The organism is Pseudomonas sp. Irchel 3F3, assembly GCF_900187545.1.
Taxonomy (GTDB): Bacteria; Pseudomonadota; Gammaproteobacteria; order Pseudomonadales; family Pseudomonadaceae; genus Aquipseudomonas; species Aquipseudomonas fortuita.
The window spans coordinates 1-56331 of sequence record NZ_FYDS01000014.1; the positions used below are offsets into that span (position 1 = coordinate 1).

Genomic DNA, 56331 nt, shown 5'->3' on the forward strand with positions numbered 1-56331 from the left:
CGGCCTCGCTCCCGGGAGGACCGCGCTGCAGGCCCCATCCTGGGGCCCAGCGCTTGACGGGCATCCATGCCCGTCACCTCCCTCCGCAAGGCCTGCGTTCGGCCTCCTGAAGTCGCGAAGATCAAGATCAAGATCAAGATCAAGATCAAGATCAAGAGCAAGAGCAAGAGCAAGAGCAAGAGCAAGAGCAAGAGCAAGAGCAAGAGCAAGAGCAAGAGCAAGAGCAAGAGCAAGAGCAAGAGCAAGAGCAAGAGCAAGAGCAAGAGCAAGAGCCGGGGCTCGGCTTTGGGTTACTTCACTTTGCATGCACCGTAATCGCCACCAACCGCACAACCACCGGCCTGACCATCAGCACACAAACAAACGCCACAGGCATCGCCAGTTGATAGGCCTTCAGCACATTGCTCAGGTACTGCGCAGTAACCCCGGCATTCGCCGCAGTGATCACGAAGCACATCAGTAGCGCCATGATCGACGACATGAAAAAGGCAAAAACGTAAGGCGTAGCACCCGGGTGCAATTTGCGTCGGCTGCGCGACTGGGACAGGTTGCTCATGTGAACTCCTGAAAGGTGAGTGGAGCCGCAGGTTAGCAACCCGCCCGGCCGCAGCTGTAGACCAGCTTTACTGAGTTCTTTATAAAGAGATTCTTACGAATCCGAGAGCTCACGCATGGACCTGCTCAACGCCATCCGCAGCTTCATCAAAGTGGTGGAGGCCGGCAGCATCGCCGGCGGCGCCCGTAGCCTGGGCCTTAGCCCGGCAGCGGTCAGCCAGAACCTGGCACGCCTGGAGGGCCATCTGCAGGTGCGCCTGCTCAGTCGTACCACCCGCAGCATGGCACTAACGCCGGCGGGTACGCAGTATTACGAGCGTGTCAGGCATATCGAACGTGACCTGGCTCTGGCCGAGCAGGCCGTCACTACGCCAGACAGTGAACCCCAAGGGCGTCTTTGCATTGCCTCGACGTCCGCTTTTGGCCGCCACGTGCTGGCGCCACTCATCCCCGCATTCAGTCGCCGCTATCCGCTGCTTTCGATAGAGTTGGTAACGACTGATCGGCGGGTAAACCACGCCCGTGAAGACGTCGATGTGAGCCTGCGCATTGCCCCGCAACTGGAAGACCAGCTGTTGGCTCGGCACATAGCCCGTATCCCGTTCATTTGCTGCGCCTCGCCCGGTTATTTGCAAAGCGCTGGGGTGCCGGGTTCGCCCGAGGCATTGCGCGATCACCGCTGCCTTGTGTTCCGCTACCCGGTGGATGGGCGGTTTTTACGCTGGGGCTTTATGCGCGACGGGCTGCGTTTTGAAGCGGAGTTCGGCAGCGTGCTGATCAGCGACGACATCGACGCACTGACTCAGATGGCGCTGCACGATGGCGGCATCACCCGCCTGGCTGAGTTCATTGTGCGACCGCATCTGGCCAGCGGTGCACTGGTACCGTTGTTCGAGTACAGCGACAGTGGCCAAGCCTACGCCCAGACTGAACCGATGGATATCTACCTGTGCCTGGCCGACCGTTTTGCCATGACCGCGAAAGTGCGTGTGTTCACGGATTATCTGCGCGAGTGCCTGGGGGACAGTTGGCAGGTACAGGCATGAAAAAACCGCCACGAGGGCGGTTTTTCAGAGGGTACGTACGGATCAGAAGCGGTAGGTGAGGGAGGCACCGATACCGTGAGCGCTGTTCTCGTACTTGGCCTGGTAGCTGCCTTTGGTTGCGCTCACCTGATTGACCTTGGTGTCTTCCTCCCACAGGTAGGAATAGGCCACGTCGATGGTCATGTCGTCGTTTGGGCTCCAGCCGGCACCCAGGCTGAACACCTTGCGGTCGCCAGTCGGGATACGTGGCGAACGGTCGTGGTTGTTGGTCGGCGATTGGTCGACGGTGAAGCCAGTGCGCAGCACCCACTCCTTGTTGACCTTGTACGACGCACCAATGGCGTGGGCCCAGGTGTCATGCCAGTTCTGTTCTTCGGTGATGGTCTGGAACGCCGAACCTGCCAGTGGCGCCGGGACATCGTTCTGCACGGTGATGTCTTTCAGGCGGCTCCAGCGGGTCCAGGTGCTGCCTGCATACAGGGTCCACTGATCGTCCAGTTCATGGGTCACCGAGAGGTCGACCGATTCCGGCGTCTTGATCTTCAGCGTTGCGTCGAACTTGCTGCCGTTGAACGGCCCAATCAGCGGGGTGCTGACGCGGGTCTTGCCCTCCAGCTTGTAGTCGACCATCGAGTGGTAGGTGAGGCCGACGCGGGTACGGTCGGTGGCCTGCACCAGGATGCCGATGTTGTAGCCAACGGCGGTATCGTCACCCTTGATTTTCACTTCGCCGTCATTACGGCCCGGCGTGAACGGGTTGATCAGGCTCGAGCCCAGTTCCCCTTCGATGCGGTTGATGGTCGGGCCAAAACCGATCGAGACCTTGTCGTTGAAGGCATAGCTGACCGTCGGCTGGAACGTGACAACCTGTACGTGGCTCTTTTTGCCCCAGTAGCGCGCGGCATCATCGCTGCCATAGTCGGTTACCAGGCCGAACGGTACGTAGACACCGAAGCCGACGCTCCAGTGGTCGTCGATCGGCTTGACGTAGTAACCCATGGGTACGCCAACGAAAGGCACCATGTCACCATCGGTTTCCCCCCCGAGGTTGCTGCCACGGCCCGAGATATCGGACTTGGCGATAACGGCGGCGGCGCCCACGGTAGCCTGTTCGCGTTTGAGGCGGGACATGCCGGCCGGGTTGCCAAACACGGTGCTGGCATCATCGGCAGAAGAAGAACGTCCCGCGAAACCTGTCCCCATGCTGCTGATGCTCTGTTCGTTGAGCGCGAAGCCGCTGGCGAGCAGTTGGCTGGAAGCAATTGCAACCGCTACGCCGAGGGAGGTTTTGAGCATTACTTTTTTCATTATTAGAAAACTCCTTGGGATCTCCGGGGCGAAAAGCTACCAACAAATCACGCGCTGCGCTATAGCGGCAATCGCTGAAGATAGAGCGCTTTTGTAGGACAATCCGACCAAAATTCCCTTTTTTCCGGTAATGTTGTAGGACGCTTCTTAAGATGCTTGTGGCAATTTCTGATCTATGCAGGTGTGCCAGGCATGGGTGAAGTCGCGCAAGCGACCTTGGGGATGGAAAATCTGCCGCCAGATCCGCGCCAGCGCTAACAGGTCGTCAGCTGCGGGCAGTGGCGTGCCCTGCTCTTCGACCAGCATCCAGGCAATTGCAGTGGAATAGCGCAGGTTGACGGTGAGTTCCAGATGCGGACCGCCCAGGAAGGCGTGCTGGCTGGCCAGGCCGCGTACAAGGCTGGCCAGGTCGGGGTCGCGGGCCAGATATTCGTCCCAGAGTGCCCGGTGACGGTGTTCGCCAATGCGGTAAAGGCCGTGCCCGCGCCGGTCATGCAAAGCTGACCCGAGTGCCGACTGGCTGGCGGCTATGCCCAGCAACAAGGCTTCGGCGCTGGCGCAGTGACGGTTCAGGTAGACCAGGGTGGGTCGGATCACATACTGACACAATTCATTCGCCGCAATACCCATGATGCCCTCGAGCAATTAAGGGCCGGACGGGCGCTGGAGCTTGGCAGCTGGTGAAAGATCAGGCCCGCCGGAAGCGGTAAGCACCGCTCGAGTTGAAGTGTAGTGTGATAATCGTGGTGTAAAGAGCTGTTTTTAAATCGATTGCTGCCTGACGTCCCGGGCTATATGCCCTGAGGCAATTACGCCAAGAACGTTCAGGCAGGCTTACAACAGGCCGATTCAGCGCTTGAATACCACGGTATTCGCCGCTCACGCGGTGAGCGATTGACGAGTCCGGGCGATGACCGCCTGCAGCGGTTCGTTCCGGCTGTACTGTTCAGGGTACAGGCGCTCGGTGTGGCAGGCGACGCCGTGTTCGTCTACCAGGGTAAAGCTGAAGCTGCCCTTGCGTGGGGCAACGATAAGGCACTTCAACGGCGAGAAGGCCTGGGAGAGGGTGCCAATGGCAGCCTGAATCTGATGATGAGTTTGCATAATTGTTGGAGGTTCCTGCTTTAAACACGGGGGATATGATCCGTGCATGATAGAAACGTTCCAGTGACGCCATTATTAAGGGACGAACGAACCTGACTGGAACAGGGCAGCCAGAGGGAGCGCAATCAAATGTGGGCGCTTGGGCTGACTGGTAGGTACTTCGGAAGGCAGGCAGCACTCCGGGGCCAAGGTTCTAGGCCGTCGGGTGGAATCCTGATCAATCTGTCACGTGATTCGTGCTTGAGCAGCCTGAGGCTGGCGAAGTGAATCATCGAATGGGCCGTCCTGGTTTCAGCAGCGCACTCTTGGGGGGAGTGGGTCTGCAAGGACGATGTGGCCCGAATTGACTTTCAGCTTGGTACTAACGAGGGGCACCTTACTGGAAAGATTGGCGCTTGGCAAGCCCTACGTTTGTTCAGGTGAGCCGCGCAGTATGGCGCGTAATCGCATTGCTGTGAAGAGGGGCAAACGGCCCGTATCCAGGCTGATGTGCCCATTTCGTGCACGCCAATGACGATTAATGGTGCACTTGTTCACATTCGGGTCAGCGGTTGTAACAAGCCGGCAACACGCCTCAACAGCCTCGCCAATGCCTTGACTGGGCGGTTAAGTCAATGAAAAAAAACACTATTTTTAGCTGGTGAAAAAATCGTCAGTTTGAGACAAAGCCCCAATTTACGGGGCTTTGCGGGGTGTGCAAGGGGGTTGTCCACCGAGTTATCCACAGGAACTGTGGATTGTCCCGGGCGCTTGCTCTAGAACGGGCGTGCCAGCATTGCAATCAACTGTCCGACAATCGACATGCCCCGACAGACCAGTTGGTCATCGACTGGAAAACGTCAAGAAAAGATCATTGAAATTTTTTTTCAATCCTTCAGAAATCGACAGGTCATGGCGGAAAAAAAAGAGTAGAGTGGCGCGCCTTTCGAGTTACCAAGCCTGTTGCTCATGAAGTTTCGCGGTAAACACCTCACCAGCCCCGCTGCATCGACGCCTCTTCCCGAACGCTTTTCCTTGAAAGTTGCCTTGTGGCTGCTCGACAGCCCGCGCCTGGGCGACAAGCGGCAGGTCAAACACTTGGCCGGGCGGCTGCTGAAACAGCCGGCGCGTCAGGGCGTGGTGGTGGCACAGAGCCGTTTGGGGCAGATGCTGTGCCGCGATTGCGGCAATGCCCGCGACCGGCGTATTGGCCATGAACTGCTGCGCCAGGCTGCCCGCGCCGGTGATCGGCGAGCACAGCTGGAGTATGCGCGGCTGTGCCAGAACAACGCACCGGACCAGGCGAAGTAATGCTCCGACAAGCCCCGGGCTGATAAGCTGCACTCAATTTGCAACAGCGTGATCGGGGTAAGCATGACAGTGGATCTGGGCAGCATTCTGCTGGGCTTGGTGGCAGGTGCTTTACCTTGCCTGGTGTGGGTCATGCAGGTGCAGCGCCGCCAGGGTGCACGGCAAAGCGAGCAGGCCTTGCTCGAAGAGCGCTTCAACGCAGCACAATTGACCCTGGCTGGCCTGCAGGCCCAGCTGGAGGCCAGCCGCGACGAAGTCAGCGACCTCAGCGAAGCCAATACCGTCAAGCAGGCTCAGATGGCCGCCCAAGGCCGCGAACTGGAGTTGCTGCAGATTGACCGCGACAACGCCCGTGACGCGGCCCACGCCTGGAGCCTGGAGCGTGCCAACCGTGAAGCCGAGTTGCGGCGCCTGGAGGCGCAGGCAGCGCGTCTGGAGGCCGAACTGCGTGAGCAGCAGGAAAGCCATCAGCAGCGCCTGGAAGACCTGCAGGAAGCCCGCGACACCCTGCGCGCCCAGTTTGCCGACATGGCCACCAAAATCTTCGACGAGCGCGAGCAACGCTTCGCCCAGACCAGCCAGCAGCATCTGGGCCAGTTGCTCGACCCGCTCAAGGAGCGCATCCAGTCTTTTGAAAAACGCGTGGAAGAAAGCTATCAGCAGGAAGCCCGCGAACGTTTTTCCCTGGGCAAAGAGCTTGAGCGCCTGCAACAGCTCAACCTGCGCCTGTCCGACGAAGCCACCAACCTGACCCAGGCTCTGAAAGGCCAGAAAACCCAAGGCAACTGGGGCGAGCTGATCCTTGAGCGGGTGCTGGAGCATGCCGGCCTGGAAAAAGGCCGTGAATACCAGACCCAGGTCAGCCTCAAGAGCGCCGACGGCGAGCGTTTCCAGCCCGATGTGCTGATCATGTTACCCGGCGACAAACAGGTGGTGGTGGATGCCAAGGTCAGCCTCACGGCGTACCAGCAGTTTGTCGCCAGCAATGATGAGGCCGCGCTCAAGCAGCATGTCCAGTCGCTGCGCAGCCACGTCAAAGGTTTGTCGAGCAAGGACTACAACCGCCTCGAAGGCCTGCACAGCCTGGATTTCGTGCTGCTGTTCGTGCCCATCGAGGCGGCCTTCTCTGCGGCCTTGCAGGCCGAGCCGAACCTGTTCCAGGAAGCCTTCGACCGGCATATCGTGATTGTCAGCCCCACCACCCTGCTGGCTACCCTGCGGGTGATCGACAGCCTGTGGAAACAGGAGCGACAGGGCCAGAATGCCCGGGAAATTGCCGAGCGCGCCGGCTGGCTGTACGACAAGTTCGTGCTGTTCATCCAGGACCTGGATGAGCTGGGCAGCCGGCTGCAGCAGGTGGACAAGGCCTATGCGGCGGCCCGTAACAAACTGTGCGAGGGGCGCGGCAACCTGGTCAGCCGCAGCGAACAGCTGAAGCTGCTGGGCGCCCGCGCCAGCAAGAGCCTGCCGGCAGACTTGCTGGAGCGGGCGCTGTCCGATGAGGTGCCGGATGCAGCGGTTACTGAACCTGGCTCAGATGGCGGTTGAGCATGGCGCGCAGGGCCGCCGGCTTGACCGGTTTGGCCAGGTAATCCAGGCCTGAGGCATGCACCATGGCGATGGTTTCCTTGCTGCCGTCGGCGCTGATCACCACGCCTGGCACCGGCTCGCCCAGGCGCGCACGTAGCCAGCCCATCAGCCCGGTACCGGTCTCGCCGTCATCCAGGTGGTAGTCCACCAGCGCCAGATGGGGGCGCATGCCTTTGGCCAGCAGGGCTTCGCATTCGGCCTGGTTGCGCGCGGTCCATACCTGGCAGCCCCAGCGGCTGAGCAGGCTGTTCATGCCAATCAGGATGCTGTCTTCGTTGTCCACGCACAGCACTTGCAGCCCCGCCAGTGGCTGGCCGCCCTGTTGTTCTGCGGGGGCGCTTGGCGCCGGAGCGGCCTGGCGGGCAATCGGCACGCTGACGCGGAACACCGTGCCCTTGCCCGGCCACGAGCGCACTTGCAGCGGGTGCCCCAGCACCCGGCACAGGCCGTCGGCAATCGCCAGGCCCAGGCCCAGGCCTTTTTCGGCGCGTGTCTGGTGGCTGTCCAGGCGCTTGAACTCCTGGAAGATCACTTGCAGCTTGTCGTCGGCGATGCCCGGGCCACGGTCCCACACCTCCAGCCACAGCCGCTCGCCCTGGCGGCGCGCGCCCAGCAGGATCGGGCTCTTGCCGTAGCGCAGGGCATTGGTAAGGAAGTTCTGCAGTACCCGACGCAACAGCTTCATGTCGCTGTCTACCCGCAGCCGGCTGCCACGCAGGCGGAACTCCAGGCCTTTCTCGGCCGCCAGTACCTTGAACTCGGCACCCAGCGTGTCGAACAGTTCGTTGAGGGCGAAGGGCTTGGCGTCAGGGGTGATCTTGCCGTTTTCAAGGCGCGAGATGTCCAGCAGGTCGCTGATCAGCTCTTCGGCCGAGCGCAGCGAACTGTCCATGTGCTGTACCAATTGCTGGGCCTCTTCGTTCATGCCCTCGGCCTGCTGCGACAAGGCGGCGGAGAACAGCCGAGCGGCGTTCAGGGGTTGCATCAGGTCATGGCTGACCGCCGCCAGGAAACGGGTCTTGGACTTGCTTACCGCTTCGGCCTGGCTCTTGGCTTCGGACAACGCCTGGTTCAGTTGCGACAGTTCGTGGGTGCGCTCGGCCACCCGTTGTTCCAGGCCTTCGTTGGCATCGCGCAGGGCCTGCTCGGCCTCACGGAACGGGGTGATGTCGGTGAAACTCATGACGAAGCCGCCCCCCGGCATCGGGTTACCGATCAGCTCGATCACCCGGCCATTGGGGAACAGCCGTTCGGAAGAATGCGCGCGGCCTTGGCGCATCCAGTGTAGGCGCCGCGCCACATGCACCTGTGCTTCGCCTGGGCCGCACAGGCCACGCTCGGCGTTGTAGCGGATGATGTCGGCAATCGGCCGGCCCACGCTGATCAGCCCGTCGGGGTAGTTGAACAGCTCCAGGTAGCGACGGTTCCAGGCCACCAGGTGCAGGTTCTGGTCGACCACGCTGATGCCCTGGTTGATGTTTTCGATGGCGCCCTGCAGCAACGCGCGGTTGAACTGCAGTACCTCGCTGGCTTCGTCGGCGATGCGTACCACGTCTTCCAGCTGCATGTCGCGGCCTTCGATGGCCGCCTTGACCACGGCGCGGGTCGACGAGGTTCCGAGCACCCCGGCCAGTAGGCGCTCGGTGTGCTCGATCCAGTCGCCGTCGGCATTCTGGTTGGGGTTGAAGCCCTTGCCCTGGCGGTAGGCGAAGCGGATGAAGCTCTGCCGGGCGCGCTCCTCGCCAACAAAACGCGACGCCAGGGTCAGCAGGTCGTCGATCTGCACCGCCAGCAATGGCTTGCTGCTGGGGCGGGCGCTGGTCTGCTGGCCGATGAAGCGGCCGGCTTGCCAGTGTTCGGAAACCCGTGTACGCGACAGTACCGAGACCCAGGCGAACAGGGTGAAGTTGCCCGCCAGGGAAAGCACCACCCCTTGTGTCAGCGGGCTTATTGGCAGGCCCAGTGGGTTGCCATGCAGCCAGGCCAGCCCCGGGAACAGCTGCAGCGGCCAGCCCAGGCTATGCGCGGCAATCGGCAGCACCAAGGTGTAGAACCACAGGAAGATGCCTGCCGCGAGGCCGGCGAACACGCCGCGGCGGTTGGCCTGCTTCCAGTACAGCGCGCCGAGCATGGCCGGGGTGAGCTGGGTGACGGCGGCAAAGGCGATCTGGCCGATGGTCGCCAGGCTGGCGGTAGAGCCCAGCAGGCGATAGCTGACGTAGGCCAGCAGCAGGATCACCACAATGGTTACCCGGCGCACCGAGAGCATCCAGTGGCGGAAGGCCTCGAACGGCCGCTCGGCGTTGTTGCGGCGCAGCAGCCAGGGCAGCAACATGTCGTTGGAGACCATGGTCGACAGCGCCACCGCCTCGACGATGACCATGCCGGTGGCTGCCGAAGCGCCGCCAATGAACGCCAGCAGGGCCAGGCTCGGGTGCGCCTCGGCCAACGGCAGGCTGATGACGAACGAGTCGGAAATCACCGTGCCCGGCAGCAGCATCTGCCCGGCCAGGGCAATCGGCACCACGAACAGCGCGGCCAGCGCCAGGTACATCGGAAACACCCAGCGCGCCAGGCGCATGTCCTGGGGTTCGATGTTCTCTACCACGGTGACGTGGAACTGCCTGGGCAGGCAGATGATCGCCATCATCGCCACCGCGGTTTGCACCACCATCGACGGCCAGTTGACGGTTTCTTGCCAATAGGCCTGCAAGTGGATCGACTGGCGTGCCTGGCTGAACAGGTCGTCGAAGCCGTCATACAGGTTGAACACCACGAAAATGCCCACGGCCAGGAAGGCCAGCAACTTGATCAGCGATTCGAAGGCAATCGCCAGCACCATGCCACGGTGGTGTTCGGTCACGTCCAGGCTGCGGGTGCCGAACACGATGGCGAACAGTGCCAGCACCAGGGACACCACCAGCGCGGTGTCCTGCACGCGGGTGCCGGTGGCGTCCGCGTTGGCCCCGATCAGCAGGTTGACCCCCAGCACGATGCCTTTGAGCTGCAGGGCAATGTACGGCAACACGCCGACCAGGCAGATCAGCGCCACCACCACCGCCAGGGTTTGCGACTTGCCATAGCGTGCGGCGATGAAGTCGGCGATTGAGGTAATGTTCTGCTGTTTGCTGATCAGCACCATCTTCTGCAGCACCCAGGGCGCGAAGATCAGCAGCAGCACCGGGCCCAGGTAGATCGGCAGGAATGCCCAAAGCTGTTCGGCGGCCTGGCCGACGGCGCCGAAGAAGGTCCAGCTGGTGCAGTAAACGGCCAGCGACAAACTGTACACCCAGGCACGCAGCTTCGGCGGCAACGGCGTGCTGCGGCGGTCGCCGTAAAAGGCGATGGCGAACATGACGGCCATATAGGCCAGGGCGACCACGGCGATCAGCCCGCTGGACAACGACATGAAAACTCCGAAGCAAAAAAGATAACGCGGTCCCGATCAACCAGTCTGGCACGCAGGTGCAGCTTCGTCAGCGCAGACCATGGTTGTAGGCGAGAGCTTGCTCGCGATTGATCTGAAACAAAACATCATTTTTTTCGGGTGCCCAACCCGTAAAACACCCCCGCCAGCAACACCGACAACACCAGCAGGTAGAAAATTGCCCCCGGCCAAAGGTGCACCAGGGCAAACCCCACCATCACCGGCCCCAGCGCCGCCCCGAGGTTGGACAGGTTCTGCGCGCCGTAATACACCCCGCGCAAGTGCTCCGGCGCGATCAGGTCGATGAACATGTATTCGGCAGGGATCACGATGATCTCGCCCAGGGTGAACACCAGCATCGCCAGGCACCACGCCAGCACCGAGCCTGCCAGCGAAAAGCCCAGCAGCCCGGCGATGAACAGGGCCATGCCGGCCAGCAACCAGGGCATCAGGTGCTGGCGGCTGATGCGCCGGCCAATCAGGTACTGCAGGGCAATCACCGTCACTGCGTTGGTGGTGACCAGGTAGCCGACCAGCCGCGCCGCCTCCGTCGGGCTGCTGGTGACCACCAGGTACTGCGACAGGTAGGCGGTGAATTGGCCGAACACCACCGCGCTGAGCACCCCGCCCAAGGTGAAATACACCAGCCGGCGGTCACGCGCCAGCCCCAGCGCCACCTGGCCGAAGCCGGCCGCAGGCTTGTCCGGTGCGCTCGCCTGCAGGTCACGGTCGCCAAGGCGCCAGTAGGCCAGGCACATGCCCAGGCCTAGCAGGGCCGAGGCGATGAACGGCATGTGGTCGTCCAGTTCCAGCATGGCGACCCCCAGCAGCGGGCCGGCGGCGTAGCCGACGTTGCTGAGGGTGTACTTGATGGCGAACACCTCGGCCCGCGCTTCCACTGGCAGCAAGGCACAGAAGCCTGCCTTGGCGGCGATGTCGACCACTGCAAGCGCCAGGTTGATCAGCACCAGGCACAAAAAGAACAATAGCGCCGATTCACTGACGACCGCGGCGACGAAGGCCAGGGCGAACAGCAGGGTGCTGGCGCTGACCAGCGTGTGGTTGCGCACGGTGTCGACCAGGTGGCCACCATACAGGCTCAGCAGCGAGGCGATGATCAGCGCGCCACCGATCAGCAGGCCGATCTGGCTGATCTGCAGCTGGAAGTTGTCGGCCAGGTACACCACCAGGTAGGGCAGGGTGAGGGCGCGGGCGACAGTGAGGGTGAACGTGGTCAGCAGCAGCAGGCGTACGGTGTGCGGGTAGCGTTTCAGGGCAGCTAGCATTACCACGTCCTTGTTGTTCTGGTTTGCCGGGCACAAGCATAAGCCACATGTGGCCTCGGCAGGAGTGCCCCGGCTGCTTCTGCAAAAAGCGTGTAGGCTTGCCAGCCAAGGCATTTGCCATGCAGATTTGTGGCCTGACGTGCCCGGCGCGCCTCCAATTGAAAAGCCCTCAGGACCAAGGACGATGAGTCACTCCTCGCAATTCACCTTGCTCGGCAAGCGGCGCTTCCTGCCGTTTTTCATCACCCAGTCGCTGGGTGCCTTCAACGACAACCTGTTCAAACAATCGCTGATCCTCGCGATCCTGTTCAAGCTCAGCCTTGGTGACGGTGACCGTTCGATCTGGGTCAACCTGTGCGCCTTGCTGTTCATTCTGCCGTTCTTTCTGTTCTCGGCGCTGGGCGGGCAGTTTGGTGAGAAGTTCGCCAAGGACGCGCTTATCCGTGCGATCAAGCTGGCCGAGATCGTCATCATGGCAATCGGTGCGCTCGGTTTCATCACCAACCACCTGGCGCTGATGCTGGTGGCGCTGTTCGGCATGGGAACCCACTCGGCGCTGTTCGGCCCGGTGAAGTACTCGATCCTGCCGCAGGCCCTGCGCGAGCAGGAGTTGGTCGGCGGCAACGGGCTGGTGGAAACCGGCACGTTCCTCGCCATCCTTGCCGGCACCATCGGTGCCGGGGTCATGATGTCGGCCGACAGCTATGCCACGGTAGTGGCCGGCGGTGTGGTTGGCACTGCGGTGCTCGGCTACCTGGCCAGCCGCTGGATCCCGCGGGCCGCTGCCGCCTCGCCGAACATGCCGCTGGACTGGAACATCTTCAGGCAATCGTGGGCAATTCTGCGCATGGGCCTGGGGCAGCCGCCCGCTGTGTCGCGCTCGATCGTGGGTAACTCGTGGTTCTGGTTTGTCGGGGCCATCTACCTCACGCAGATCCCGGCCTATGCCAAAGACTGGCTGCACGGCGATGGCACGGTGGTGACCTTGGTGCTGACGCTGTTCTCGGTGGGCATCGCCTTGGGTTCGTTGCTATGCGAACGGCTTAGCGGGCGCAAGGTGGAGATCGGCCTGGTGCCGTTCGGCTCGTTCGGCCTGACCCTGTTCGGCCTGCTTTGGTGGTGGCACTCCGGCGATGTGCCGGTAGCAGCGGCGCCGCATGACTGGCTGGAGCTGCTGGGCATGGGCCAGGCCTGGTGGATCCTGCTGTCGATCGTCGGCCTGGGCGTGTTCGGTGGCTTCTACATTGTGCCGCTGTATGCGCTGATTCAGGCCCGCACGGCCGAAGACCAGCGCGCCCGGGTGATTGCGGCCAACAACATCCTCAATGCCTTGTTCATGGTGGTGTCGGCGGTGCTTACCATCATCCTGATGGGGCTTGCCGAGCTGAGCATCCCGCAGCTGTTCCTGGTGGTGTCGCTGCTTAATATCGCGGTCAACGCCTACATCTTCAGGATCGTGCCCGAGTTCACCATGCGCTTCCTGATCTGGCTGCTCAGCCATTCGATGTACCGCGTGCAGCACCGCGACCTTGAGCGCATCCCCGACGAAGGCGCGGCGCTGCTGGTGTGCAACCACGTGTCGTTCGTTGATGCATTGCTGCTGGGCGGAGCAATTCGCCGGCCGATCCGCTTTGTGATGTATTACAAGATCTACAACCTGCCAGTGCTCAACTTCGTGTTCCGCACCGCAGGCGCCATCCCGATTGCCGGGCGCAGTGAAGACCCCGCCACCTACGAGCGGGCCTTCGCACGCATTGCCGGGTACCTGGCTGCTGGTGAGCTGGTGTGCATCTTCCCGGAGGGCAAGTTGACCGGCGATGGCGAGATCGATGTGTTCAAAGGCGGCGTCAAGCGCATCCTCGAAGAAACGCCGGTGCCGGTGATTCCGCTGGCTTTGCAGGGGTTGTGGGGCAGTTTCTTCAGCCGTGACCCGGCCAAAGGCTTTTTCAGGCGCCTGTGGTCGCGGGTAACCATTGTGGCGGGCGCTGCCATCCCGGTGGAGGCAGCGCAGCCTGAGCTGTTGCGCGAGCAGGTCAGCCGCCTGCGCGGTGACCTGCGCTAGCCAGGCAGGGTCAGCTGGCGCTGACTTTCAGGCCGACAAGGCCGCAGACGATCAGCGCCACACTGACCAGACGTACCAAGGCCATGGACTCGCCGAACAGGATGATCCCGGCGATGACAGTGCCGACTGCGCCAACACCGGTCCAGATGGCATAGGCGGTGCCCAGCGGCAGTTCTTTCATGGCCAGGCCGAGCAAGCCCAGGCTGATGACCATGGCGCCGACCGTGAGTACGGTGGGAATCGGTTTACTGAAGCCGTCCGTGTATTTCAGGCCCACGGCCCAGCCGACCTCGAACAGGCCGGCGAAGAACAGGATGATCCAGGACATGTGAGTGTCTCCATCGTTTAAATGATGGGGCCGTCCCCGGAATGGTCACGCGGTGCGTCGTGAGGCCGTCCTCACCGTGGGCACTATGGTGCACACCTGCAGGTTTCAGGGCAAGCCTGTGCCGGCCTCTTCGCGGGTAAACCCGCTCCCACAGGGACCGTATAGGTATCAAGCCTTGCGCAGCACCTGTGGGAGCGGGTGTACCCGCGAAGAGGCCCGCACAGGCAGACATCAATGCTTGGCCGGTTCGATCCCTTCAGCCTCAGTCTCAGGCTCATCCATGCGCCGGAACCAGGTCGACAACAACGCCCCGGAAATATTGTGCCAAACGCTGAACAAAGCACTCGGCACCGCCGCCAGTGGCGAAAAGTGCGCCGCCGCCAGTGCCGCCCCCAGCCCGGAGTTCTGCATGCCCACCTCCAGCGCCAGCGACTTGCGCTGGGCCAGCGGCAGTTTGCACAGCTTGCCGGTCAGGTACCCCAGCAAATAGCCGAAGCTGTTGTGCAGCATCACCACCGCCATGATCAGCAGCCCCGACTCGGCGATTTTCGCTTGGCTGGCAGCCACCACCGCGCACACGATCATCACAATGCTCACCACCGACACCAGCGGCAGTACCTGCACCGCCGCCTGAACCCGGGCACCGAGCAGGCGCTGGGCCAGCACGCCGAGCACGATCGGCAGCATCACCAACTGCAAGATCGACCAGAACATGTCCATGAAGGACACCGGCAACCAGGCCGACGCCAGGAACCAGATCAGCGCCGGGGTCAGCAGCGGTGCCAGCAGGGTGGTTACTGCCGCGATCGCTACTGCCAGCGCCAGGTCTCCGCGGGACAGCCACACCATCACGTTGGATGCCGTGCCGCTCGGGCAGCAGCCGACCAGGATCACGCCCACGGCAATTTCCGGCGGCAGGTGGAACAGCTGGCACAGCAGCCAGGCCATGCCGGGCATGATCACGAAGTGCGCGACGACCCCCAGCATCACCCGCCACGGCTGGCGGGCGAGGGCGGCGAAGTCGTCGAGCTTGAGGGTCAGCCCCATGCCGAACATCACCAGCCCCAGCAGCGGCACAATGGCGACCTTCAGGGCGATGAACCATTGCGGTTGCAGAAAGGCCAGCACGGCAAACACCAGCACCCACAGGGCGAAGGTATTGCCGACAAAGCGGCTTAAGGCGGCGAGGGCGCGCATGGGGCAATTCCTTTTCTTTTTATAGCACTATGAATCTTACTGGCCCCTTCGCGGGACAAGCCCGCTCCCACAGGTACATCACAGCCTTCAGGCATTGTGATGTACCTGTGGGAGCGGGCTTGTCCCGCGAAGGGGCCGATACTGGCTGAAGTTGTGCGTCAGGCCAGCACCAGTCCTTCAAACCACCTCAGACCCCTTGCGGAATTTCCTCCCCACCCAGCGCCTCGAACAGCGCCGGCAGGAATTCGGTAAAGGTCATCATCATCAGCAGGAAGCTGGCATCGAACTGCTGCGCCGCCTCATCACCACCGTCCTGCTCGGCCTGCTCCTGCAGCAGCTCTTCGAACTTCAGGCGCTTGATTACCATTTTATCGTCCAGAATGAACGACAGCTTGTCTTGCCAGGCCAGGGCCAGCTGGGTTACCACCTTGCCAGTGCTCAGGTGCAGCTGAATCTCCTCGCCGGTCAGGTCCTGGCGCTTGCAACGCACGATGCCGCCGTCTTCGGCGGTGTCACGCAATTCGCACTCGTCCAGTACATAGAAGCCTTCGGCGGTTTGCTGCGTTTTTACCCAGTCGGTCATGGTGGCGGTTGGCGCAACCTTCACCGTGGCCGGGCGCACCGGCAGCGAGCCCATCACTTCACGCAGGGTGGACAGCAGGTCTTCGGCACGCTTGGCACTCGCCGAGTTGACCAGGATCACACCCAGACGCGGGGCGATGGCGGCGAAGATCATCGAGCGGCGGATGAACGCACGCGGCAGGAAGGCCTGGATGATTTCGTCCTTGATCTGGTCGCGTTCTTTTTTATAGACCTTGCGCATCTGCTCGGTCTCGATCTCTTCGACCTTTTCCTTGACCGCGTCGTTGACCACGCTACCAGGCAGGATGCGTTCTTCCTTGCGGGCGGCAATCAGCAGGAACTCGCCGCTGACATGCACCAGAGGAGCGTCTTCGCCTTTGCCGAACGGCGCGACGAAACCATAGGTGGTCAGCTCCTGGCTGGCGCAGGGGCGGGCCGGCTTGCTGGCCAGTGCGGCTTCCAGCGCTTCAGGCTCGAACGGGACTTCCTGGGTCAGGCGGTAGGTCAGCAGGTTCTTGAACCACATGAGGGGTAACTCTCCTTAATGCATAAGGCGGGCATTATTCTCCGAGCGGAGCTCTGAGGCCAACCCTGTCAGAGGGCCAGCAGTGGCTTATGCATAAAAGAAACAACCGGCAACGCTAGGTCTTTGAAAGGCATGAGGTTTTTTTTGAAAAAAGTTTAAAAAGTGCTTGCCAGGGTGCGGGGTCGTCCGTAGAATGCGCGCCACACCGAGACGAAGGGTGATTAGCTCAGCCGGGAGAGCATCTGCCTTACAAGCAGAGGGTCGGCGGTTCGATCCCGTCATCACCCACCACTCGATGTATAGCGCAGCGGTAGTTCAGTCGGTTAGAATACCGGCCTGTCACGCCGGGGGTCGCGGGTTCGAGTCCCGTCCGCTGCGCCATATTCCACTTCCAGGGCCCACTGAACACCCGGAAGTAACAGAGAAAGCGACCTTAGGGTCGCTTTTTTTGTGCCTGAATTCTGGTGTTGGCGTGAAGTTTGAAAAAACTTCGATAAGTGCTTGCCAGAGCGCAAAGTCGCCCGTAGAATGCGCGCCACACCGAGAGACATGGGTGATTAGCTCAGCCGGGAGAGCATCTGCCTTACAAGCAGAGGGTCGGCGGTTCGATCCCGTCATCACCCACCACTCGATGTATAGCGCAGCGGTAGTTCAGTCGGTTAGAATACCGGCCTGTCACGCCGGGGGTCGCGGGTTCGAGTCCCGTCCGCTGCGCCATATTCCACTTCCAGGGCCCACTGAACACCCGGAAGTAACAAAAAAAGCGACCTTAAGGTCGCTTTTTTTGTGTCTGCGATTTCAGCTACGGCGCTCTTCTTCCCGTAAGGTCAGCACCTCAAACCCGTCCTCAGTCACCGCCACGGTATGCTCCCACTGCGCTGACAGGCTGTGGTCACGGGTAATCACCGTCCAGCCATCCTTCAATGTGCGCGTTCCGCGTCCACCCTGGTTGATCATCGGCTCGATGGTGAACACCATCCCCGGTTTCAGCTTCATGCCCATGCCACGCTGGCCAACGTGCAGTACTTCAGGCCCTTCATGCATCTGCTGGCCGATACCATGCCCGCAATACTCGCGGACCACGCTGTAGCCCGCCGCCTCGGCATGGGCCTGGACGGCATGGCCGATATCGCCCAGCGTAGCCCCGGGGCGCACCTGCTCAATGCCCTTCCACAGCGCGTCATAGGTGGTGTCGACCAACCGCCGGGCTTCATCGCTGATCTTGCCGATGCTGTACATCTTCGACGAATCGGCAATATAGCCGCCCTGTTCGAGGGTGATGTCCACGTTGATGATCGAGCCTTCCTTCAATACTTCATCGACCTTGGGCATGCCGTGGCACACCACGTGGTCCACCGATGTATTGAGCGAGTAGGGGAAACCGTACTGGCCCTTGCTCGCTGGCCGCGCCTTGAGCGTGTCGACGATGAACGCTTCGGCGCGGTCGTTGATCTGCATGGTGGTCACACCGGGGCCGATGAAGCGGTCGAGGTCGGCGAACACTTGGGCCAGCAGCTGGCCGGCGCGGCGCATCAGGTCGAGTTGGGCGGGGGATTTGAGGATCACCTGGGACATGGGGGGAGGGTAGTTGCTCATGCTGGAATTTGCCCCAGCATAGCGCCAGCGGGTACCGGCTTGCCACCGCATGGTGCACAGCCTGTGCCGGCCCTTTCGCGGGCACGCCCGCCCCACAGGTACGGCACGCCCCTCAGGCCTTGCGATAGCCCTGTGGGAGCGGGCGTGCCCGCGAAAGGGCCGGTATGGCTGGCCCATAAATTGCTGATCTCCCTTCATCCCGGGCTATCAACGTCGACAGCCCATAAAAACTCACGACAAAGGCGCCGTGTTGCCCCACTTGCTCAGCAAGGCGGGGCAGCCGGCGCCTTTTTGCGTTTTTCAACAGGAGCCCGCCCATGGCCAATAGCGAAGTACGCAGCGTCTGCCCCTATTGCGGCGTTGGCTGCGGCATCGTCATGAGCGTTGCCGATGGCAAAGTCGTCAAGGTCAGCGGCGACAAGCAGCACCCCAGCAACTTTGGCCGGCTGTGCACCAAAGGCCTGACCGCGCACGTGCCGCTGACGGCCGCCGGCCGCCTCGAAGACGCCTATGTGCGCCAGCAGCGCAGCCAGCAGCCGGCGCGCACTGGCATGGACCAGGCTATCGCCGACGCAGGCAAACGCCTGCGCGGCATCATTGACCAGCATGGCCCCGACGCTGTGGCGCTTTACGTGTCGGGGCAGATGTCGCTGGAAGCTCAATACCTGGCCAACAAGTTGGCCAAAGGCTTTATCCGTACCCGCCACATCGAGTCCAACTCGCGCCTGTGCATGGCCAGCGCCGGCAGTGGCTACAAGCTGTCGCTCGGCGCCGATGGCCCACCTGGCAGTTATCAGGACTTCGAGCACGCCGACGTGTTCCTGGTGATCGGCGCCAACATGGCCGACTGCCACCCGATCCTGTTCCTGCGCCTGCTCGACCGGGTCAAGGCCGGCGCCAGGCTGATCGTGGTCGACCCGCGGCGCAGCGCCACCGCCGACAAGGCCGACCTGTTCCTGCAGGTACGCCCCGGCACTGACATGGCCTTGCTCAACGGCCTGTTGCACCTGCAACACCGTAATGGCCACACCCATCGCGACTTCATTGCCCGCCACACCGAAGGCTGGGACGAACTGCCAGCCTTCCTCGATGACTACAGCCCGGAGCGCGTGGCGGCCATCACCGGGTTGGCCGTGGGCGACATCATCAAGGCCGCCGAATGGATCGGCAGTGCCAACGACTGGATGAGCTGCTGGACCATGGGCCTGAACCAAAGCATCCACGGTACCTGGCACACCAACGCCATCTGCAACCTGCACCTGGCCACGGGCGCCATCTGCCGCCCCGGTAGCGGGCCGTTCTCGCTGACCGGCCAGCCCAACGCCATGGGCGGCCGTGAAATGGGCTACATGGGGCCCGGCTTGCCAGGCCAGCGCTCGGCGTTGGTGGAGGGCGACCGCGCGTTTGTCGAGCAGCAGTGGCAACTGGCACCCGGCAGCCTGCGCAGTGAAGGCGGCGAGGGCACGGTGGCACTGTTCGAGCAGATGAACGCGGGTGAAGTGAAAGCGTGCTGGGTCATCTGCAGCAACCCGGTGGCCAGCGTCGCCAACCGTCAGCAGGTGATCGATGGCCTGTGCCAGGCCGAGTTGGTGATTACCCAGGATGCCTTCCTCGACACCGAAACCAACCGCTACGCCGACATCGTGCTGCCGGCCGCGCTGTGGGCCGAAGGCGAGGGTGTAATGATAAACAGCGAACGCAACCTTACCCTGATGCCGCGCGCCGTCGAGCCGCCCGGGCAAAGCCTGCCCGACTGGCAGATCATCGCCCGGGTGGCCTGCGCCATGGGCTACGCCGAAGCCTTCGACTACCCCGATGCCGAAGCGGTGTACGAAGAAATCCGCCATTTCCATAACCCCGCAACGGGCTACGATCTGCGCGGCATCGGTTACGCCGAGCTGCGCCGGCAACCACACCAGTGGCCTTGTGCACCCGGCCATGGCAGCGACCGCAGCCCATTGCGCTACCTGAACGACGGCAGCAGCCAGGCGCTGCTGCACGATGCCCAGGGCGATCGCCCGGCGCTGGCCTTTCCTACCGCCAGTGGCAAGGCGCGTTTCTTCGCCAGGCCCTGGTTGCCGGCAGCAGAATTGCCGGATGACGACTACCCCATGGTGCTGAACACCGGCCGTGTGCAGCACCAGTGGCACACCCTGACCAAGACCGGCAAGGTGCCGGCGCTGAACAAGCTGGAGCCTGGCCCTTTCGTCGAGGTCCACCCCGACGACGCCGCACGCCTGGGCATGGCTGAAAAAGACCAGGTCGCCATCCGCTCGCGGCGCGGGCAAGCCGTGCTACCGGTGCGAATCAGCGACCGGGTGCTGCCAGGCAACTGCTTTGCGCCGTTTCACTGGAACGACCTGGTCGGTGAGCAACTGGCAATCAATGCCGTGACCTGCGATGCGGTCGATCCACTGTCGCTACAGCCGGCTTTCAAATACTGCGCCGTCGCCCTGCAGCGGGTCGCCGGCGAGCGTATCGACGCCCTTGAGCTGCACACTGCCATTCTGGAGCCAGTCCGCATGCCCACTGCCACCCTGTCCTGTCTGCTTGGCCTGGACACCCTGCCAGCCCCGGTGCTGGCAGAAGAAGAGCGCCATTACCTGCAGGGTTTCCTGCTGGGCCTGGAGCAGGCCCGCGCCGAGGGCGTGCCTAGCCTGCCGGCCAGTGCGCCACTGGCCGGCAACCGCCGGCTGTTTATCGACGGCTTGCTGGCCGGGCTGTTCGCTCAGCCGGCGGCGCTGCCCGTTGCAGCGTTGGTGGCCCCACGGCACCAAGTGTTGTGGGCCTCGCAGACCGGTAACGGCGAGCTGCTGGCCGAGCGTTGTGCCGAACACCTGCGCGGTGCCGGCCTTGATGTGCAGCTCAGTTGCATGGAGGCGGTCAGCCCAAGCCAACTGCAGGGCGCGGCCAGCGTGGTGCTGATCACCAGCACCTTTGGCGATGGTGACGCGCCCGACAGCGCGGCGGCATTCTGGCAGGCCTTGCAGGGCGAGGAGGGCGCCTGTTGTGCCGAGCTGCCCTATGCCGTGCTGGCCTTGGGCGACTCCAGTTACGACCAGTTCTGCGGCTTTGGCCGCAAGCTTGACCAACGCCTGGCCGAACTCGGTGGGCGTCGCCTGCTGCAACGGGTGGACTGCGAGCCGGACTTTGACGCAGCGTTCGCGGGGTGGCTAGAAGCCTTGCTGCCCACGCTGGGCAGTGCCGCTGCACCGCAGCCGGCGAGCCACCCCGTACCCATGCCGGCCTACAGCAAACAGCAACCTTGGGCTGCCACCTTGCTGGAAAACCACCTGCTCAACGGCCCCGGTGCCAGCAAGGAAACTCGGCAACTGGTGTTCGACCTGAGCGGTAGCGGCTTCAGGTATGCCCCCGGCGATGCCCTGGGCGTGTGGCCGCGCAATTGCCCGGCCCTGGTCGACGAACTGCTGGCGCTGATGCAGCTCGATGGCCAGACGCTGGTCGAGCTCAAGGGCCAGCCTGCCATGCCCCTGGCCGCAGCCCTGCAAACGCACCTGGAGATCGCCAAGGTCACCGGTCAGCAACTGCAGGCCTTCGCTGGCAGTAGCCCGGACCTGCAGCGCCTGCTGCGGCCGGAGTGCAAGGCCGAGCTGCAGGACTGGCTGTGCGGCCGGCAGTTGGCCGATGTGCTGCGCGCCTTTCCCCAACAGCTGCCGCTGGCCGACTGGCTTGGCCTGCTCAAGCCCTTGCAGCCGCGTCTTTACTCGATCAGCTCCAGCCCGTTGGCCCATCCGGGCCAGGTTCACCTGACCGTCTCCACCGTGCGTTATGGCGAGCGCAAGGGGGTGTGTTCGGCCTTCCTCGCCGACCGTGCGCAAGCGTTGAAGGTGGCCATTTTCCCGCAGGTATCTAAGCACTTCCGGCTGCCCGAGGACGACAGCGTGCCGGTGATCATGGTTGGCCCAGGTACCGGCGTTGCACCGTTCCGGGCGTTTCTTGAAGAACGGGAGGCGCGGGGCGCAAAAGGGCGGAATTGGCTGTTCTTTGGTGAGCAGTACGCCGCTACCGACTTCTATTACCGCGAACAGTTGCAGGCTTGGGAGAAAGCAGGGCACTTGCGGCTCGACACGGCGTTCTCGCGGGATCAGGCGCATAAGGTCTATGTGCAGCAGCGCATGCTCGAACAGGGCGCCCAGCTGTGGCAGTGGTTGGAGGCGGGGGCGTATTTCTATGTGTGTGGCGATGCGCAGCGCATGGCCAAGGATGTAGATGCGGCGTTGCGCACGGTTGTGGCTGAGCATGGCGGGATGGATGAGGCGCAGACGGCTGCCTATGTCGAAGGGTTGAGCAAGGCCAAGCGTTATCGGCGGGATGTGTACTGAGTGCACCGGGATGGGCTGATGTGCACCCCGGTTGTGCATTTTGATCGCCTGTGGGGCCCCTTCGCAGCACAAGGCTGCTCCTGCAGGGATCGCGTGCTCCTGTAGGAGCAGCCCTGTGCTGTGAAGAGGCCGGTACAGGCAAAGCAATTGGCACATTCCCTGCTTTACCTCCACTACAACAAGCCCCACTGATCAACGGCGATCAACCTGGGGGCACACCGTGATGAATACAGGCAAAGGCGCCTGGAGCTTCGGCTCCAGGCGCTTTTTTTTTGATCGAGGATCGGCTTATGAAGGCAACAGCGAGCAGCGGGCAACGAGAGCGACTGGTCATCGTCGGCAACGGCATGGTCGGCCACCATTGCGTCGAACAACTGGTCAGCCGCGGCGCCCTGCAGCGCTTCGAGGTGCGGGTGTTCGGCGAAGAGCGCCAACGTGCCTACGACCGTGTGCACCTTTCCGAGTACTTCGGCGGCAGCTGTGCCGAGACCCTGGCCCTGTGCGAACACGAGTTCTACCCCGCCAACGGCGTGCACTTGCACCTCGGTGAGGCCGTGCTGGAAATCGACCGTGAGCGCTGCGAGGTCGTCACCGCCGAGGGGCGCTATGGCTACGACCAACTGGTCCTTGCCACCGGCTCCTACCCGTTCGTGCCGCCGATCCAAGGCTCCAGTGGCTATGCCCGCCTGGTCTACCGTACCCTCGACGACCTCGATGGCATTCGCGCCGCAGCCGCTGGTGCCCGCCGTGGCGTGGTGGTCGGTGGTGGCCTGCTCGGCCTGGAGGCCGCCAATGCGCTCAAGTCGCTGGGCCTGGAAGCCCACGTGGTGGAATTTGCCCCACGGCTGATGCCGGTTCAGCTGGACGGCGAGGGCGGTGCCGCGCTCAAGGCACAGATCGAAGCGCTGGGCGTTGGCGTGCACCTGTCGCGCGCCACCCAGTCGATCAGCACCGGTGAAGCATTCCGCTACCGCATGAACTTCGACGGTGGCGAGCACCTGGAAACCGACCTGATCGTGTTCTCCGCCGGTATCCGCCCACAGGATGCCCTGGGCCGTGGCTGCGGCCTGGATATCGCTGTGCGCGGTGGCGTGGTAATCGACAACCACTGCCGCAGCAGCGACCCGCGCATCTTCGCCATTGGCGAGTGCGCGTCCTGGAACGGCCGCGTGTTCGGCCTGGTCGCCCCCGGCTACAGCATGGCGCGCAACCTGACCGCATTACTGATGGGGGAGGCGGCGGTAGCGTTCACCGGCGCGGACATGTCGACCAAACTCAAGCTGCTGGGCGTGGATGTCGGCTCGATCGGCGATGCCCATGGCGCCACCGCCGGTTCACGCAGCTACCGCTTCATCGACGAAGCCAACAGCGCCTACCGCCGGCTGGTGGTGGACGCCAGCGGCAAGCACGTGCTCGGCGCGGTGCTGGTCGGCGATAACACGTATTACGACACCCTCTTGCAGTACGCCCAGAACGGTATTGCCCTGCCAGCCGACCCTGCAGCGCTGATCCTGCCCCAAGGCGGTGGTGCACCGGCCCTTGGCGCCGATGCGCTGCCCGATAGCGCAACCATCTGCTCGTGCCACAACGTCAGCAAGGGCGCGGTGTGCGCGGCCATCGACAGCGGCTGCAGCGACCTTGCTGCGGTCAAAGGCTGCACCAAGGCCGCCAGCGGTTGTGGTGGTTGCGCGGCCTTGCTCAAGCAAGTGTTCGAGCACGAACTGACCGCCCGCGGCGTAGCGGTGGACAATAGCCTGTGCGAGCATTTTGCCTACACCCGTCAGGAACTGTACGGGCTGGTGCGGGTGGAGGGCATCCGCACCTACAGCGAGCTGCTCGAACGCCACGGCAAGGGCCACGTTGGCTGTGACATCTGCAAGCCGGCGGTGGGCAACATCCTCGCCTCGTGCTGGAACCAGCCGATCATGGACCCCGCGCTGGTGCCGTTGCAGGATACCAACGACACCTTCATGGCCAACATGCAGAAGAACGGCACCTACTCGGTAGTGCCGCGCATTCCCGGGGGTGAAATCACCCCCGACAAGCTCATCGTCATCGGCCAGGTGGCCAAAAAGTATGACCTGTACACCAAGATCACCGGCGGTCAGCGCATTGACCTGTTCGGTGCCCAGTTGCACGAACTGCCGCTGATCTGGGGCGAGCTGATCGACGCAGGCTTCGAAACCGGCCATGCCTACGGCAAGTCGACCCGCACGGTGAAATCCTGCGTGGGCAGCACCTGGTGCCGTTACGGCGTGCAGGACAGCGTTGCCATGGCCCTGCGCCTGGAAGACCGCTACAAGGGCCTGCGCAGCCCGCACAAGCTCAAGTTTGCAGTGTCGGGCTGCACCCGCGAATGCGCCGAGGCGCAGAGCAAGGACATCGGCGTGATCGCCACCGACAAGGGCTGGAACCTGTACGTGTGTGGCAACGGCGGTATGCGCCCACGGCATGCCGAACTGTTTGCCACCGACCTGGACGACGAAACCCTGGTGCGGCTGATTGACCGCGTGTTGATGTTCTACATCCGCACGGCCGACAAGCTGCAGCGCACCTCGGTGTGGCGCGAAAACCTGGATGGCGGGCTGGGCTACCTGAAGCAGGTGATCATCGACGACAGCCTGGGCCTGGCCAGCGAGCTGGAAGCGCAGATGCAGCATGTGGTCGACCAGTACGAGTGCGAATGGGCCAACGCGCTCAACGACCCGGAGAAGCTCAAGCGCTTTCGCACTTTCGTCAATGACCGGCGTGCCGACCCCGACGTGCACTTTGTGCGCGAACGCGAACAACGCCGGCCCGCTGCACCGCTGCACCTCATTGCTACTGTCGAGGAGGCTGTCTGATGACCCTGTCCAATGCTGCTGTGAAAACCCACGCGAACTGGCAAGCGGTGTGCCTGGCGCAAGACCTGGTGCCCGACTCTGGGGTGGTAGTGTGGCTGGACGGGGCCCAAGTGGCGCTGTTCTACCTGCCGGGGCAGGCGCAGCCGCTGTATGCGGTGGACAACCGTGACCCGCGGTCCGGTGCCAACATCATCGGCCGCGGGCTGGTGGGCAGTGTGCAGGGCGAGCTGGTGGTCGCAGCGCCGTTGTACAAGCAGCATTTCAGCCTGCAGACCGGGGAGTGCCTGGAGGATGGCGGGCAGAGGTTGCGGGTGTGGCCGGTGCGCTTGAACGGTGAGGCTGTGGAGTTGGCGGTGGGCTGAGAGGTTGCGGGGGCTCGGCAGTTGTTCGCCGTTGCATTTTCGTCGCCTGGGAAATCGAGCGCCGCGCGGGCGGCGCTCGGTCTCCCAGGCGATGAAGATCCTGATGCGGTAAGCTTTAAACCATGAACCTCGACACCCGCATCAAATACCGCCACCTGCTGTGCTTCCTGGAGATTGCCCGGCAGGGCAGCCTGGCCAGGGCTGCCGACGTGCTCGCCATCAGTCAGCCGGCCATCTCCAAGACCCTCAAGGAACTCGAAGACCTGCTGGAAGCGCGCCTGTTCGCGCGTAGCCGGCAGGGCGTCGAGCTTACCCCGGCTGGGACCCGTTTCATGCGTTATGCCGGGCCCAGCGTGCAAGCCCTGCGCGATGGCGTCAGCAGCCTGCGCGGTGAAGCGCGGGCGCCGTCGCAGGTGCGTATTGGCGTGCTGTCGACGGTCGAGGGCCTGCTCATGCCCGAAGTGCTGTGCCGCATGCACCAGCGCCATGAAGCGCTGGTCATCAGCGTGGCCACCGGGGTCAGCGCGCAGTTGCTCGGTCAACTGCGCCTGGGCGAGCTGGAACTGGTGGTCGGGCGTATGACTGACAGCCCGCAGATCCAGGGGCTGTCGTTCGAACACCTGTACAGCGAGTCGATGAGCCTGGTGGTGCGCCCGGGCCACCCGCTGCTGGCCAGCACGCCCGTCGAGCGGGGGCAGGTCGGGCGTTACCCGCTCGTGCTGCCGCCCGCCGGGACCACCATCCGCCAGCACGCCGACAGCCTGTTTGTGCAATGCGGCATCCAGATGCCGGCGCAGCGCCTGGAGACCTTGTCGCTGGCCTTGAGCCGGCGTTACGTGCTGGGCAGTGATGGCCTGTGGGTGGCACCGCGCGATGCCGTGCTGCTCGACCTGCGCCGAGGCGAGCTGGTCGAGCTTGACCTGGGCGTGCGCGAGCCCGGCGGCTCGGTTGGCATCTGCCGCAATGCGGCCTTGCCGCAGAGCCTGCCGGGGCAGTGGGTATGCGAGGTGCTGCGTGAGGTGGCGGCGCAATATCGGGAGCAGTCGTATCCGTGAGCATCGTGGCCGTTTAGCGTTTCCAGCTGAGAAACGCTCGCACGGATCACCTCGGTAGCAATCACGTAGCCCGCAAGGAGACCGCGATCACACAAGGCACAGTGGAGCCTCGGTCCTCTTCGTCACGGCCACTGAGCAACAGGCGTTGGTTAGGTGTATCGAGGGCGATCGACCCCGTCGATGTATAGAAGCCGTCCTCGGGTAGATGAGCGCCGAACGTGCCATAACCGTGAGGAGGGACGAAGGTGGTGTCAAATTTGCCGTCCGAGGTGAAGCGAAAGGCAAGAGAGTGGGTGTAGAACATGCCATAGCCGACCAGGCCGCTCGCTACCTCGACGCCTGCGTACCAGCCTCCGGGGCGGTCGAATACCAAAACGTTGCCGTCATTGAACTCTTTGGCTGGCTTGCCGGAATAGTCGATGCGGTAAACAGTCGGGTGGCTGATATCTGCATCGAGGGAGTAAAGTTCGCCATAAAAACTGAAGCGTTGAGAGATGGCATCCACTGAAAAGCCATTGTTGATCACCCAAGGGTCCGACCAATGCTGGCCATGATCGCCAAAGGCATCATCCATTGTTCCGTCGAGGGTCAAGGCCGTAGTGACGCTGTACGCATCGCCGTTGCGCATCAGGTACAGGGGTAGTAGCAGACGCTCCGGGCCAGAGGGGAGCGTGAAACTGGCAATACCATCGATGATGTGATCCTGGGCATTTGGAATCAGCTTGAGCACATCAAGGACGCCATCAGTCGCAAAACGCTTCCATAGCGCGCCTTCGAGGTCGAGCGCGATCACCACTGGTTCGAACATCTGAGGCCCGCGACGCAACCCGCTGGCGAAAATTCGATCTTTCGCCAGTGCCACGTGTTCAAGCAGCAGCTCTTCTTTGATCACATCACGAATATCTACGAATCCTTTGCCTTGGCCAAATGTGAGGTCCGGTTCCCCCGAGGCAGTCAATTTCCAGAGGTGACTTGTTGATTCACCCTCCACGCCCTCCACGAGGGCAATGATCAGTAAATTCCCTGCAGCATCTTCAACGAGGCCGCTCAGCCTGCTGTAGGCAGCTTTTGGTACCTGATTGAAATCGAAGACGCCATCGCCATGGAAGCCGCTATCCAACCCCCCGTGTTCATTCAAGCAAGCCACGAAGACCTTGAACTCATCGGTATTGGGGTTGCTACTCCTACCCATTACATAACTGCGCCCACGGCATGTCCTGCTATTGATGACCCCATTACTATCGGCGCGAGACCCAGTTGCCTTTTCGAAGATACATGCAAGCCCGCCGACGCCATAATGTTGATCGATCGGCGCCTTCGGCAATGGAGTAGATGATGGGGCCGGACCGGAGGGGAACAGGGTTGAACGGTTAGGCTTTCGTGAGGCGTTCATGACATTTCCTTTGAAAAGGGTACATGCAGAGCGCGCGGCCGCAATGGCGGGTCACTCAGATTTGGCAAATTACGTTGCCTGGTCATTGGAAAGCAGGCTCGAGTTCGGCGCTACTGGCAGAAATGTCAGGTTTTTCGGCTTGCTCGCTGAGCCTTTTGTTGTTTAAAAAGGCTGTTGGCTGCGAGGCGCTGTCGCTGCGAATGGTCAATACTGGCCATTGCCTCGGAAGATTGTGAAGAAGCGCACTGCCTACTGAACTTAGTCCGTGAAACCCGCTCCTATGCCGGTAGCCATTGGTCATGGCCGCCTGCTAAGCTCGCGGCTTTACCCTGATTGCCCTTATGGCGCATGAACAAGGAATTAGCATGAAACAGCATCGTTTGGCGGCTGCGGTTGCCCTGGTAGGCCTGGTACTGGCTGGCTGTGATCAACAGGCCAGCAGCCCCGAGCTGAAGACTCCGGCGCAGAAAGCCTCCTACGGTATCGGCCTGAACATGGGCAAGAGCCTGGCTCAGGAAGGCATGGAAGACCTTGATTCGAAATCGGTCGCTCTGGGCATCGAAGACGCGGTTGGCAAGAAAGAGCAACGCATCAAGGATGAAGAGCTGGTAGAGGCGTTCACCGCCTTGCAGAAACGTGCCGAAGAGCGTCTGGCCAAGGCCAGCGAAGAAGCCGCCTCGGCCGGCAAGAAGTTCCTCGAAGAAAACGCCAAGAAGCCTGGCGTGGTCACCACTGCCTCGGGCCTGCAGTACGAAGTGGTCAAGAAGGCCGATGGCCCGCAGCCCAAGCCGACCGACGTGGTCACTGTTCACTACGAAGGCAAGCTGATCGATGGCAAGGTGTTTGACAGCTCTGTGGAGCGTGGCAGCCCGATCGATCTGCCGGTCAGCGGTGTGATCCCGGGTTGGGTTGAAGGCCTGCAGTTGATGCACGTCGGCGAGAAGTACAAACTGTTCATCCCGGCTGAACTGGCTTACGGCGCACAAAGCCCAAGCCCGCTGATCCCGGCAAACTCGGTACTGGTGTTCGACCTGGAACTGATCGCCATCAAGGACCCGGCCCAACTGCAAGGTGCTGAGCCGGAAGCCGAGGCTCCAGCTGAAGCACCTGCCAAGTAACACTGGCTGGTGCTCGCCAAACGCCCCGTTCTGACGGGGCGTTTTCGTTTTTGGCGATTGGACGAACCTGCGACAACTGATACTGTCCGAGAAAATGCAGTGTGTAGATGTAGGATGTTTCTGGCGCAAATCGTTTGCGGTCCGGCATCCACGGCTTGAAACGGCTGTGTAAAAAACGCCCGATCTGACCGTGGCCCTTGCCTGGCAGGCACCTGGGGTCAGAAACGTACCCCTGTTCACAAGGTTATCCACAATAAATGTGGATAACCTGTTCCGCCTGGAGGCTCCATGAGCGCACCTTGGAATTTTGCCCGTTTCCTGCCCTTGGCCGAGCGCCTGCTAAGCCGTGGCCGGCTGCCGGCCCTGCTGTTTGCAGTGGCCCGCAAAGGCCCGCGCCTCGGCCAGCTGCGTGAGGACGTGAAGCTGCTGCAGTCGCTGTGCCTGGCGTGGTGGCGCGGCGAGTATCGCGCCATTAGCCCCAAGGCGCTGGTCACCATTGTGGCCGGCTTGTTGTACTTCGTCAGCCCCATCGATGCCATCCCCGACTGGTTGCTGGGCGTGGGTTTTCTGGATGACATCGCCGTGCTGGGCTGGGTGTTGAAGACTGTGGCCGATGAACTGGCGCGCTTCAGGGCCTGGCGCGACAGCCAGGCACCCGAGCGGTTGCGCGTGGTCGAGCGCCTGCCAGCGACCCCGCAAGCGCTGGGCCTGGAGCGCAATACGCAGTGAAATCAGCCTGAATTGCTCCTCAACCGGACAGACCCCGGAGTTGGTAATATAATTGGCATAAGCGTTATGCCTACGGATTACATGCTGTAATCCTTTTTTAAGGGGTTTGTAATGGGTATTCAGGTCATCAGCCGGGACGGTCAACCCGAGTACGCCGTCGTTCCCTGGGAGCAGTACCAGGCACTGCTCAAGGCAGCAGGGCAGGCGCCTGCCGAGGCGGTTGCCACTGAAGATGCCGGCTCCGCTGCCGTGGCGCCCATGCCGGCGTTCAGTGAAGTAGGGCAGATCCGCCAGGCCAAGGGCATAGCCCCTGAGCAACTGGCGCGCAATGTCGGGGTGAGCCCGGCGTATCTGGCCATGATCGAGTCGGGCGAACGTCAGCCGGATGCTGCCATCCGACGCGCCTTGGCTTGGCACCTTGGGGTGGCTGGCTGGAGCGAGCCATCATGAGCCAGGTCAGGATCAGCCGTCAGCACTGGGAGAACCTGCTGGGCGAGCTTGACCTGGCCCGACGTCAACGTCACTTGCTGACCTACCGAGCGCTGATCGAGCGACTGCAATTGCCCAGCCCCGCCATGCAGACGCTGACTGCCGCGCTGGAGTACCTGGCAGTGCTGGATGCCCGTGCCGAGCAGCCGTTGCGCAGCTCGCTGGTAATCAGCCAGGGCGCCAGCCGTTTACCGCGCACCGGCTTTTTTGAATGTGTCGAACGGCTGGGGCGGTTTGCCGGGCCGGTCGATGGAATGGAGGCGGCCTCCTGGCATGCCTCCGAGGTGGCTCGGGTGTTCGAGTACAGCTACCCCGAAACCGCCTGATGGGGGCCTGTTCTGGCCCTGTCGCCGGCAAGCCAGCTCTCACAGGCACACCCCATCACTCAGAGCCTGTGCTGTACCTGTGGGAGCTGGCTTGCCGGCGATAGGGCCAGGGCAGGCAAACCATGCCGGTGGATCAATCCACAACCTTTGCCGTCAGCATCCACCACCTCCAATGCCTCCAGGTGCCGATGCCGCTCAAACAACTCCAGCAACTGCCCAAGCGTGGCATTGAGCCGCACTGTCGGTTGCTCGGCCAACGGCACGCTGCCCAGCGCCGGTAACGGCCAGCTTTCCCGTACGCCCAGCTCTTGCGGGCGCCCCAGCAGGTAGCCCTGCACCAGGTCTACCCCCATCTCGGTCAGCACTGCCAGCTCCTCTGCCAGCTCGATGCCTTCGGCAATCACCTGTGCCTTCGATGCCCGGGCAATCTGCAAGATCGAGCCAACGAACTCGCGCTTGAGCGGGTCGCGGTGAATACCGTCGATGAAGTGGCGGTCGATCTTCACGTATTCAGGGCGCAACTCCGACCACAGGCGCAAGCTTGAATAGCCCGCGCCCAGATCGTCGAGGGCTATTGAAAAGCCCATGTCACGGTAGTGGTGCAGCGCATTTGACAGCAGCTGGAAGTCGTCGGTCGGGGTGTGCTCGGTCAGCTCGATTACCACCCGGCTGGGCGGCAGGCCGACCTGCTCCAGCAGCTTCAGGGTGAGGCCGGACGGGTAGTGCGGCTCCAGCAGCGATTCAGGCGAGATGTTGAGAAACAGCTTGCCCTGCAACTGCTGTTCGCTAAAGCACCGGCAGGCACTTTCCCGGCAAGCGGCTTCCAGCTCGGTGAGGCGGCCGGCCTGGCGGGCGATGCTGAACAGGTTCAGGGGTGCATGCAGCGGGCTGTTGGACGGCCCACGGCTCAGCGCTTCATGGCCGAAAACCCGTTGCTCGCTCAGGCACATGATCGGCTGAAACAGACTGTGGATGCTGCGTTGAGCCAGGATGGCACTCAAGGCACTGAGCTGTTCGGCGACGGTCATGACGTATTCCTGAAAATGAAAGGGCCGGGCATTTGCATGCCCGGCCACCGTATTTCACGACAGCGCGATGACTGTTTGATGACAGGTCGCACTATTTTGCCATCACTGCCGACTCGCCTTACTTCTTGGCCACCTTGGTGCTGGCGCTGAGGTAGTCGATCAGGATACGACCGGTTTCCGAAAGGTAGGCGTCGTCTTCCGGCTTGGTGTTTTCGTCCTCGACCGGCAGCGCGTCCTCGTCCTCTTTTTTCAGCTCTTTGAGCGGCTCTTCACCCTTGGCCTTGCGGCGGATGTTCTCCAGCGCCAGCTGTTTGGCTTCGATTTCGTCGTGGCGTGCACGGCGGTCCTGCTCGTTCAGGCTGACGGTTTTTTCGGTCATCAGCTTCTGCGTCAGGGCAAGGCGGTCGCGAATGTAGGTGAACTCGGCATCCTTGTCGCTGCGCGCTTCATGTTGCGCCTTGAGCATGGCCAGGTAAGGCTTGAACGGGTCCGCCGCCGGCTTGACTACCGGGCGGATGGTGTCCCACGGCATGGCTTCGGGCAGAGCGCTCTCGCCGATTTCCTTGGTATCGATGATCGACGGGTAGTCGATGTCCGGCAGTACGCCCTGATGCTGGGTGCTCTGCCCGGAAACCCGGTAGAACTTGGCCAGGGTCAGCTTCAGCTCGCCATGGTTGAGCGGCTGGATGGTCTGCACGGTGCCTTTGCCGAAGGTCTGGCCCCCGATGATCAGTGCGCGGTGGTAGTCCTGCATGGCACCCGCGAAGATCTCTGACGCCGAGGCCGACAGGCGGTTGACCAGCAACGCCAGTGGGCCTTTGTAGAAGGCACCCGGGTTTTCGTCTTCGAGCACGTCTACGCGGCCGTCGCTGTTACGCACCAGCACGGTCGGGCCTTTCTCGATGAACAGGCTGGTCAGCTCGGTGGCTTCCTGCAGGGAGCCGCCGCCGTTGTTGCGCAGGTCGATGACCACGCCGTCGACTTTCTCTTTCTGCAGCTCGGTGAGCAGTTTCTTCACGTCACGCGTGGTGCTCTTGTATTCCGGGTCACCGGCGCGATAAGCCTTGAAGTCGAGGTAGAAGGCCGGGATCTCGATGATACCCAGTTTGTAGTCACGCCCGTCCTGCTTGAGCTTGAGCACCGACTTTTTTGCCGCCTGCTCTTCGAGTTTTACCGCTTCACGGGTGATCGACACGATCTTGCTGGTCTGGTCGCTCGGCGCATTGCTGGCGGGGATGACTTCCAGGCGTACCACCGAGCCTTTCGGGCCACGGATCAGCTTGACCACCTCGTCCAGGCGCCAGCCGACAACGTCGACCATCTCCTTGTTGCCCTGGGCCACGCCGATGATCTTGTCGGCCGGTGCTACCTGCTTGGTCTTGGCTGCCGGGCCTGCCGGCACCAGGCGTACGATCTTGACCTGGTCGTTGTCGCTTTGCAGCACCGCGCCGATGCCTTCGAGCGACAGGCTCATGTTGATGTCGAAGTTTTCCGCGTTGTCTGGCGACAGGTAGTTGGTGTGCGGGTCATAGGACTGGGCGAACGTGTTGATGTAGGCCTGGAAGATATCCTCGGCACGGGTCTGGTCCAGGCGCGCCAGCTGATTCTTGTAGCGCTTGATCAGGGTTTCCTGGATCTGCTTGGGTTCCTTGCCGGCGATCTTCTGGCGCAGCACCTCGTCCTTGACGCGTTTGCGCCACAGGTCGTCGAGCTCGGCCTGGTCCTTCATCCACGGGGCGTCCTTGCGGTCGATCAGCAAGGTTTCCTTGGCGGTGAAGTCGATCTTGTCCACGCCTTTGTTCAGCTCGGCCAGGGCGAAGTCCAGGCGCTGCTTGACACGGTCCAGGTAGCGTTTGTAGATGGTGAAGCCCGGGTCCAGATTACCGCTCTTGAGGAAATCGTCGAATTGCGTTTTCCACTTGTCGAATTCGGCAATGTCGGCAGCGGTGAAGTAGCTGCGCGCCGGGTCCAGCAGCTTGATGTAGCTGTCGTAGATGATGACCGAGCGGGCATCGTCCAGCGGCGGCTTGCTGTAGTGGTGGCGCTTGAGCAATTCCACCACGTTGAGGCTGGCGACGATCTCGTCGCGGTCCGGCTGCAGGCCGTCCCACTTGTTGGCGGCCGCTGCATTGCCGCCGAGCGCGAGGCTGCCCAGGCCGATCATTACAGCGAGGGCGGTGCTTGGGAGGAAATGCTTCATGCTGATTCGACGTGGAGGCAATTGATCACGCATAGTAGGCCGTCTTTTCCGTTGCCGGTTCCATGGAACCGGGCAAATACTGCAAAAAGCCTGGGGTGTGCGTTCCCCAGGCCCAGTCATGATTCAACTATGGAGGCACTGTGAAGGCATTGCAAGGCGTTGACGGACATGTGGAGTGGGTCGAGGCCGAACGCCCGGCCTGTGACGCGGGCCAAGTGCGCATTCGCGTGGCTGCTGCGGGCCTGAACCGCGCCGATCTGCTGCAGATGAAAGGTTTGTACCCGCCACCGCCAGGCGCCAGCCCGTACATGGGCCTTGAATGCGCCGGGGTGGTCGAGGAAGTGGGCGCCGGCGCCGACTGGCGCGTGGGCGACCGGGTGTGCGCACTGCTGGCCAGTGGCGCCATGGCCGAGGAGGTGGTGGTCGATGCCCGTCATGTACTGCCGGTGCCCGAAGGGCTCAGCCTGCATGAAGCGGCAGCCTTGCCGGAGGTGTATGCCACTGCCTGGCTGAACATCTTCCAGCTGGGGGGTGTGAAGGCCGGTGAGAAGGTGCTGGTGCATGCTGGCGCCAGTGGCGTTGGCTCGGCTGCCATCCAGCTGTGCAAGGCATTCGGCAGCCCGGTGTGGGTCAGCGTCGGCTCGCCGGATCGCCTGGCCTATTGCGAGGCGCTGGGCGCTGCGGGGGGTGTGGTACGTAACGAGAACCTGGATGCACTGGAAGGTTTCGGGCCGTTCGACGTGATTCTCGACCCGGTGGGCGCCAGCTACGGCGAACTCAACCTCAAGCTGCTGGCCCGTGACGGGCGCTGGGTGATCATCGGCCTGATGGGCGGGCGCAAGTTTGAGCTGGACTTGGCCCAGGTGCTGGGCAAGCGCCTGGAAATTACCGGCTCAACGCTGCGCAACCGCGATGACGGCTTCAAGGCCGAGTTGCTGCGTGAGCTGCAACAGCAAGTGTGGCCGCTGTTCGCCGAAGGGCGTTTGTCACCCCAGCTGGTCGATACCTACCCGGTGGAGTTTGCCCAGGCGGCGTATGCCGAGCTTGAGACCAACCAGGTGTCGGGCAAGCTGGTAATGGTGATCGACCCAAGCCTGGTGTAAGCAGGCCCGGCCCCTTCGCGGGCACGCCCGCTCCCACAAAGACCCCACAATGTCTGAGCGTGTGGTGATACCTGTGGGAGCGGGCGTGCCCGCGAAGAGGCCCACACAAATCTTCAGGACCAGCTAAGGATCGGCCAGCCATTGGTCTGGGCATGCTCGCGCAACACCGCATCCGGGTTCACCACATGCGGGTGATCCACCTTCAGCAGCAGCGGCAGGTCATTGCGTGAATCGGAATAGAAACTCGCTCCCTCAAGGTTCTCCTGCTCCTGATCCAGCCATTCCAGCAGCCGGGTGATCTTGCCTTCGCGGTAGGTCAGTACCCCGTGAGTCTTGCCCGTATACACCCCGTTCACCGCCTCTAGCTCAATCGCCAGGTATTCATCCACCCCCAGCCGTGCCGCAATCGGCCCGACGAGGTGCGTCCCCGAAGCGGAAATGATCAGAATGCGGTCCCCACGCTGGCGGTGCTCGGCAATGCAGCGGCAGGCGTCGCCAAAGATGATCGGCTCTATCACGTCTTCTACCCACGGCTCCACCAGGTGCTCGACTTCTTCCAGGGTACGCCCGGCAATCGGTTCCAGGCTGAAGGCCATGTACTCCTCCATCCGCAGGTGGCCCTTGCCATAGGCCTCCATCAGTTCATGGTCGCGGCGCAGGAACGCTTTGCCGTCTACCCAGCCCAGCCGGGCCATCTGCTCGCTCCACAGCGACGCGCAGTCACCGTGGATCAAGGTTTCGTCCAGATCGAAAATTGCCAGTGCCATTGTGTTGAATCTCCTTAAGCCACTTCCCGCAGCGCCGTGGGGTCGATGGACAAGCTTACCCGTTTCCCGTCCCCGTGCAGGTCGGCCGGCGAGCGGTTGAGCACGTCGACCACCAACTCCACCTCGCGCACGTTTACCCGGTAGCGGATCACATTGCCCAGCAGGCTGTGGCTGCGGACTTCGGCATCCAGTTCGCCGTTGACGCCCAAGGTGATCGACTCTGGGCGGATCGCCAGGCGGCTGGTGACCGGGCGCTGCAACAGGCGGCTGGCGCTTTCGGCGTCGAGCAGGTTGTAGTTGCCGATAAAGCCGGCGGCAAACAGGTCCACAGGCGCTGTGTAGAGGGTTTCGGCATCGCCGCTCTGGACGATACGCCCCTGGTTCATCAGGAAGATGCGGTCGGACAGGGTCAGCGCTTCTTCCTGGTCGTGGGTGACGAAGATAGTGGTTAGCCCCAGCTCGCGCTGGATGGCACGAATCTGCTCGCGCAGGTGTTTGCGAATACGCGCATCCAGTGCCGACAGCGGCTCGTCGAGCAGCAGCAGGCGCGGGCGGGTAACCAGTGAGCGGGCCAGGGCCACGCGCTGGCACTGGCCGCCAGACAACTGGTGCGGGTAGCGCCCGGCAAAGTTGCCCAGCTCCACCAGCGCCAGCACCTCACGGACACGGGCCTGGCTTTCGTCGGCCTTGACCTTCTGCATGCGCAAGCCAAACGCCACGTTCTGTTCCACGGTCATGTTGGGGAACAGCGCGTAACTCTGGAACACCATGCCAATGCCACGCTTCTGCGGGCTCAGCGGCACGATGTCGTGGCCGTCGAGAAGGATCTGCCCGCTGTCCACCGGCGTCAGCCCGGCGATGCAGCGCAACAGGGTGGACTTGCCGCAGCCGGACGGGCCCAGCAGGGTCACGAACTCGCCGCGCTCGATATGGCAGTCGATGTTCTCGAACACCGGGCTGCCGGCGTAGCTTTTCTGCAGGTTCTGTACGCTGACGAAGCTCATGTCAGGTCTTGTCCTTGTTCAGGCGGTTGGCGACCCAGGTCAGTACCAGCACGAAGGCGAAGTACGAGATCACCAGTGCGCTGTTGAAGTGGCCGCTGCTGTTGCGCATGTTGTTCAGGTACACCTGCAGGGTCTCGTAGCGGGTGCCGACCAGCAGGTTGGCGAACACAAACTCGCCGAACAGGAACGAGAACGACAGCAGTAGCGCCACCATCAGGCCCTTGCGCAGGTTGGGCAGCACCACCAGCAGCGCTGCCTGCCAGGTGCTGGCGCCGAGTAGCTGGGCGGCGTCCATCAGGTCGCGCAGGTTGATTGCCTGCAGGTTGTTGGTAATGGCCCGGTACATGAACGGCAGGGCAATGGTGAAATAGCAGCCGATCAGGATCCACGGCGTGCCCACCATGGCCATCGGCCCGCTGCCATACAGTTGCAGCAGCCCTACCGAGGACACCACCGGCGGTACCGCGAACGGTAGCAGGATGAGCATGTTCATCAACGCATCGAGCCGCGGGAAGTGGTAGTGCACCACGAACAGCAGCGGCAGGATCAGCACCACCGACAGCAGCAGCGCGCCCAGGCACACCAGCAGCGACTGGCCGAAGGCGGCGAGGAAGCGCGGCTCACTCCACAGTGCCACGTACCATTTCAGGGTCAGGCCGCTGGGCAGCAGGCTGGCCGACCAGCTGGTGGCCAGCGAATAGAGCAGGGTGCCGGCCAGTGGCAGCAGCAGGATCAAGAACAGCAGGTAGACCACAACGCGGTGGTACCAGCCGCCGGAACGGGCGTCAGCGCGCATGGTAGCTCCTCTTCAGCAGCCATTGATGCACCACCGTGACCAGCGTCATCAGCCCCACCAGCACCATGGCCAGGGCGCTGGCCAGGTTCGGGTCGAGGCTGATGTCCCCGGCTACCAGGCCAGCGATACGGATCGGCAGTACGTTGAAGTTGCCGGTGGTCAACGCGTACACGGTGGCGTATGCACCGAGGGCGTTGGCCAGCAGGATGACGAAGGTGCCCAGCAGTGCCGGGGTGAGCACCGGCAGGCCGATGTGCCGCCAGTATTGCCAGTGGTTGGCGCCAAGCAGGGCGGCCGACTCGCGCCAGTCTTCACGCAGGGCGTCGAAGGCGGGGTAGAGCAGCAACACACCCAGCGGGATCTGGAAGTAGGTGTACACCAGGATCAGCCCGCTTTTGGAATAGATACTGAAGTCTTCCAGCAGGCCGACCTGCTTCAGCAGCAGTGTCAGCGCGCCGTTGAACCCGAGCAGGATGATGAAGGCGAACGCCAGCGGCACGCCGGCAAAGTTGCTGGTCATGTTGGCGAAGGCGCTGACGAAGTCGCGCAGCTTCGAGTCCACCTGGCGCAACGAATAGGCGCCAAGGGTGGCGATGACGATGCCGAACAGGCTCGACCAGAAGCTGATCTCCAGGCTGCGTTGTATGGCCTGCAGGTAGAACTTGGAGCTGAACACCTTGCTGAAGTTTTCGACGCCCCAGCCGGCTTCCGATTGCACGCTGTTGATCGCCACCCAGGCCAACGGGGCAATCTGGAAGATGACGAAGAACACGGCAAACGGCAGCAAGCAAAGCAGGGCCAGGTAGCGGCCACGGGTGCCGCTGCGCTTGGGTGTGGTCACTTCAGCAGCTCCCGGCACACGGTCTTGTCGTGGGCAGCGCCCAGCAGCTCGCATAGGGTGCCGCACAGCTCGGTCTGCAGCGGCTTGGCCGCCGGGTCCAGGCTGAAGGCGTCACCAAAGACGAACAGCGGCACTTCGCGCTCCTCGGTCAGCAGGCCGTTGTGCGAGCGGTCGTTGTTCATGCCGTGGTCGGCGGTGACCATTACCTGATAGCCCTCTTCGAGCCAGCCTGGCAGGTAGTCGGCCAGCAAGATATCGGCGCTGCGCGCTGCGTTGCGGTACTGGCTGCTGTCCAGGCCGTGGCGGTGGCCGACATCGTCGATGCTCATCGGGTGCACCAGCAGGAAGTTGGGGGCATGGCGACGGCGCAGGTATTCGCCATCCGCCAGCAGATGCGAATCGGGGTAACGGTCGTCCCAGTAGAACAGCCCATGCTGGATCGGCAGCTTCGGCGCGTGGGTATGGCGGTCGCGCTGGGGGTCGAAAGGCGAGCGGTTGTACAGCTCACTCATCCAGTGATAGGCCGCCGCTGCGGTGCCCAGGTTGGCTTCGCGGGCGTAGTGGAACACGCTGCGCTGGTTGGACAGGCGGTTGACGTTATTGTGCACGATGCCGCTGTCGATGGGCGGCACGCCGGTGAGGATGCATTCGTACAACGGCCGTGACAGCGACGGCAGCTCGCATTCCACGCGGTACAGCGCGGCGCGGTCGGCCTCGACATAGGCATGCAGGTGGCCCATGGCGTGGTGGGCGACCTGATAGTTCAGGCCGTCTAGCAGGACCAGGATGACGTTGTGTTGCATGGTGGCTCCAGTCATAAACCGCGTTGGCTTCTTCGCGGGCATGCCCGCTCCCACAGGGTTTTGCACGGCCTCTGTGGGAGCGGGCGTGCCCGCGAAGGGGCCGGGTCAGGCACTAGGCAAGCTAGCCGTTTATTCCATCTCGATGATCACTTGCTCCTGCCACATCTGTGGCAGTTTCTTCGAGGTGGCTTCCCAGGCTTCGGCATTCTTGATCGGCTGGGCAGCTCCGTATTGCTCGTTAGGCAGCAACTTGGCCTGCACATCCGCCGGCAGCTTCAGGTGCTCGGCACGGATGGGCCGGGCATGCCCCTTGGCCAGGTTGATCTGCCCGGCATCGCTGAAGATGTATTCACGGGTCAGTTTGGCCGCGTTGGGGTGCTTGGCGTATTTGTTGATGACCGTGGTATAGCCGGAAATCACCGAGCCATCCGACGGGATCAGCACTTCAAAGCGCTTGGGGTCGATCTGTTCACGGTAGCTCAAGCCGTTGAAGTCCCACACCACGCCGACTTCCACCTCGCCTTTCTCCAGGGTCTGGATGGTCGGGTTGGCCAGCGACAGGCGCTTTTGCTGGGCCAGTTTGGTGAACAGTTGCAGGCCGGGGGCCACGTTGCTTTCATCGCCTTTGTAGGCGATGGCGGCGGCAAGCACGCCGTTGGCGGCCTGGGCGGCAGTGCCGACGTCGCCGATGGCGACCTTGTACTTGCCTTTTTCCAGGTCATGCCAGGTTTTCGGCCGTTCCTCTTCCTTGACCAGGTCCTTGTTGATGATGAAGGCAATGGTGCCGGTATAGGCCAGCGCCCAGTGGCCGTCCTTGTCCTTGGCCCACTCCGGCACCTGGTCCCAGGTGCTTGGCTTGTATGGCTGGCTCACGCCCTTGGTCACCGCGATAGGGCCGAAGGCGGCCCCCACATCGCCAATGTCGGCGCTGGCGTTGTCCTTCTCGGCTTCGAACTTGGCAAGTTCCTGTGCCGAGCTCATGTCGGTGTCGCTGTGTTTGAGGCCGTATTTGCTGGCCAGGTCTTCCCAGGTGCCTTTCCAGTTGGCCCAGGCATCGGGCATGCCCACGCTGTTGACGGTGCCTTCCTTGCGGGCGGCATCTTCCAGGGCCTTGAGGTCCTCGGCCATGGCCGAGGTACAGAACGCGATGGCCGAACCGAGCAGTGACGCCATGAACAACTTTTTCATCCGTAGCTCCTTGGGTGGGTGCCTTTAACCGATCGTTGTTATGAGTGAAGCCGTTGCCTGGAACCTTTGGTCTAGGTCAGCAAACCTTGAGCCAAGGTAGGCCGCTTGCGTGACAATTTGATGTAGGGAAGGGCCCGCCAAGGTGTCGACGGGCTCCTGGCAATACAGCGTAGACCATGGTTAATCCCCGGTTTTGCTGGGCTGGCCCGATTCTGGCAGTACCCCGTCGGCAGCCTTGTCACAGGATGTTCATCAGCCCTGCCTAGGCTTGCACTATTCTCCAAGTGCCCTGTTCTGGGGCTGGACTAGTCCAGATAGGTAACCATTCATGCAGCCGATGCCACCGCGTGCGGTAACAGCCATCTGCCATGCCCTGCTGGAGCAAATCGAGCACGGCCTGCTGGCGCCCGGCGGCAAGCTGCCGGCCGAGCGCAAGCTCAGCGAGGTGTTCGACACCACGCGCATCACCCTGCGTGAGGCACTGGCGCAGCTGGAGGCCCAGGGCCTGATCTACCGCGAAGAGCGTCGCGGCTGGTTCGTCGCGCCCGAGCGGCTCACCTACGACCTGATCGAGCGCAGCCACTTCCATGCCATGGTGCGCGATCAGGGGCGTGTGGCCACTACCGAACTCCTCTCGGCACGGCTGCAGCCAGCGTCGGCGGCCATCTGTGCCCGCTTGCAGCTACCGGCGTTGTCCAGCGTGGTGCGAATCTGCCGCTTGCGGCGAATTGACGGGCGCGCGGTGCTGTATGCCGAGCACTACCTGAATCCCCGTTATTTTCCGGGCATTCTCGAACAGCACCTGGCGCAGTCGCTGACCGAGATTTATGGGCGGGTGTATGGCATCCGGTACGGGCAGGTATGCTTCGAAATCTTGCCGACGGCATTGCCGGTGGAGGCAGCAGGGGCGTTGAAGGTGTCGGTGGGCAGCCCGGGGCTGCACATTACGCGGGTCAACAGCGACCAGCATGGGCACCTGATCGACTGTGACCTGGAGTATTGGCGGCATGATGCCATCCGCATCCGTGCACAGGCCGGTTGATCTTGGATTCTGGGCTGCTTTGCAGCCCATCGCCGGCAAGCCAGCTCCCACCTTGATTGCATTGGCTTCAGGCCCTGTGCAGTGCCTGTGGGAGCTGGCTTGCCGGCGATCGGGACCTAACTGGAGGAACCGGATTCCGCTATCCCACCTCCACCAGCAGTCACCACCTGTACCGACAACCGCGGCGTCGCCAGGTCCAGCCCGGCTTCATCCAGCTGCCGCTTCAGCGCCAGGTTGAACGCCCGTGACACTTCCCACTGCTTGATCGGCGCGGTCTTGAACCGGGCCCGCAAGATCGCCGACCCCGATTCGAAACTCTCCACGCCTTGCAGCTCCAGCGGTGACCAGATGTTGCGGCGCATCAATGGGTCATTGCGCAGCTTCTGCCCCACCTCGCGAACCAGCGTGATCGCCTGGTCGATGTTCATGCTGTGCGGGACCGCCACGCGGAAGATCGCGTAGCCAAACTCCCGCGAGTAGTTCTTGATGCTCTTGATCTCGCTGAACGGGATGGTGTGCACGATGCCGTCGATGTCCCGCAGGCGCACGGTACGGATGGTCAGCCCCTCTACCGTGCCCAGGTGCCCGCCCACGTCCACGTAGTCGTCGATGGCCAGCGAGTCTTCGATGATGATGAACAACCCGGTGATCAGGTCGGCCACCAGCGATTGCGCACCAAAGCCGATGGCCAGGCCGATCACACCGGCACCGGCCAGCAGCGGGGTCACGTTCATGCCCATGTTGGCCAAGGCGACAATCACCGCAATGATGAAGATGACCACGAACAGCACGTTGCGGATCAACGGCATCATGGTTTGCGCACGAGCGTTCGCCAGGCCCCGGCGCGAACGCACCAGGGCGTGGTGCACGGCGGTGTCGGCAAGGATCCACACCAGCCAGGCGACGATCAGCGTGCCGGCCAGGCCCAGCAGGCGCAGGCTCACTTCATGGCCGTCGCCCTCGGCAAAGCCGATCATCGACAGGCCCCACACCCGCAGGCCCAGTTCGATGAACACCAGCCAGATGAACAAGTGCACCAGCAGGTAGCCGAAGTTGCGCAGGCGTTCGGCATACACCGCCTGGCGCTTGTTGGCGCGTTTGGGGTTGGCGGCGTGGCGGCGCACCAGGCCGTTGAGCACCATGCACACCACCACCAGCACCGTGCACATCAGCGACTGGCGCAGGGCGGTGCTGGTGTCACCGGCCGAGACAAAGGTGGCGAACAGCGAAATGGCCACCAGAATCAGCGCCGGTATGAACCAGAAGCTGCCGAGGATCTCGATGGTGTCGCTGAGGGTTCGCCGGGTCAGGCGCCGTGCCAGCGGCTGGTTGCGGATCAGGTGGGCGATGGGGCGGCGGAAGCGCAGGATGAACAGCCCGGTGCACAGTGCGGCGATGACGTTGGCCAAGGTCGCCAGGGCATGGGCCAGGTGGGTCCCCAGTGCGACCAGCATGCGCGGGTCGCTCATGGCCTCGCCAAACGCTGCGAAGCTGCCGATCAGCCACAGCGGGCGAAATGCCTGATGCCGCAGGATATGCAGGGCGCGGTGGCGGTGCGGGCCGTCGAGCAGCGAGAAGGCGATCACGCAGATGGCCGAGAAGCAGGTGCCGACGACCAGTGCGTAGGCCAGCACCATGGCCAGCGATTTCCCCAGTGACGGTGGCAGCACAACGCTCAGGTACACGGTGAACACCAGCGCCACCAGCCAAGGGCCGAGCTTGCGCAGGGCAAAGCGCACCAGGTCCCAGGTACGCGGGTGCTGGGGCAGTTCTTCGCTCAGGCCAAAGCGCAGGCGTATCCGGTGGCCGACCCAGTTGAAGGCGTAGGCCAGCACGCTCCACACGGCAATGACGGCGGCAAAACCGAACAGGATCGCCGGCCACTGGTGCACCGGCACTACCAGGTCGGTCAGTTCGGCCTGGGCTTGTTCGATTTCTGCCGCCCAGCGGTGAAACGGGCTGGCATCGCCGCTGAACTGTTTTTCAAAATCATGCAGCGCGCCGCCAATCAGGCCGAGCACGCCCTGTTCCACGCTGGGCTGCGATTGCCTGGTGGCGTCGCGCAGCTTTTTAAGATCGGCCAGCAGCTTGGCCCGCTGCTGGTCGTTTTCCAGGTTCTTGATCACTTCGTCCAGCGACTTGCCCAGCGGCTCGGTAGCCTCCGGTTGTGCGGGCGCACTGCCGCCCAGCAGGCCGGGCAGGCCCGCTGCCTGTACCGGAGTGATGAACAGCAGCAGGAGAAGGAACAGGTAACGCAGGAGGGCAGGCACGGGCAAATCTACCTCAGGTCAAACGATTGACCGAGTGTAGAGGTTTATGTCGGCAGTTTCTCGAGGATCTTCCAGCAGGTGAGGCCAAAGATACCCAAGGTGCCGATCCACATCATCAGTACACCGATATTGCGCTCGCGCATGCTGAAGCCAATGGTCAGCAGCAGCAGGAACAGGAACACCGGCACGAACAGTGACAGGAACGGTGACATGGACAGCAATCCTTTTGCAGTGGGGCCATGTAACAAGCATAGCGCTTGGCAAGCGAGGCGGGATTGACCTTGAGCAGGCCCGGCCTCTTCGCGGGCTTGCCCGCTCCCACAGGTTCAGCGCAGTTCCCGAAGGTTGTGCGGTCCCTGTGGGAGCGGGCGAGCCCGCGAAGAGGCCGGGCCTGCTTACATCAAGGCAGCTCGCGGCTTCGGTAGAAGGCAGTCAGTACCTTCACCAGGTGCGCCAGGTCGTGGCTGCCGCACAGTTCGCGAATGGAATGCATGGCAAAGGTCGGCAAGCCGATATCCACCGTGCGCACGCCCAGGTGGCTGGCTGTAATCGGGCCGATGGTCGAGCCACAGCCCATGTCGCTGCGCACCACAAAGCTTTGTACCGGCACTTCCTCGGCCATGCACAGGTGGCGGAAGAAACCGGCGGTTTCGCTGTTGGTGGCGTAGCGCTGGTTGTTGTTTACCTTGATCACCGGCCCGGCGTTGAGCTTGGGCCCGTGGTTGCCGTCGTGCTTGTCGGCGTAGTTGGGGTGTACGCCGTGGGCGTTGTCGGCCGACACCATCAGCGAGCGCTGGATGGTGCGCACGTAGGCGTCGCCATCGGGCAGCAAGCGCTGCAGGGTCTGCTCCAGCATCGGGCCGTCGGCGCCGCAAGCCGAGCTGCTGCCGACTTCTTCGTGGTCGTTGCACACCAGTACGCAGGTTTCGTCACTGTCGGCGGCCAGCAGGGCTTGCAGGCCGGCGTAGCACGACAGCAGGTTGTCCAGGCGCGCCCCGGCGATGAAGTCGCCGTTCAGGCCGACCAGCGCGGCGTCCTGGGTGTCGTAGAAACTCAGTTCGTAATCCAGCACCACGTCTGCGATCAGCTCGTGCTCGCGGGCCAGTTGCTCGGTGAGCAGGGCGCGGAAGTCGATACGCTCATCACCCGCTACCTGAGCCAGGATGGGCGGCAACTCGTTCTGCGGGTTGATCGCCCAGCCTTCATTGGCAGTGCGGTTCAGGTGGATGGCCAGGTTGGGGATGATCGCGATCGGCAGCTTGAAGTCGATCAGCTGGCTTTCAACTTTGCCGTCACGGCGGTAGGTGACACGGCCGGCCAGGGAAAGGTCACGGTCGAACCATGGCGCCAGCAGGGCGCCGCCATACACTTCCACACCCAACTGCAGGAAGCCCTGGCGCTGCAGCTCGGGCTGCGGCTTGACGCGCAGGCACGGGCTGTCGGTGTGGGCACCGACCATACGGATACCGTTGAGCAACGGTGCCTGCTTGCCCAGTTTGATGGCGATGATCGACGAGTCGTTACGGGTGACGTAGTAGCGGCCGCCAGGCACGGTGGCCCAGCTGTCGCGCTCGTCCAGGCGCTGATAGCCTGCAGCTTCCAGGCGTTGGGCCAGGCTGGCGGTGGCGTGGAAGGGCGTGGGGGAGGCCTTGAGGAATTCGATAAGGCCAGTATTCAGTGCATCGCGCATAGCTCACTCCAGACAGCAGTGGCGCGAGTTTAACGCACAATGTCGACAATATGTGTCTGCCTCTTCGCGGGCCTGCCCGCTCCCACCGGTACTGCACACATTTCCAACGCAGGGTCATCCCTGTGGGAGCGGGCGAGCCCGCGAAGAGGCCGGGACAGCCAGCCGAAAATCAGAAGGGCGCGGGGCACTCGAACTTCAACCGCTCACCGGACACCGGGTGGGTAAAGCTCAACATGGAGGCATGCAGGCACAGCCGCTCATGGGCCGCCAGTGCTTCGGGGTTGGCATACAGCCGGTCACCCAGCAGCGGGTGGCCGATCGACAGCATGTGCACGCGCAACTGGTGCGAGCGCCCGGTGATCGGCGTCAGTTCTACCCGGCAGTAGTCACCGCAGCGCTCGACGATGCGCCAGAAGGTCAGCGCATGTTTGCCCTGCTCGTGGTCCACCACATGCCGTGGCTTGGTTGGCGGGTCGTAGCGCAGCGGCAGGTCGATGCTGCCGCTGTCCAGTGCCGGTTGGCCCCAGCACAGTGCGGTGTAGGCCTTCTCGGTTTCGCGGTCGTGGAACTGCCGCGACAGCTCGCGGTGGCTGTCGGCATCGCGGGCCAGCAGGATGATGCCGGAGGTTTCCCAGTCCAGGCGGTGCACGATAAGCGCGTCGGGGTAGCCGTTTTCCTGCAGGCGGGTAATCAGGCAGTCCTTGTTATCCTCGGCGCGGCCGGGCACCGACAGCAGCAGGGTCGGCTTGTTGATCACCAGGATGGCGGCGTCTTCGTGCAGGATCTGGATATTGGACAGCGGCATTGCATGGTCTCTGTTAAATCGGGAGAAAAAAGCGGGGCCGCTCTGCGGCCCATTCGCGGCACAAGGCCGCGCCTACAGGGGAACGCGATCCCTTGTAGGCGCGGCCTTGTGCCGCGAATGGGCTGCAAAGCAGCCCCGGCTTTCAGCCAGATCAGCGATCCGGCAGGGTGATGTTCAGCTCCAGAATCGAGCAGCTGCCTTGGTTTTCCAGCTCGATGTGCACGTCATCGTTGCCGATGTTCACATACTTGCGGATCACTTCCAGCAGTTCTTTCTGCAGCGCCGGCAGGTAGTCCGGCTCGCTGCGTTGGCCGCGCTCGTGCGCCACGATGATCTGTAGACGCTCTTTCGCTACCGACGCGCTGGTCTGTTTCTGTCTGCCACGAAAGAAGTCAAAAAGGTTCATGGTTTACTTGCCTCCAAACAGTCGCGCGAAGAATCCTTGCTTCGGCACTTCGATGAACCGCAGGGGCTTTTCTTTGCCCAGCAGGCGGTCGACGGTATCGCTGTACGCCTGGCCAGCGTCGCTCTGGTCGTCGAGGATGACCGGGATACCCTGGTTGGAAGCCTTGAGCACGGCCTGAGACTCGGGAATCACGCCCTTGAGCTTGATCGCCAGGATCTCTTCGACGTCGGCGATGCTCAGCATTTCGCCCTTTTCCACGCGCTCGGGGTGGTAACGGGTGATCAGCAGGTGTTCCTTGATGGGCTCTTCGCCTTTTTCGGAGCGACGCGATTTGCTCGACAGGATGCCCAGCATGCGATCGGAGTCACGTACCGAGGACACTTCGGGGTTGGTGACCACAATGGCTTCGTCTGCGAAGTACATGGCCAGGTGTGCGCCTTTCTCGATACCGGCCGGCGAGTCGCAGATGACGTAGTCGAAGGTTTCCTTCAGCTCCATCAGCACCTTTTCCACGCCTTCCTGGGTCAGCGCGTCCTTGTCACGGGTCTGGCTGGCGGCCAGCACGAACAGGTTCTCAAGGCGCTTGTCCTTGATCAACGCCTGCTGGAGGTTGGCCTCGCCGTTGACCACGTTGACGAAGTCGTACACCACGCGGCGCTCGCAGCCCATGATCAGGTCGAGGTTACGCAGGCCCACGTCGAAGTCGACGATGACGGTCTTGTGGCCACGCAGTGCGAGGCCGGTACCAATGGCGGCGCTGGTGGTGGTCTTGCCCACACCCCCCTTGCCGGAAGTAACCACGAGAATCTTGGCCAAGGTGTTTCACCCCTAAAATAAGTCGGGACACGTGTCCCGGCAAAAAGCATAAAAACGGCAACAGTTAAAAAAGTTGCTCTGAAAATGACGGCAAGTATCCGTTAAAGACGGGTGATGTTCAACACATCACCGGACAGGCTGACTTGCACACCGGTGCCCCACAGAGGGTCGCGGCGCAGGTCTTCGCAAACCTTGTACTGGCCTGCGATGGAGACCATTTCGGCGGTCATCTGCTGGCAGAAGATACGCGCTTTGGTGTTGCCTTTGATGCCGGCCAGGGCGCGCCCGCGCATGGCGCCGTACACATGGATGTTGCCATCGGCCAGAAGTTCCGCGCCCGGGCTGACCGAGGCGGTAACGATCAGATCGCCACCTTGCGCGTAGATCTGCTGGCCGCCGCGCACTGGCGCGGTAATGATCCGGGTCGGGCGCACCTCGGGCTCGGGGGCGGGTGGTGGCACGGGGGCCGGCTCGGGTTTTTTGACAACCTCGGGTTCCGGCTCCAGCGGCCGCTCGCGGGCGCCGGACGGTGGCAGCACCGGCAGGTCGATGGCGATGGCGGCTGCAATGTCCTCGATGCGATTGGCGCGGATCGCCAGGGTACGCAGGCCATGGTGGCGGCAGATACGCATCAAGCCTGGCAGGTCGATTGCCCCTTCGCCGGCCGGCAGCTTGTCCAGCGCCAGCACCAGTGGCGTATTGCTGAAGAAATTCGGTGCCTGGGCAACTTTGGCCGCCAGCTGGCGGTCGAGGCCTTCAAGGTCATTGCGCGCCAGTTCCAGCACTGTGATGGCGAGCATGCTGCCCTTGAGCTGGAACACGGAGGCGGTGTCGGGTGTGTGGTTTGGGCTCATGGTCTGCATAGACGGCTTGTTGCGAAAAAAGTGCCCTGATTTATAACGAGAACACCGGTTGCCCGCAACATACGCTGATCCGTTGTAGAATGCGCAGCCTTTGTCTTTCCGGAAGCTTCAATGGAACGCCCGCGTTTTCGCCCCTATTTCCTTCACCCAAAGTTCTGGGGCCTGTGGCTGGGCCTGGGCCTGCTGTGGCTGGTGGTCCAGTTGCCGTACCGGGTCCTGTTGAAAGCCGGTGCCGCGTTGGGGGCCGTGATGTATTGCTTTGCCGGCGAGCGTCGGCGCATTGCCGCCCGCAACCTAGAGCTGTGCTTCCCGGAGCTGTCGGTCGACGAACGGCGGCGTTTGCTCAAGGCCAACTTCGCTTCTACCGGTATCGCCTTCTTCGAAATGGCCATGAGCTGGTGGTGGCCCAAGGCCAGGCTGGCGCGCCTGGCCCATATCGAGGGGCTGGAGCACCTGCAGGCCGCCCAGCAGGCGGGGCAGGGCGCCATCCTCATGGCCGTGCACTTTACCACCCTGGAAATCGGCGCCGCACTGCTGGGCCAACAGCACACCATCGACGGCATGTATCGTGAGCACGGCAATGCGCTGTTCGACTTCATCCAGCGCAGCGGCCGCGAGCGGCATAACCTCGATTCGCTGGCGGTGGAGCGCGAGGACGTGCGCGGCATGCTCAAGCTGCTGCGTTCGGGCCGGGCGATCTGGTACGCACCGGACCAGGACTACGGGGCCAAGCAGAGCATTTTCGTGCCGCTGTTCGGCATCCCGGCGGCGACGGTAACCGCCACCACCAAGTTCGCCCGATTGGGCAAGGCACAGGTGATTCCGTTCACCCAGAAGCGCCTGGAGGATGGCAGCGGCTATCGTCTGGTCATCCACCCGCCGTTGGCGGACTTTCCCGGCGAAAGCGAAGAGGCCGACTGCCTGCGCATCAACCAGTGGGTCGAGCGTGTGTTGCGCGAGTGCCCCGAGCAGTACCTGTGGGCGCACCGCCGGTTCAAGTCGCGGCCCGAGGGTGCGCCGCGGCTGTATGACAAGAAAAAGCGCTGAAATTTGTGCTGTGAGTGCCGGCCCCTCGCGGGGCAAGCCCGCTCCCACGGGTTTTCTACACGGCCTGAGGGAGCAGGGAACCTGTGGGAGCGGGCTTGCCCCGCGAAGAGGCCGGTACTGACCAAGTGAATCCAGGAAGGAAGCCATGGCCCCACCCCCGGTAACCGGTCTTATCCTTTCTGGCGGCGGCGCCCGCGCCGCCTATCAGGTCGGCGTATTGGCCGGCATCGCCGAGCTGCTGCCCGCCGGCGCACATAATCCGTTCCCGGTCATCGTCGGCACCTCTGCCGGTGCCATCAATGCCGTCACCCTGGCCAGCGGCGCCACCCACTTCAACGACGCCGTGCAGCGTCTAACCGCCTTCTGGCAGAACTTTCGCAGCCATCTGGTCATCCGCAGCGACTGGCCCGGCGTAGTCCGTCAGGCCAGCCGTTTTGTCGGCCACAGCCTGCTGGGGCTGGGCGGCCAGGCGCCAGTAGCGCTGCTGGACAGCAGCCCCTTGCGCAGCCTGCTGGAGGCACACCTGAACCTGGATGGCATCGGCCATTCCCTGGCCGCCGAGCAGTTGAACGCGGTGGCCGTCACCGCCTTTGGCTACGAGTCTGGCCAGGCGGTCACCTTCTACCAAGGGCGCGGCACCATCGAAGCCTGGCTACGCCACCGCCGCATCGGTGTGCCCACGCCATTGACCATCGACCACCTGCTGGCCAGCGCGGCCATTCCACTGCTGTTTGCCCCGGTGCAGCTGGGCGACGAATTCTACGGTGATGGCGCGGTGCGCCAGTCAGCGCCGATCAGCCCAGCCCTGCACCTGGGCGCCAGCCGGGTGCTGGTGGTCGGGGTCAGCGGCAACCCGCAGCGGCCAGCGCCGCCCTTGCCCACTCAGCGCGTGTTCAGCGGGCAGCAGCCCAGCCTGGCGCAGATTGGTGGGCACTTGCTTAACAGCACGTTCATTGACAGCCTGGAAGACGACATCGAGCTGCTGCAGCGGCTGAACCACCTGAGCCGGCTGCTGCCGGCGCATCTGGATGCCCGGCGCCTGGGGCTGGCCCCAGTCGAGGTGCTGGTGGTAGCCCCCAGCCAGCCGTTGGATGAGATCGCCGCCCGGCACCGGCGTGAGCTCCCGGCGGCGTTGCGCCTGTTCCTGCGTGGGCCAGGGGCGACCCGCACCAGCGGGGCGGGGGTGTTGAGCTATCTGCTGTTCGAGGCCAGCTATTGCAGTGAGCTGATCGAACTGGGGCGCAAGGATGCCCTGGCCAAGAAGCGGGAGCTGTGTCAGTTCCTCGGAATTTAATGTTGCCTGTACCGGCGATCGGGCCGAAGCAGGTTTACTCCGCTATCTGCAACTTGCGCGCCTGGGTGTACACATACCGCACTTTTTCGTATTCGAAAGGCGAGTTCAGCTGGCCATAGCGGAAGTTGGTGGTGTAGCGCTTGTCCACCACGCGCAGCGCGAAGATTTCCGGGTGGTCGGTGCTGGCTTCGGCCACGTTCAGGTAATTGATCGCCTGCTCGCCGGCATAGTCCACCACCAGCCCGGTGGTATCGCGCAGGTTCGATGGCCCCAGCAGCGGCAGCATCAGGTACGGCCCCTCCGGTACGCCATAGAAGCCCAGGGTCTGGCCAAAGTCCTCGCTCTGGCGCGGCAAGCCCATGCTGGTCGCCGGGTCCCATAGCCCACCCACGCCGATGAGGGTGTTGAACATCAGCCGTGCCGTGATCTCGGCCGAGCGCTTGGGCTTGAGCTGCAACACGCTATTGAGCAGGTTTGGCACGTCGCCGAGGTTGTTGAAGAAGTTGCTCACCCCCGTGCGCACGAAGCGTGGCGTGACGTACTGGTACCCATTCACCAGTGGCAGCAGCACCCACTGGTCCAGCCGGTAGTTGAAGTGATACACGCGCCGGTTGATCGACTCCAGCGGGTCGTACACGTTCAGTGCTTCCAGGGTTGAACGCTCGAACTCGCGCTGGTCCAGCCCAGGGTTGAATTTCAGCTCGCGCAGCGGGTCGATGAAACCATCGGCTTCGGGCACCAGTGGAGCGGTACCGATCACCTGCGGGTCGGCCTCGACCACGCTGGCCCGGGGCGCGGTCTCGGCGGCCAGGGTGTGGCCAGCGGCAAGCAAGGCAGTGGCGAAGAGGAGTTTGTTAACCACGGAAGAACTCCAGCATGGCGTCACTGTTGACGCGATAGTTGAGGTTGCCGCAATGGCCGCCATGGGGGTAGAGGGTCAGCCGGTCACCGAACACCTTGCGCAGGAAACCGATGTCGCCCGGGCCGAGAATGACATCGTCAGCGTTGTGCATCACGGCGATCTTGTCACTGTCACGCAGGTAGTCTTCCAGGGCATACAGGCTGGTCTGGTTGACCAGTTGCAAGATGCTGTTGCCATCGGTGCGGGCGCGCCACATGGGGATTACCTGTTCGGTCATGTAGCAGTCAAAGTCGCATTGCAGGGCACGCTTGAAGAACGGCGTGAGGCTGCTGCCTTCGGTGATCGGGAACTTCGGCGGAATGATCAGGCCGCGGCGGTTGATCAGGTCGGAAGTGAAGGCAATGTCCGCTGCCGAGAACCGGAACGAAGTGCCGATCAGCATGGCCATCTGTTCGTTGGACAGGTGCTGTTTCGACTGCTGGAAGTCATAAAGCAGGGCGTCGTTCAGGTCGATGTAGCCTTTGTCCTGGAAGTAGCGCGTCAGTTTGGTCAGCATCAGCTCATAGAATGTGGTACTGCGATCGATGCCTTTGACCTGGGTCTGCACCAGTTTGTCCAGGTTGTTGATCGAGGTGTACAGGTTGACCGGCGGGTTCAGCAGCAGCACGCGCTTGAAGTTGAAACTGCGGCGGGTTTCGTCCAGGTGGCTGACGAACGCGGCGTCGAGCGCACCCAGGCTGTAGCCGGTGAGGTAGAAATCGCTGACCGGCAGGCGTGGATGCTGGGCGCGCACGGCCTGCATTACCCGGTACATGTCCTCGGCGTCTTCCCGGCTGACGCCGGGGGTGGCAAAGCGTGACGCGGCGCTCATGAAGTCGTAGCTGGTGGGCGACGACAGTTGCACCACGTGGAAGCCGGCCTGGTAGAACAGCTTTTTCAGGTATTCGTTGATGCTGCTGGTGTACGGTGCGCCGGTGCCGGCAATAATGAAGATAAGCGGCGCTTCGCGGTCTTGGCGGGCCAGGCGGTATTTGAGCTTTTTCACGGCCCAGAAATTGTCGGGCAACGTGAATTCACGCTCGGGGCGCAGGTTGAGGCTGTAGTCCGACTGGGTGATGTCCTCGTCGCTGGGCAGGGTAGGCCGCTGATCCGGCGGCGTGGTGGCGATAGTCGCCTCGAACGGGTTGGTCAAGGGGTAGCCGTAGCTGGCAGCGTCGATATCCCGCGCTGAAGCGGCCACCGCCATGAGCAGGCTACCCAGCAGGGCAGCGAGGCGCAAAGATCGATGCATGTAATCCCCCAAAAGAACGCAAGGTCGAGCAGTGTGCAGGCTAGGACCACAGCCAACCGGGCAAAGTTGCCAGTGGCGGTGGCCTTTGGTGTGCTTGTTATTTGCAACATAGCTGCAGGGTTGTGATTTTGCCTTACAACCGGGCATAAGCGATCATGGATGCTTTCGATTACCGCTATTGGAGAACAGGATGTCTCGTTCAGTGCCGGCTGCGCTGCTCTTGCTGTTTCTGGGGCTGTGGCTCGCTGCCAGTTATGGCGTGCGTTATGGGCTGATGGAGGATGGCCAGTGGGTAGGGCTGTGCACATTGCCTGCGGCGTACTGGCAGTGCGAGGTGCGCTCGCTGCTGGGGCTAGGCATTCACCACCAGGTGCTGGCCTGGGGCGGGCTGGGCCTGGCGCTGCTGTCGCAGTTCGTGCCTGCGCGGGCCGGCTGGTGGCTGGCGGTGTTGGCATTGGTATTCGCGGTGCCGGCGCTGGTGCTGTATACCGCCAGCATTGCCGTGTTTGCGCTGGTGTTGGCGGGGTTGCGCCTGGTCAGGAGACCGCAGCAAGGCTGACAGGGGCGCGAAGCGGCCCCCGGGCATCAAGCCTGGCGCACCCGCAAGCTGCGCCACAATGCGGCTGTCATCAGCACACTCACCACCGCCCAACCCCAGGCCTGCTGGTTTTCCAGCCCTTCCACGAACAACTGCGGCGCCACCCCGGCCCCGACAATGAACGCGAGCAACGCCACCTCCGCCCGCCGCGCGGGCACCGGCCACAGCACATACACCAGCGCCGGCAACGCCAGCGCGGCGCTGGGGAAGCTGCGGTAGCGCGGGTCGAACACCATTGCCAGCATGCTCACCGCCGCGGCAAAGCCCGCCGCCAGCAACAGCCAGCCGGCCCGCGCCTGCAGCCAGGCGAACAAGCGCATGCGCCAACCGGCACGCTGCGCCAACGCCAGCAGCGCATGGGCCAGCACCAGTAGGTTCAGCCCGGCCAGTGCAACGGCCCACAGCCACTCCCCGGCAAAGCGTGCATGGGTGCGCATCAGCTCGCCCCACAGCCCCAGGCAACCCGCGCCAAACGCCGCCAGCAATGGCAACAACAAGGCAGCCTGCGGGCTGGCGGGGCGCCCGGCAAGCAACAACATGCCCGCCATCAACAGTGCACTGGCCAGCAACCACTGCGGCCAGTCCTGCAGGTTGCTGACCGGCCCCTCCAGTATGCCCTTGTCCTGCCGGTCGGCATCGTAAAGCCCCCAGTAACCGCCTACCGCCCCTTCATTGGCACGCTTCCATGGCTGGTCGAACGCTTCGATCAGGTTGTAGTGCCAGCCGTTGCTTTCGGCCAAGGTCACAAAACCACGGATGAAGCGCGCCTCGTTGACGCGGCTTGGTACGGCGGTCTCGCGCTGGCGGCCTTCGCTGGGCCAGCCGGTTTCGCCAATCAGGATGTCCTTGGGCGCAAAGCGCGTGCCGAATACCCGCCGCACATCGGCGACGTGGGCCAGTGCATCGTCAATGCCGCGCGGGTCGTCTTCCCAGTAGGGCAGCAGGTGTATGGTCAAAAAATCCACCGCCGGCGCCACCTGCGGGTGCTGCAGCCAGAACTCCCACACATCCGCGTAGGTCACGGGCACCTTGACCTGGCTTTTCACCCGGACGATCAGCTTGGCCAGGTGCGCGCCGGTAACTTCTTTGCGCAGCAATGTCTCGTTGCCCACGATTACCGCGCTGACCACATCGGGGTTGGCGTTGGCGGTGGCGATCAGCAAGTCGATTTCCCGGTCGGTGTCGGCCGGGTGAGCGTTCACCCAGGCGCCCAGCATCACTTTCAGCCCATGCTTGCGGGCCAGCGCCGGGATGGCCTCAAGGCCGGTCATGGAATAGGTGCGGATGCACTGGAAACGCTCAGCCAGCAAGGCAAGGTCAGCGTCCATCCGTGCCGGGCGCAGGCGAAACGGCTGGTCATACGGCGACTGGTCCTTGTCGAACGGCGTGTACGACGCGCATTGCAACTTGTGCGTCGGGCTGGCCGCATCGGGCAGGTGCACCGGCTTGCCAAGCCCGTACCAGAGCCCGGCGAGCCCGGCCAGGGCCAGCAGGCAGGCAAGCAGGTAAAGCGGCAGCAACAGGCGGGCAGAACTGGGCATCGGGCGGTCCATCGTCAGGCGCAAAAGGGTAGATAGTAGCCCGGCGCCAAAGCTTTGGCATGCAAGGATCGCGCAGGCGGGTGTAGGCCAATGACGCTAATGGCACAGTGCTGTCGCATATGGGGCGGGTGCAGGTCGCTGCTGGATCAGGTCGACCTGTATTGCAGGCAGATGATGCAATCTCCAAGACCTGACGAGGGGATGCTTTGATGGCGACTTTGAAAAAAATGCGACGGTTCCTGGGTGTGGGCACCGCCCTGGTAATGGCCATGGGCGCTGCACAGGCAATGGCTAAAGAAGTAAGCATTGGTTACGTGGATGGTTGGGCCGACAGCGTGGCGACCACCAACGTGGCCGCCGAAGTGATCAAGCAAAAACTCGGCTACGACGTGAAGTTGCAGGCTGTGGCCACAGGGATCATGTGGCAGGGTGTGGCAACCGGCAAGCTCGATGCCATGTTGTCCGCCTGGTTGCCGGTGACGCATGGTGAGTACTGGGCCAAGAACAAGGACAACGTGGTCGACTATGGCGCCAACTTCAAGGACGCCAAGATCGGCCTGATCGTCCCCGAGTACGTCAAGGCGGCGAGCATCGCCGACCTCAAGACCGATAGTAGCTTCAAGCAGAAGATTGTTGGCATCGACGCGGGCTCCGGCGTGATGCTCAAGACCGACCAGGCGATCAAGGACTACGACCTGACGGGTTACAAGCTGCAGGCCAGCTCGGGCGCGGCGATGACTGCGGAACTGGGCCGTGCCTATGCCAAGCAGCAGTCGATTGCAGTGACCGGCTGGGTCCCGCACTGGATGTTCGCCAAGTGGAAACTCAAGTTCCTCGAAGACCCGAAAGGCGTGTATGGCGCGGCAGAAACCGTGAACAGCATCGGCAGCAAGGAACTGGCTACCAAGGCACCAGAAGTGGCGGAGTTCCTGAAGAAGTTCAGTTGGAAGTCCAAGGACGAGATTGGCGAGGTGATGCTGGCGATTCAGGAAGGGGCCAAGCCTGAAGCGGCGGCCAAGGATTGGGTGGCCAAGCACCCTGATCGCGTGAAGGAGTGGACGGGTAAGTAGCGTTTGCCGTTGCTTTTTTAGCGCCAGTTAGATCGAGCGCCGCCCGCGCGGCGCTCGTTTTATGCCCGACCGCTAAACCGAAGCCGGTCCCATTCCAGCCCTGCCCCCATCTTTTCTTTGTTACGCAACCGGTAAAACACCGTTGCATCTAAGACTAAGGTCGTCTGGTTGCCGTCCAACAGCCGCATAAAGTAAGGGCGTGGGTTTCACCCCTACCTGTGCTGCTAGGACAAAAACAATGAACGACAGCATTTACCTCTCGATACAAAACAGCCCCCGTTTCAAGGAGCTGGTCACCAAACGCGAACGGTTCGCCTGGGTTCTCTCGGCGATCATGCTCGGCCTGTACTGCGGTTTCATCCTCCTGATCGCCTACGGTCCTCATCTGCTGGGCGCCAAGCTCAGCCCTGAGTCGTCGATCACCTGGGGCATTCCCCTGGGCGTCGGCCTG

General features: G+C 62.7%; 48 protein-coding genes, 4 tRNA genes and 1 pseudogene (1 of these 53 only partly in view). 24 read left to right on the forward strand and 29 right to left on the reverse strand.

Features of this window, described 5'->3' with window-relative positions; translation table 11 throughout:
• Positions 1 to 66: 66 nt before the first annotated feature.
• Positions 67 to 315: a hypothetical protein gene (locus tag CKW35_RS28415; protein WP_177434968.1), complete on the forward strand. Its 249-nt coding sequence runs from the start codon at positions 67 to 69 to the stop codon at positions 313 to 315.
• Here the strand turns inward: CKW35_RS28415 and CKW35_RS24465 are convergent.
• Complete coding sequence (locus tag CKW35_RS24465) at positions 296 to 556, reverse strand: DUF2798 domain-containing protein (RefSeq protein WP_016485290.1); 261 nt, start codon at positions 554 to 556, stop codon at positions 296 to 298. The genes CKW35_RS28415 and CKW35_RS24465 overlap by 20 nt on opposite strands.
• A gap of 115 nt (positions 557 to 671) precedes the next feature.
• On the opposite strand from CKW35_RS24465, the gene CKW35_RS24470 reads away from it, so the two are divergent.
• Positions 672 to 1601: a LysR family transcriptional regulator gene (locus CKW35_RS24470; protein WP_016485291.1), complete on the forward strand. Its 930-nt coding sequence runs from the start codon at positions 672 to 674 to the stop codon at positions 1599 to 1601.
• A gap of 42 nt (positions 1602 to 1643) precedes the next feature.
• On the opposite strand, the gene CKW35_RS24475 is transcribed toward CKW35_RS24470, so the two are convergent.
• The 3 genes from CKW35_RS24475 to CKW35_RS24485 all read right to left on the reverse strand — a co-directional run bounded on the left by CKW35_RS24475 (position 1644) and on the right by CKW35_RS24485 (position 4013).
• Positions 1644 to 2909: an OmpP1/FadL family transporter gene (locus tag CKW35_RS24475; RefSeq protein ID WP_023048965.1), complete on the reverse strand. Its 1266-nt coding sequence runs from the start codon at positions 2907 to 2909 to the stop codon at positions 1644 to 1646.
• 147 nt (positions 2910 to 3056) lie between these two features.
• Complete coding sequence (locus CKW35_RS24480) at positions 3057 to 3539, reverse strand: hypothetical protein (RefSeq protein WP_016485293.1); 483 nt, start codon at positions 3537 to 3539, stop codon at positions 3057 to 3059.
• A gap of 249 nt (positions 3540 to 3788) precedes the next feature.
• A complete protein-coding gene (locus CKW35_RS24485) occupies positions 3789 to 4013 on the reverse strand; it encodes a hypothetical protein (RefSeq protein ID WP_009686213.1) in 225 nt (74 codons plus the stop codon).
• A gap of 948 nt (positions 4014 to 4961) precedes the next feature.
• On the opposite strand from CKW35_RS24485, the pseudogene CKW35_RS24490 reads away from it, so the two are divergent.
• Both CKW35_RS24490 and rmuC read left to right on the forward strand, forming a co-directional pair.
• Positions 4962 to 5300: pseudogene (locus tag CKW35_RS24490) on the forward strand (sel1 repeat family protein); the annotation flags it as partial.
• Positions 5301 to 5480: 180 nt separating this feature from the next.
• Entirely contained in the window at positions 5481 to 6851 is a 1371-nt protein-coding gene (gene rmuC, locus CKW35_RS24495; RefSeq protein ID WP_172455955.1) for a DNA recombination protein RmuC, read from the forward strand.
• Here rmuC and CKW35_RS24500 read toward each other — a convergent pair.
• Positions 6823 to 10302 (reverse strand): hybrid sensor histidine kinase/response regulator, encoded by a 3480-nt coding sequence (locus CKW35_RS24500; protein ID WP_016485296.1) that lies wholly within the window; start codon positions 10300 to 10302, stop codon positions 6823 to 6825. The genes rmuC and CKW35_RS24500 overlap by 29 nt on opposite strands.
• A 125-nt stretch (positions 10303 to 10427) precedes the next feature.
• Positions 10428 to 11606 (reverse strand): MFS transporter, encoded by a 1179-nt coding sequence (locus CKW35_RS24505; RefSeq protein WP_095117048.1) that lies wholly within the window; start codon positions 11604 to 11606, stop codon positions 10428 to 10430.
• Positions 11607 to 11790: 184 nt separating this feature from the next.
• Between CKW35_RS24505 and CKW35_RS24510 the strand changes: the two genes are divergently transcribed.
• On the forward strand, positions 11791 to 13668 hold the full coding sequence (locus CKW35_RS24510) for an MFS transporter (RefSeq protein WP_095117049.1): 1878 nt from the start codon (positions 11791 to 11793) through the stop codon (positions 13666 to 13668).
• Between the two features lie 10 nt (positions 13669 to 13678).
• On the opposite strand, the gene sugE is transcribed toward CKW35_RS24510, so the two are convergent.
• The 3 genes from sugE to rdgC form a co-directional block, all read right to left on the reverse strand.
• Entirely contained in the window at positions 13679 to 13996 is a 318-nt protein-coding gene (gene sugE / locus CKW35_RS24515; protein ID WP_012270979.1) for a quaternary ammonium compound efflux SMR transporter SugE, read from the reverse strand.
• Positions 13997 to 14227: 231 nt separating this feature from the next.
• Positions 14228 to 15193, reverse strand: a complete 966-nt coding sequence (locus CKW35_RS24520; protein WP_016485299.1) for a bile acid:sodium symporter family protein — start codon at positions 15191 to 15193, stop codon at positions 14228 to 14230.
• A gap of 187 nt (positions 15194 to 15380) precedes the next feature.
• Positions 15381 to 16301, reverse strand: coding sequence for a recombination-associated protein RdgC (rdgC, locus tag CKW35_RS24525; protein ID WP_016485300.1), 921 nt, complete (start codon positions 16299 to 16301; stop codon positions 15381 to 15383).
• A 215-nt stretch (positions 16302 to 16516) separates the two neighbouring features.
• Between rdgC and CKW35_RS24530 the strand changes: the two genes are divergently transcribed.
• The 4 genes from CKW35_RS24530 to CKW35_RS24545 all read left to right on the forward strand — a co-directional run bounded on the left by CKW35_RS24530 (position 16517) and on the right by CKW35_RS24545 (position 17018).
• Positions 16517 to 16592 (forward strand) — tRNA-Val (locus CKW35_RS24530).
• 13 nt (positions 16593 to 16605) lie between these two features.
• A tRNA-Asp gene (locus tag CKW35_RS24535) sits at positions 16606 to 16682 on the forward strand.
• Positions 16683 to 16852: 170 nt separating this feature from the next.
• Positions 16853 to 16928, forward strand: a tRNA-Val gene (locus CKW35_RS24540).
• A 13-nt stretch (positions 16929 to 16941) separates the two neighbouring features.
• Positions 16942 to 17018, forward strand: a tRNA-Asp gene (locus CKW35_RS24545).
• A gap of 81 nt (positions 17019 to 17099) precedes the next feature.
• Here CKW35_RS24545 and map read toward each other — a convergent pair.
• Positions 17100 to 17897, reverse strand: a complete 798-nt coding sequence (map, locus tag CKW35_RS24550; RefSeq protein WP_232249004.1) for a type I methionyl aminopeptidase — start codon at positions 17895 to 17897, stop codon at positions 17100 to 17102.
• A gap of 317 nt (positions 17898 to 18214) precedes the next feature.
• Here map and CKW35_RS24555 point away from each other — a divergent pair, with 317 nt between their 5' ends.
• The 4 genes from CKW35_RS24555 to pcaQ all read left to right on the forward strand — a co-directional run bounded on the left by CKW35_RS24555 (position 18215) and on the right by pcaQ (position 26500).
• Positions 18215 to 22240, forward strand: coding sequence for a bifunctional nitrate reductase/sulfite reductase flavoprotein subunit alpha (locus tag CKW35_RS24555; protein ID WP_095117051.1), 4026 nt, complete (start codon positions 18215 to 18217; stop codon positions 22238 to 22240).
• Between the two features lie 290 nt (positions 22241 to 22530).
• A complete protein-coding gene (gene nirB / locus CKW35_RS24560) occupies positions 22531 to 25083 on the forward strand; it encodes a nitrite reductase large subunit NirB (protein WP_095117053.1) in 2553 nt (850 codons plus the stop codon).
• Positions 25083 to 25445, forward strand: a complete 363-nt coding sequence (nirD, locus tag CKW35_RS24565; protein WP_095117055.1) for a nitrite reductase small subunit NirD — start codon at positions 25083 to 25085, stop codon at positions 25443 to 25445. Before nirB ends, nirD begins: the two co-directional genes overlap by 1 nt.
• A gap of 122 nt (positions 25446 to 25567) precedes the next feature.
• On the forward strand, positions 25568 to 26500 hold the full coding sequence (gene pcaQ, locus CKW35_RS24570) for a pca operon transcription factor PcaQ (RefSeq protein WP_016485305.1): 933 nt from the start codon (positions 25568 to 25570) through the stop codon (positions 26498 to 26500).
• 61 nt (positions 26501 to 26561) lie between these two features.
• On the opposite strand, the gene CKW35_RS24575 is transcribed toward pcaQ, so the two are convergent.
• Positions 26562 to 27893 carry a hypothetical protein gene (locus tag CKW35_RS24575; protein ID WP_256583418.1) on the reverse strand — a complete coding sequence of 444 codons (1332 nt, stop codon included), beginning with the start codon at positions 27891 to 27893 and terminating at the stop codon, positions 26562 to 26564.
• A gap of 365 nt (positions 27894 to 28258) precedes the next feature.
• Between CKW35_RS24575 and CKW35_RS24580 the strand changes: the two genes are divergently transcribed.
• From CKW35_RS24580 to CKW35_RS24595, 4 genes are all read left to right on the forward strand, one after another.
• Positions 28259 to 29011, forward strand: coding sequence for an FKBP-type peptidyl-prolyl cis-trans isomerase (locus CKW35_RS24580; protein ID WP_016485307.1), 753 nt, complete (start codon positions 28259 to 28261; stop codon positions 29009 to 29011).
• A gap of 288 nt (positions 29012 to 29299) precedes the next feature.
• Positions 29300 to 29740 carry a YkvA family protein gene (locus CKW35_RS24585; RefSeq protein WP_016485308.1) on the forward strand — a complete coding sequence of 147 codons (441 nt, stop codon included), beginning with the start codon at positions 29300 to 29302 and terminating at the stop codon, positions 29738 to 29740.
• Between the two features lie 111 nt (positions 29741 to 29851).
• Positions 29852 to 30190, forward strand: coding sequence for a helix-turn-helix transcriptional regulator (locus CKW35_RS24590; protein WP_016485309.1), 339 nt, complete (start codon positions 29852 to 29854; stop codon positions 30188 to 30190).
• Positions 30187 to 30555: a hypothetical protein gene (locus CKW35_RS24595; RefSeq protein ID WP_016485310.1), complete on the forward strand. Its 369-nt coding sequence runs from the start codon at positions 30187 to 30189 to the stop codon at positions 30553 to 30555. Before CKW35_RS24590 ends, CKW35_RS24595 begins: the two co-directional genes overlap by 4 nt.
• Before the next feature lie 59 nt (positions 30556 to 30614).
• Here CKW35_RS24595 and CKW35_RS24600 read toward each other — a convergent pair whose 3' ends face one another.
• Both CKW35_RS24600 and CKW35_RS24605 read right to left on the reverse strand, forming a co-directional pair.
• A complete protein-coding gene (locus CKW35_RS24600) occupies positions 30615 to 31583 on the reverse strand; it encodes an EAL domain-containing protein (protein WP_095117059.1) in 969 nt (322 codons plus the stop codon).
• 118 nt (positions 31584 to 31701) lie between these two features.
• Positions 31702 to 33783 (reverse strand): carboxy terminal-processing peptidase, encoded by a 2082-nt coding sequence (locus CKW35_RS24605; RefSeq protein ID WP_016485312.1) that lies wholly within the window; start codon positions 33781 to 33783, stop codon positions 31702 to 31704.
• 140 nt (positions 33784 to 33923) lie between these two features.
• Here CKW35_RS24605 and CKW35_RS24610 point away from each other — a divergent pair, with 140 nt between their 5' ends.
• Positions 33924 to 34886, forward strand: coding sequence for an NAD(P)H-quinone oxidoreductase (locus CKW35_RS24610; RefSeq protein WP_016485313.1), 963 nt, complete (start codon positions 33924 to 33926; stop codon positions 34884 to 34886).
• A 113-nt stretch (positions 34887 to 34999) separates the two neighbouring features.
• Here the strand turns inward: CKW35_RS24610 and CKW35_RS24615 are convergent, their stop codons facing one another.
• The 6 genes from CKW35_RS24615 to CKW35_RS24640 form a co-directional block, all read right to left on the reverse strand.
• Entirely contained in the window at positions 35000 to 35653 is a 654-nt protein-coding gene (locus tag CKW35_RS24615) for an HAD family phosphatase (RefSeq protein WP_016485314.1), read from the reverse strand.
• A 14-nt stretch (positions 35654 to 35667) separates the two neighbouring features.
• Positions 35668 to 36657 carry an ABC transporter ATP-binding protein gene (locus CKW35_RS24620; protein WP_016485315.1) on the reverse strand — a complete coding sequence of 330 codons (990 nt, stop codon included), beginning with the start codon at positions 36655 to 36657 and terminating at the stop codon, positions 35668 to 35670.
• Position 36658: 1 nt separating this feature from the next.
• The gene (locus CKW35_RS24625) at positions 36659 to 37453 is read right to left on the reverse strand and encodes an ABC transporter permease (RefSeq protein ID WP_016485316.1); all 795 of its coding nucleotides are present in this window, start codon (positions 37451 to 37453) and stop codon (positions 36659 to 36661) included.
• The gene (locus CKW35_RS24630; RefSeq protein ID WP_095117063.1) at positions 37443 to 38294 is read right to left on the reverse strand and encodes an ABC transporter permease subunit; all 852 of its coding nucleotides are present in this window, start codon (positions 38292 to 38294) and stop codon (positions 37443 to 37445) included. The genes CKW35_RS24625 and CKW35_RS24630 overlap by 11 nt, the downstream gene beginning before the upstream one ends.
• Positions 38291 to 39097 (reverse strand): alkaline phosphatase family protein, encoded by an 807-nt coding sequence (locus CKW35_RS24635; RefSeq protein ID WP_016485318.1) that lies wholly within the window; start codon positions 39095 to 39097, stop codon positions 38291 to 38293. The genes CKW35_RS24630 and CKW35_RS24635 overlap by 4 nt, the downstream gene beginning before the upstream one ends.
• Before the next feature lie 129 nt (positions 39098 to 39226).
• Positions 39227 to 40285: an ABC transporter substrate-binding protein gene (locus CKW35_RS24640; RefSeq protein WP_060518723.1), complete on the reverse strand. Its 1059-nt coding sequence runs from the start codon at positions 40283 to 40285 to the stop codon at positions 39227 to 39229.
• Positions 40286 to 40613: 328 nt separating this feature from the next.
• Between CKW35_RS24640 and CKW35_RS24645 the strand changes: the two genes are divergently transcribed.
• The gene (locus tag CKW35_RS24645; RefSeq protein WP_016485320.1) at positions 40614 to 41327 is read left to right on the forward strand and encodes a UTRA domain-containing protein; all 714 of its coding nucleotides are present in this window, start codon (positions 40614 to 40616) and stop codon (positions 41325 to 41327) included.
• A gap of 116 nt (positions 41328 to 41443) precedes the next feature.
• On the opposite strand, the gene CKW35_RS24650 is transcribed toward CKW35_RS24645, so the two are convergent.
• From CKW35_RS24650 to minC, 7 genes are all read right to left on the reverse strand, one after another.
• Positions 41444 to 43597 (reverse strand): mechanosensitive ion channel family protein, encoded by a 2154-nt coding sequence (locus CKW35_RS24650; RefSeq protein WP_024717884.1) that lies wholly within the window; start codon positions 43595 to 43597, stop codon positions 41444 to 41446.
• Positions 43598 to 43641: 44 nt separating this feature from the next.
• Entirely contained in the window at positions 43642 to 43809 is a 168-nt protein-coding gene (locus CKW35_RS28420; protein ID WP_012271002.1) for a hypothetical protein, read from the reverse strand.
• Positions 43810 to 43997: 188 nt separating this feature from the next.
• The gene (locus CKW35_RS24660; RefSeq protein ID WP_060518720.1) at positions 43998 to 45287 is read right to left on the reverse strand and encodes a M18 family aminopeptidase; all 1290 of its coding nucleotides are present in this window, start codon (positions 45285 to 45287) and stop codon (positions 43998 to 44000) included.
• A gap of 169 nt (positions 45288 to 45456) precedes the next feature.
• Complete coding sequence (locus tag CKW35_RS24665; protein WP_011532730.1) at positions 45457 to 46092, reverse strand: RluA family pseudouridine synthase; 636 nt, start codon at positions 46090 to 46092, stop codon at positions 45457 to 45459.
• A 151-nt stretch (positions 46093 to 46243) separates the two neighbouring features.
• Positions 46244 to 46498, reverse strand: a complete 255-nt coding sequence (gene minE, locus CKW35_RS24675; protein WP_003252572.1) for a cell division topological specificity factor MinE — start codon at positions 46496 to 46498, stop codon at positions 46244 to 46246.
• A 3-nt stretch (positions 46499 to 46501) separates the two neighbouring features.
• Positions 46502 to 47314, reverse strand: a complete 813-nt coding sequence (gene minD / locus CKW35_RS24680) for a septum site-determining protein MinD (RefSeq protein ID WP_016485323.1) — start codon at positions 47312 to 47314, stop codon at positions 46502 to 46504.
• 101 nt (positions 47315 to 47415) lie between these two features.
• The gene (gene minC / locus CKW35_RS24685) at positions 47416 to 48177 is read right to left on the reverse strand and encodes a septum site-determining protein MinC (RefSeq protein ID WP_060518719.1); all 762 of its coding nucleotides are present in this window, start codon (positions 48175 to 48177) and stop codon (positions 47416 to 47418) included.
• A 111-nt stretch (positions 48178 to 48288) separates the two neighbouring features.
• Here minC and CKW35_RS24690 point away from each other — a divergent pair, with 111 nt between their 5' ends.
• Both CKW35_RS24690 and CKW35_RS24695 read left to right on the forward strand, forming a co-directional pair.
• Complete coding sequence (locus tag CKW35_RS24690) at positions 48289 to 49224, forward strand: lipid A biosynthesis lauroyl acyltransferase (RefSeq protein WP_016485325.1); 936 nt, start codon at positions 48289 to 48291, stop codon at positions 49222 to 49224.
• A gap of 145 nt (positions 49225 to 49369) precedes the next feature.
• Positions 49370 to 50518 carry a patatin-like phospholipase family protein gene (locus CKW35_RS24695; protein ID WP_095117064.1) on the forward strand — a complete coding sequence of 383 codons (1149 nt, stop codon included), beginning with the start codon at positions 49370 to 49372 and terminating at the stop codon, positions 50516 to 50518.
• Between the two features lie 34 nt (positions 50519 to 50552).
• Here CKW35_RS24695 and CKW35_RS24700 read toward each other — a convergent pair whose 3' ends face one another.
• Positions 50553 to 51299 carry a VacJ family lipoprotein gene (locus CKW35_RS24700; protein WP_049870369.1) on the reverse strand — a complete coding sequence of 249 codons (747 nt, stop codon included), beginning with the start codon at positions 51297 to 51299 and terminating at the stop codon, positions 50553 to 50555.
• A 73-nt stretch (positions 51300 to 51372) separates the two neighbouring features.
• Positions 51373 to 52671 carry a serine protein kinase PrkA gene (locus CKW35_RS24705; protein ID WP_016485328.1) on the reverse strand — a complete coding sequence of 433 codons (1299 nt, stop codon included), beginning with the start codon at positions 52669 to 52671 and terminating at the stop codon, positions 51373 to 51375.
• Positions 52672 to 52861: 190 nt separating this feature from the next.
• On the opposite strand from CKW35_RS24705, the gene CKW35_RS24710 reads away from it, so the two are divergent.
• Positions 52862 to 53230 (forward strand): hypothetical protein, encoded by a 369-nt coding sequence (locus tag CKW35_RS24710; protein WP_016485329.1) that lies wholly within the window; start codon positions 52862 to 52864, stop codon positions 53228 to 53230.
• A gap of 26 nt (positions 53231 to 53256) precedes the next feature.
• Here CKW35_RS24710 and CKW35_RS24715 read toward each other — a convergent pair whose 3' ends face one another.
• Positions 53257 to 54822: a beta (1-6) glucans synthase gene (locus tag CKW35_RS24715; RefSeq protein WP_095117066.1), complete on the reverse strand. Its 1566-nt coding sequence runs from the start codon at positions 54820 to 54822 to the stop codon at positions 53257 to 53259.
• Between the two features lie 197 nt (positions 54823 to 55019).
• Here CKW35_RS24715 and CKW35_RS24720 point away from each other — a divergent pair, with 197 nt between their 5' ends.
• Together CKW35_RS24720 and CKW35_RS24725 are read left to right on the forward strand one after the other, a co-directional pair.
• On the forward strand, positions 55020 to 55880 hold the full coding sequence (locus CKW35_RS24720) for a glycine betaine ABC transporter substrate-binding protein (protein WP_016485331.1): 861 nt from the start codon (positions 55020 to 55022) through the stop codon (positions 55878 to 55880).
• Between the two features lie 238 nt (positions 55881 to 56118).
• Positions 56119 to 56331: the 5' portion of a DUF485 domain-containing protein gene (locus tag CKW35_RS24725; RefSeq protein ID WP_016485332.1), read on the forward strand. It continues 99 nt past the right edge of the window; the window shows 213 of its 312 coding nt (coding positions 1-213); the start codon lies at positions 56119 to 56121; the stop codon falls past the right edge of the window.

What these genes read in the sequence shown, in the direction of transcription:
- CKW35_RS24615 (WP_016485314.1), bottom strand. Translation starts at nt 35,653, where the DNA reads ATGGCACTGGCAATTTTCGATCTGGACGAAACCTTGATCCACGGTGAC.
- CKW35_RS24555 (WP_095117051.1), top strand. Translation starts at nt 18,215, where the DNA reads ATGGCCAATAGCGAAGTACGCAGCGTCTGCCCCTATTGCGGCGTTGGC.
- CKW35_RS24710 (WP_016485329.1), top strand. Translation starts at nt 52,862, where the DNA reads ATGTCTCGTTCAGTGCCGGCTGCGCTGCTCTTGCTGTTTCTGGGGCTG.
- CKW35_RS24660 (WP_060518720.1), bottom strand. Translation starts at nt 45,287, where the DNA reads ATGCGCGATGCACTGAATACTGGCCTTATCGAATTCCTCAAGGCCTCC.
- minC (WP_060518719.1), bottom strand. Translation starts at nt 48,177, where the DNA reads ATGCAGACCATGAGCCCAAACCACACACCCGACACCGCCTCCGTGTTC.
- CKW35_RS24475 (WP_023048965.1), bottom strand. Translation starts at nt 2,909, where the DNA reads ATGAAAAAAGTAATGCTCAAAACCTCCCTCGGCGTAGCGGTTGCAATT.
- CKW35_RS24465 (WP_016485290.1), bottom strand. Translation starts at nt 556, where the DNA reads ATGAGCAACCTGTCCCAGTCGCGCAGCCGACGCAAATTGCACCCGGGT.
- CKW35_RS24625 (WP_016485316.1), bottom strand. Translation starts at nt 37,453, where the DNA reads ATGCGCGCTGACGCCCGTTCCGGCGGCTGGTACCACCGCGTTGTGGTC.
- CKW35_RS24575 (WP_256583418.1), bottom strand. Translation starts at nt 27,893, where the DNA reads ATGAACGCCTCACGAAAGCCTAACCGTTCAACCCTGTTCCCCTCCGGT.
- CKW35_RS24470 (WP_016485291.1), top strand. Translation starts at nt 672, where the DNA reads ATGGACCTGCTCAACGCCATCCGCAGCTTCATCAAAGTGGTGGAGGCC.
- CKW35_RS24635 (WP_016485318.1), bottom strand. Translation starts at nt 39,097, where the DNA reads ATGCAACACAACGTCATCCTGGTCCTGCTAGACGGCCTGAACTATCAG.
- CKW35_RS24600 (WP_095117059.1), bottom strand. Translation starts at nt 31,583, where the DNA reads ATGACCGTCGCCGAACAGCTCAGTGCCTTGAGTGCCATCCTGGCTCAA.
- rdgC (WP_016485300.1), bottom strand. Translation starts at nt 16,301, where the DNA reads ATGTGGTTCAAGAACCTGCTGACCTACCGCCTGACCCAGGAAGTCCCG.
- nirD (WP_095117055.1), top strand. Translation starts at nt 25,083, where the DNA reads ATGACCCTGTCCAATGCTGCTGTGAAAACCCACGCGAACTGGCAAGCG.
- CKW35_RS24640 (WP_060518723.1), bottom strand. Translation starts at nt 40,285, where the DNA reads ATGAAAAAGTTGTTCATGGCGTCACTGCTCGGTTCGGCCATCGCGTTC.
- CKW35_RS24580 (WP_016485307.1), top strand. Translation starts at nt 28,259, where the DNA reads ATGAAACAGCATCGTTTGGCGGCTGCGGTTGCCCTGGTAGGCCTGGTA.
- sugE (WP_012270979.1), bottom strand. Translation starts at nt 13,996, where the DNA reads ATGTCCTGGATCATCCTGTTCTTCGCCGGCCTGTTCGAGGTCGGCTGG.
- CKW35_RS24585 (WP_016485308.1), top strand. Translation starts at nt 29,300, where the DNA reads ATGAGCGCACCTTGGAATTTTGCCCGTTTCCTGCCCTTGGCCGAGCGC.
- CKW35_RS24705 (WP_016485328.1), bottom strand. Translation starts at nt 52,671, where the DNA reads ATGCATCGATCTTTGCGCCTCGCTGCCCTGCTGGGTAGCCTGCTCATG.
- CKW35_RS24500 (WP_016485296.1), bottom strand. Translation starts at nt 10,302, where the DNA reads ATGTCGTTGTCCAGCGGGCTGATCGCCGTGGTCGCCCTGGCCTATATG.
- CKW35_RS24505 (WP_095117048.1), bottom strand. Translation starts at nt 11,606, where the DNA reads ATGCTAGCTGCCCTGAAACGCTACCCGCACACCGTACGCCTGCTGCTG.
- CKW35_RS24480 (WP_016485293.1), bottom strand. Translation starts at nt 3,539, where the DNA reads ATGGGTATTGCGGCGAATGAATTGTGTCAGTATGTGATCCGACCCACC.
- CKW35_RS24590 (WP_016485309.1), top strand. Translation starts at nt 29,852, where the DNA reads ATGGGTATTCAGGTCATCAGCCGGGACGGTCAACCCGAGTACGCCGTC.
- CKW35_RS24690 (WP_016485325.1), top strand. Translation starts at nt 48,289, where the DNA reads ATGGAACGCCCGCGTTTTCGCCCCTATTTCCTTCACCCAAAGTTCTGG.
- CKW35_RS24695 (WP_095117064.1), top strand. Translation starts at nt 49,370, where the DNA reads ATGGCCCCACCCCCGGTAACCGGTCTTATCCTTTCTGGCGGCGGCGCC.
- CKW35_RS24520 (WP_016485299.1), bottom strand. Translation starts at nt 15,193, where the DNA reads ATGCGCGCCCTCGCCGCCTTAAGCCGCTTTGTCGGCAATACCTTCGCC.
- CKW35_RS24485 (WP_009686213.1), bottom strand. Translation starts at nt 4,013, where the DNA reads ATGCAAACTCATCATCAGATTCAGGCTGCCATTGGCACCCTCTCCCAG.
- CKW35_RS24620 (WP_016485315.1), bottom strand. Translation starts at nt 36,657, where the DNA reads ATGAGCTTCGTCAGCGTACAGAACCTGCAGAAAAGCTACGCCGGCAGC.
- CKW35_RS28420 (WP_012271002.1), bottom strand. Translation starts at nt 43,809, where the DNA reads ATGTCACCGTTCCTGTCACTGTTCGTGCCGGTGTTCCTGTTCCTGCTG.
- CKW35_RS28415 (WP_177434968.1), top strand. Translation starts at nt 67, where the DNA reads ATGCCCGTCACCTCCCTCCGCAAGGCCTGCGTTCGGCCTCCTGAAGTC.
- CKW35_RS24645 (WP_016485320.1), top strand. Translation starts at nt 40,614, where the DNA reads ATGCAGCCGATGCCACCGCGTGCGGTAACAGCCATCTGCCATGCCCTG.
- CKW35_RS24715 (WP_095117066.1), bottom strand. Translation starts at nt 54,822, where the DNA reads ATGGACCGCCCGATGCCCAGTTCTGCCCGCCTGTTGCTGCCGCTTTAC.
- map (WP_232249004.1), bottom strand. Translation starts at nt 17,897, where the DNA reads ATGAGCAACTACCCTCCCCCCATGTCCCAGGTGATCCTCAAATCCCCC.
- CKW35_RS24595 (WP_016485310.1), top strand. Translation starts at nt 30,187, where the DNA reads ATGAGCCAGGTCAGGATCAGCCGTCAGCACTGGGAGAACCTGCTGGGC.
- CKW35_RS24720 (WP_016485331.1), top strand. Translation starts at nt 55,020, where the DNA reads ATGGCGACTTTGAAAAAAATGCGACGGTTCCTGGGTGTGGGCACCGCC.
- pcaQ (WP_016485305.1), top strand. Translation starts at nt 25,568, where the DNA reads ATGAACCTCGACACCCGCATCAAATACCGCCACCTGCTGTGCTTCCTG.
- nirB (WP_095117053.1), top strand. Translation starts at nt 22,531, where the DNA reads ATGAAGGCAACAGCGAGCAGCGGGCAACGAGAGCGACTGGTCATCGTC.
- CKW35_RS24605 (WP_016485312.1), bottom strand. Translation starts at nt 33,783, where the DNA reads ATGAAGCATTTCCTCCCAAGCACCGCCCTCGCTGTAATGATCGGCCTG.
- CKW35_RS24510 (WP_095117049.1), top strand. Translation starts at nt 11,791, where the DNA reads ATGAGTCACTCCTCGCAATTCACCTTGCTCGGCAAGCGGCGCTTCCTG.
- CKW35_RS24665 (WP_011532730.1), bottom strand. Translation starts at nt 46,092, where the DNA reads ATGCCGCTGTCCAATATCCAGATCCTGCACGAAGACGCCGCCATCCTG.
- minE (WP_003252572.1), bottom strand. Translation starts at nt 46,498, where the DNA reads ATGAACCTTTTTGACTTCTTTCGTGGCAGACAGAAACAGACCAGCGCG.